This is a genomic window from Paenibacillus sp. CAU 1782 (genome assembly GCF_054551715.1).
Genome location: NZ_JBTOLL010000013.1, coordinates 1 through 57,671, shown reverse-complemented (window position 1 = coordinate 57,671; position 57,671 = coordinate 1). Strand labels below are relative to the sequence as shown.

Genomic DNA, 57,671 nt, shown 5'->3' with positions numbered 1-57,671 from the left:
TGAAGGTGAACGCGAGGGAAAGGCCTAGCGACGACATGCAGGCTTCCTGGATCAGCTCCAGCGTGCCTTCCAGGTATAGCGGCAGGTTTTTCTCCGCCTCCTGTTCTTGCGCCCGCAGCTGCAGCAGCCACACCATATCTCCATGCAGGTCCATCATGGCCGCGCTTTGAATGCCATCCCCCATAAAAGAGTTCCAGATCAGCTGAACAGCCTTAAAGGCATCTCTTTTTTCGCCATAGGATTTACCCGGGTTGGAGGAAATTCGGCCCAACGTCAGCATGACGGGTTGTTCCGGATTCAGCGGAATGTCCAGCTTGCCCAAATCGTCCGCCAATCGCTCCCCATAGCCCTCTATCAACGAGCTGTCCGCAACAAGCTGACGCAATAATTCCCATTGCTCCAAATAAACCAGCGTTTCGCTTTGCTCCTGCAGCCTTTGCAGCTTTTCACCCATTCGGCCGTCTCTCTCGAATTCCTGGACCACCTCCAGCACCGTCGCCATAACCTTGTCATACCCTTCGGTTTTTAGCAGGTAGCGGGCATTGGGAGTCTGGATCGCCTGGTAGGCATAATCGAATTCGCTGTATCCCGTCAAAAAAACAACTCTGCATCTAGGCCACAATTTCCGGATTTGCTCGCTTAACTCCAGCCCGCTCATGCCCGGCATGCGGATATCGGTGAGCACGATATCGATCCGTGTACGCGACATCCAACCCAGCGCCTCCTTCCCGGAGTAGGCCCGGCAGACATCCAGCTTGTCGGGCATCCACTTGTAGAACACTTCGTACAACCCGTCGGTAATGATCTCCTCGTCATCCACAACCAGCAATCTATACATGTCCGTTCTCCCCCGACAATGTGATTACAATAACGACCTTCAGGCCATTTAACTGACTTCTGGACAAAAAGAGCCCGCTTCCTTTTCCGTACGTCAGCGCAATGCGCCGGTGAATGTTGATCAACCCCGTCATTTCGTGGCTGTGGTCCGTATCCTCCAGCCTTTTGCTCAAAGCTGCGATTTCATCGTCGCTGAGGTCCGCTCCGTTATCTTCCACCGAAATGGAAATTTCGTCGGACGAAGACTCGAACGAAACCCGCAGCAATCCTTCGCCGGATAACTTCTCCAGGCAATGCTCATAGGCATTTTCAATGATGGGCTGAATAATCAGCCGAGGCACCTTGATGTGCTCAAGCTCCTCCGGCAGCTCTTGAAATTCGACGCTAATGCGCCGCGAGAAGCGAAGCTTCTGGATTTCGGTGTACATGCGCGAATGTCTGACCTCTTCCGACAGCTTGACATTGTCCTCGCCGTTGCGCGTAATAAACCGGAAATATTCGCCCAGCATGTTCGTGAACATTTCGATGCGTTCGTGATCTCCCGTTTTGGCAAGCGAATTCAGAATAAAAAAGCTGTTATAGAGAAAATGAGGGTTGATTTGCGATTGCAGCTGCTTCAATTCCGCCCTTTGCATCATCAGTTTTTGTTTGAAATCCTGATCGATGAGCGCTTGCAGCCGTTTGAGCATATGATTAAACCGGTCGTACAGGTAGCCGAACTCATCGCTTTGCCTGTGCTGGATTTGCATATCGAAAGTGCCGCCCTCCATTTTCCGAAAGCTTTGCACAAGAATAAGAAGCGGCTTATGGACAAATTTGTACGTCGAGTACACATAAACAAACATGGCCATCAAGGACATCAGCGCAAACAGCCACGCCCAGGCGTAAAACTTGCTCAGCGGCCTTTTGACCACATCGGTCGGCAAATACGTAACGATAGACAACTTCAGATCATCGGAATAGGCCTGGTCAATCAAATAGCTTTCGCCTTCCACCTCCAGGGAAGACGTTTCGTTCATCCGGCCGCCCTCCATATAACTTTGCATGATCCGCCCCGTTTCTTCTCCGTCCGCCAAGGTAAATCCCGACAGCTCCGAAATCAGGAACGATCCGCTTTCGGGATAAACGCCAAGCTGAATCAGAGACTCCTTCAGCATATCCTCGTCCAGCTCGATCACGACGGCAAACAATGGCTCCTGCCCTTTTTTGGCGCCTTGCTTAAACGCCGCCAGATGAAAGGAATCCCCGATCCGGAACGGCCGGCTGTTGGGCCGGGCGCTTACCCTGTTGATTTCCTCGTACCGTTCTGTCTCAAAAGGATTAACGCCCGTCATCGCCGTAATCGTTTTGTCAATGGAGCGCACATGCACATCCACATCCTTAATATAGGCGCTGCTGTTTTTGATGGATACAAGCCTGGGCAGAATGTCATTCAGGCTGGCCTTCCGGTCGACGCTGCTCATCTGCTCCCACATCAGAGCCATTTTGTTTAAATCGCCGTCCTGCAGGAGATCGTATTGCTGAATTTCCATCCATTCGATTTCACGATTCAAATCATCCAGATAGGCGGTAAGCTGCGCCCTCATGTTTCTGGATATTTCATCGCTCGCGTTTTGATAGCTCCAATTGTAGAGATAGATGCCAAGCAGAATAATGGGCAAAATAATAAAAAAATAAGTTGTCAGCAGCCTGACAAAAATCGTATTTCGCAAGGCTTTTGCCGGAATTTTGAACACTTGAATGCCTCCAATGCCGCTAGGTTGCTAATTGTAACAATAATCTCTTATTGGAGGTCTTGTCCTCTTTCCTCATACCACTGGTTAACCTCGGCCGTTATTTGCGCGCCTCCCAGTATCATCCACTCCTCCACGAACCGGTCGAATTCCTCAAGTGGGTTCCCCAAAATGATATTGATAAAGACATCATGGCGCAGATTGTCCAAAATGATTTGTTTTTCGATCATAGCTTCAGTGGGCGCGCCTACAAATGCGTCAAAAAGCAGCTGATTGTTTTGTTCATAGCTGTCCAGTACGCTCATCGCGCCGGTTTTGCCATACGTTTTTTCCCAGCCCCAGCCGGATTCGCTGTCCTCCATTCCCGCTGCGTACAGATCCATTTTTTTCTGGATAAACCGCGCTTCGTCCTGAAGCAGCGCCTCCTGGCCGCTCTCATGCGCCTCCTTGATTTGCCGGTAAGCCTCCAGGTTTTTTTTGGCGGGAAACGGCGTGACGGGAGAAAGGCCCCACACGGGATACGAGGTATTGTAATAAACCTCGTATTCTGCTGTTTTCCCCCAATTTTTCTCCAGATGTAGGTTAAAAAGCTTGACGACGGCTTCGGGATGAGCGTAATCCTTTCTCACCGCATAGAACTGGTTGGTGTTGAACTTCAGCGGCACGTAAACGGGCTGTTCCGTAGCGGATACAATAGGGTAAGCCTGCCAATCCGAGGCAGGTTCGGCGCCTCTGCTTCCTTGTGCCACAAAGGATGCCCATTGCTCTCCATACATCATGCCGATTTTTCCGTCCGCAATCTGCTGCTTCACTTTCCCGCCGGATTTAATCGCAAACTCGCTATCCAGCTGACCGTCTCTGTACAGGATTTGCAGGGCTTCCAGCGCGTCCTTAACTTCGGGCTGTATGCCGCCGTAGACCAGCCTTCCGTTTTCATCCTTGAGCCAGATGGACGGGTAAGCCCCGTATCCCGCCATAAAGCCGGTTAATCCCATAACGGGATCAAACAGGTATTGAGTGGCCGCCAAGCCATACGTATCCTTGATTCCATTGCCGTCGGGATCTCTATCTGTAAACGCTTTCGATATTGCCAAAACATCCTGCATCGTTTCGGGAGGCGAAAGTTTCAACTCCTCCATCCAATCCGTCCGAATCCAGAGATACAACGCTTTTTCAATGGATGCGTCCGTTTCCGGAATACCCATCAGCTTGCCGTTGATCGTACCGGATTCAAGCGCTCCCGCGCCCTCCTGCGTCAAAATTTCTTTCGTAAACGGCGAAGCGTACGTTTCATAGGAGCTTGTCAATTCCTGAATGAGGCCGGCATTGCTTAGCTGTCTGAGCTGCTGCCCGTTAACCTTGACGACGTCGGGCAGTCTGCCTGAAGCCAGCATAATATCAAGCTTTTTGTAATATTGCTCACTCCTGGCCGTCCAGTCGTAGGCGATTTCGATGCCCAGCACATCACGATATAATCGGCTCCAGCGGTTGTCCTCCAGTGTTTCGCCGGGCAAATCGTCAATCAGCCCTTTAAGGCCGTCTCCTACTTCTCTTGCCAGGGTCAGACGGACAGGCGGATCGTACCGGCTTAAATACGCGTCATCATAGATGGCATCAGGACTGTTCTCCGATTCCTGAATGTCATTTGGGCCTAACCCCTGGCTGCACGATACAAGCATATTGCTCATGACAAAGGCGGATAACAGCAATCTGATCACGCGCTTCCCGCTAATCTGCAACTGACAACCCCTCCCATGACCATTAATTGTCTAATTATAACGAAAATCACACCGGACTCAATCCACAATTTTTTACTTATCGTCCGTTTGTTGACCACTTTTGCGAATTAAATCCTCGGAGAACCAAATAACGAAAAAAAGCCGCCCCGCCGCAGAATAATCTGCTCTTGCGGGACGGCCTTATTCAGAACCATTCACACTCTGGCCCAACGCTTGTTTTTATAGGTTCAACTTATGTTGCTTTAAACGATATATTTCCGAGGCATGCCCCGTTCATCGCTATAGGAGATGACGGAACGACCGGTAGGCAGATCGACCTCCAGCTCGCAGAAGAAATCTCCTTTTGTCCATGCCAGCCTGAGCCCATCCTGCGGCGAATCAAGCACCTGGAATTCGCCCTGGAATGCTTCGTATTCATTGCGGAACCGGATCAAGTCAAGAAGCCGCTTGACAACCGGTTTCTTTAGCGACTCCCTGATTTCCTCCATGCTGTAGTTGTGGCGGTTAATTTCGCGGCCTTCTCCCGTTTCGGCGACCCGTTCATCATCGTTTTCCCCGCCAGCAGTCCTACATAATAAACTTGAGGGATGCCGGGAGCAAAAAACTGGATGGCTCTGGCGGCGAGATAAGCATCGTCGTCGCAGCCCAGAACGGAATAATAGGAGCAGCGAATCTGATGGACGTCGAAACCGTCCTCGCCCTTATGCTTCTCCGACAGCACCAGGCTAAGGTTGGCGCCCCGCTCCACGCATGTATCCACGACTTTTCTGGCATCCTCGACAGCCGCCAGATCATCCAGATCCGGCTTGACCGGTATGCCGTCATGGCAGTCCAGCATCGTAAACTGCTTTGCCGGACGGGTCCTCAAATAATGGACCAGCTCCTTGCCGTCATGGTCCAGCAAAGCGCTTAATATGCGATACGGCAAAATAAAATCGTAAATCCAGCAGCCGTGCTCGGCAAGCTTGTATTGAATGGAATAGTGGGAATGGACTTCCGGCAAAAGCTCCATATCCAGCGAAGCGGCCAGCTCCATCATCCAGTCCAGAAAATCGAATATGTCCGGCTCCACAAAAAAGCAGCTGGTGCCCAGTTTCTTAATGACGTAACCAACGGCATCCAGCCGGACGATTTTGACATTATGCCGTTTGAAATTCAGCAAAAATTCCCGAAACAACGTCCGAACCTGCTCCGAACGGACATCCAGATCGATTTGCTCCGACGGGTCGCTTTTGCCAAAAGTGGTCCATAACGACAGGCTTTCGCCTGAATCTCCTACAGAATAAGTGGAGTAAGGACGCGGCCTGCGCAAAAACATCCCCTCTATATCCGCCTGTACCGGCACGCCATCCTCCCAAAGCTTGTCCAGCGTCAAAAACATGTCGGCATAGGCCGATTCCGAGCCGTTTTCCAGGAAGTCCTGAACATAGGGGGATTGGCGGGAGATATGATTAACCATCATATCAATCAGCACGTCATAATCTCTGCCGATCGCGCGGATATCCTCCCACGTCCCGAATTCAGGCTCGATTTCCAGATAGGTTTTGGGAGCAAATCCCCTGTCGCCGGTGGACGGAAACGGAGGCAAAATATGAACGCCGCCTTTAAAAACGCCGGAAAAACAGTTCTCAAGCACATAATGAAGACTCTTTAAATTGCCGCCGAGCGAATCCGGGTACGTAATGAGCCCCACTTGGTTTTTTACAGCCATAAAGCGATGCCTCCTAAAGGTTGTAGATGCCTCCAATTTCGCCCAGCGGCGGCAGTTCCGCAACAGCTCCCACATACTTAAGCTTGTACGCGGTAACGGCAAACCCCAGCATAATCGCTTCCCGAATGCTATAGCCCTGCGTCAAAGCGGCGTATAAGCCCGACCAAAACGCGTCGCCCGCCCCCGTTGTATCCGCTACTTCCTGGGCCATAGTTGGGAAGAAGAGAGTTTCCGAGCCGTTGGAAGCAATCGCTCCCTCTTTGCCCAGCGTCAAAATGACCAGCTTGGCTCCAAGCTCCAGAAACTTCTGCAGCTGGTTTTGCGGCGTATCCGGCCCAAACAGCCTTTCCGCATCATCATCCGAAGGTTTGACGATATCGGCATGACCAATCACCCTTTTGACATACGCAGCCCCGTCTTCGCCCTTCTGCCAAATAGCGGGATGGTAATTGGGGTCAAATCCAATGAGCACGTTTTGCCGCTTGGCGGATTCCACCAGCCGCTGTATCGTCTCCCGCGCGGGCAGCATGGAAATGGGCCAGCAGGAGAAATGCAGAATTTTGGAGTCCTGCAGCGCCAGCTCCAGTCCCTCCGTATAGGGAAGCTGGAAATCGGCGTTGCGGTAAAAAACGGGAATAGGAGAATTGCGGCTTTTGTTGAGCAAAACAAGGCTTGTGGACTCCTCCGTAACGGCCACCAGATCGGAAGCGATGCCTGCCGCCTCCAAATGGCGGAGCAAATACTGTCCCGGCCTGTCATTGCCAACGGCCGATGCAATGGCGGAGCTGCCGCCCAACCGCTTGATATTCATGGCGATATTGGCGGGAGAGCCGCCAAAGTAAGGCTGGAAACTGGATTCTCCGAAGGCTGTGTCGTAATCCCCGGAAATCAAGTCCACCAGCAGCTCTCCAACCGCAAGCACGTCATTCCTTTTTTGTTCAAAGACATAACTTTCGTGAAATTCTGGCACTGGGTACTCCTCCTGTTGACTCCATTCGCGAGCGGACGTTTTGAATATCCTCTTATAGATGACGGAACGGCTCCCTGGCATCTACAAAATGAACGGGCAACCCGCCAGCCAGCGGTTTTAGCCATTCCGCCATGTCTTTCATGCCCCACTCCTCGGTACGTTCATGACCAACGATAATCATCGCTTTGTTCATGCCCAGCATCGAGGCGTCGTTGACATAGGCGCACAACGTCCACTCTGTAATTTCGCCGCAAATCATGACATCCAGGTCACGGTCCCGCATCAGTTCCATGGGCATCTGCTCTCTGCCAAGTCCCAGGCTTCCGCCGCCGACCAAAATTCCGATTCTGGAGCAGCTCATATCAGGACGTCCCACAATTCGAATGTGCTCCATCTCAAGCCGTTCCTTCAGGAAGGCGGTCAGGTCTTGCACCGTTGTTTCCTCAATGCCGTATCCCCACGGGGAAAGAGGGTCCAGCTGTTTCCCTTCCCAGCCAAGCTGGCGGATCAGGCCGTCATAAATCCGGTCGGTTTTGGCCAGATGCATATGATCATGGAAACGCCATATGGCGATGCCATTTTGCTGTATCAATTCCTTTTTGGCCAAATAGACCGGATCGTTCTCCAGCCATTCCAGATCGTCGGCTCCCGTAAAATACGTAGGCTCATGCGTAATAATCAGATTGGCGCCAAGCTGGATCGCTCTTCGAATGACTTCAACCGTCGCCATAAAGGTCGTTACGATGCCGGTGACCTCCATGTCGGGATGGCCGCTTGCCAACACGTCAAACGTTTTCTCCAGCTTTTTGCCTCCGCAGCTATCCAGCAAGACGTTGTCGATAACATCCTGAACTTTCATCGATTAAACATCTCCCTTTGTAAGGTGATTCAAAAAGTACGCTTTCCATTACGGGTCATGCCTGGCGGCATGGCCGGCGTCGAATATGAGACTCAGCCGAAATCTCCGGTCCTCACGTAGCTGCCACTACGCTCCGGTCCTCGATTCCTAGCTTGATCCCATCTTCTTGGTATTGAAAACCGAACTTTTTGAACTTTCATTTTAGAAGGTGATTCAAAAAGTACGCTTTCCATTACCGGTCATGCCTGGCGGCATGGCCGGCGTCGAATATGAGACTCAGCCGAACTTTTTGAACTTTCATTTTAGAAGGTGATTCAAAAAGTACGCTTTCCGCTTTTTACCCTTTTACCGCGCCGATGACGACGCCTTTGGTCAAATAATTTTGCAGCGTCGGCAGAACGACTAGAATCGGCAGGATGCCAAGCACAGCCATAGCCATGCGGACCGCGGTGCTGGGAAGCTCGACGGCATTGCCGCCCAAAATGCTGCTGGCTTGCCCCGAATTCAGGTATTGGATGTTGTTCATCAGCCGGATCAACAGGTTCTGAATGCCGTAATATTGCGGCTTGGAAATAAAATAAAGCGCGTTAATCCAGTCGTTCCAATAAGCGAGTCCCATAAACAAACCAACCGTCGCCAACACGGGGATGGACAGCGGAAGCATAATCCGGAAAAACGTGCGCAGCTCAGAGGCGCCGTCGATTTGGGCCGATTCGATCAAATCCATGGGCACGCTGTTTTTAAAATAATTGCGGACCAGCAAGACGTTGAAGCCGTTCGCCAGCAGATTGGGAATAATCAATGCCGCCAGCGAATCCTTGATGTGAAAAAACTGCGTCCACATAATGTAGGAAGGAACGACGCCCCCGCTGAACAGCATCGTGAAAAATACGATAAACGCAAGCGTATTATGATGCTTGAAATCCCGGCGGGACATAGGGTAAGCCAGCATGCTCGTAATGAGCAGGCCAACCCCCGTTCCCAGAATTGTAACCAGAAAAGATACCCCATACGCTTTTAAAAACGTTCCAGCCGACGACTTCATGTATAGATAGGCGTCAAAGCTCAGCTCCGCCGGAAAAAAGCTATAGCCATCCCTAACCAGCGCCGTCTCGGAGGTAAAGGAAGCAACTGCAATTAATAGAAACGGGATAAAGGCAAGCAAGGACCAAATCCCCATCGACACGGCGGCGAATAAGGCAAATGCCCGTTCTCCTCTTGTTTGAATCATAGCCTTCTCCTCCTAAAACAATGCGTTGTCCGGGCTTAGTTTTCTGACGATCGCATTGACTGCGACAACCAGGGCAAAGCCAACCAGCGACTGATACAAGCCCGCCGCCGCGGACATTCCGATATCGTTCAGCTGCATGAGCGCGCGGTAGACGTACGTATCGATGGTTTGTGTCGTGCTGTATAGCGCTCCTGCATTAAGAGGCACCTGATAGAACAACCCAAAGTCCGAGTTGAAAATTCTGCCGATCGACATCAAAGCCAGAATAATGACCGTTGGTTTCAACAGCGGCAATGTAATCGTGCGGATTTGCCTCAGCTTGCCCGCGCCATCGATTTTGGCCGCTTCATAAATACTTTTGTCGATGCCGCTAATCGCCGCAAAATAGATGATGGAGCCGTAGCCGGCCGTCTTCCACAGTTGGATGGAAACAAGCAGGTACGGCCAATATTTCGGCTCGGAATACCAGTTGATTTCCGGAATGCCAAGCGGGCGAAGGATGGATGTATTAATGAAGCCGCTGTCCGCATTGAGGAACGCAAACACAAGCAAGGACAACACGACCATCGACACCAGGCTTGGCAAAACCAGTCCCGACAAATACATTCTCGTAAAAAATTTAGTTAACAGCTCTGCCATCAGAATGGCGATAATAATGGATAAAATGGTGCCGAAAACGATAAACGCCAAGTTGTACAGCAGCGTATTCCGGGTCATGATCCAAGCGTCGCTTGTTTGAAAAAGAAACTTGAAATTATCCAGCCCGATCCAGTCGCTCCGGAAAATGCCCTTGGCGTAGTTGGGCTCCTTGAAGGCGATAAATATACCGAACATCGGAATATAGCTGTTGATAAAGAAATACAGCAATCCCGGTACGGCGAGCAGCAGCAATGGAGCCGTCTTCTTAAGCGGTCGTGGTTTGTTCGCTTTGCTCTTCATGCCGATTAACTCCTAATCGTTTATTGGTTCTGGGAAGCCAGCCATGACTCCAGCTGCTTTTGCTTGCTGTCGATAACCGCCTGCGCTCCCGCGTCGTTCAGCGCTTTGACAAAAGCCGGAATAGCCGTTTCGGGGTCCAGCGAGCCGGTCATAAAGCCGGGCAAATACTGATTGACTACGTTATTGACCGCGCTGATCTGCGTTCTGACTTCATTGGGATCAAAGATAAAACCGAAATATGGCGAACGTTCCGTTTCCTTGTTTTCCTTCAGCTTCAACTCTACATCCGACCAGTCGACGCTCTCCAGCTGATATTGCATCGATTCCGAACCCACTACGCCGGAGCTGAGCATCGCGGTATACGAAACGGTGTTGGCGTCTTTACCGTCTGGATATTTCATATGATGATCGCCAACTCTGACATAATCCTCATTCTCCACGCCGTACAAAACGGTATTGATCAGTTGAGAATCCGAATACAGCAGATTCAGGAACTTGACGGACGCTTCAGGCGTCTTGGTCGTGCTGTTGACCATCCAGCTCACCATATTGACGGAGCTGGTATCGAAGTAAAACGGTGCGATCCGTTTGCTCTCCACATTTTTACCGGTTTGCGCGCTTATCGCCTTCGCTGCTTCCAGCCCGCTGTAGCCGCCCATAAATGAAAAGGCTCGTCCTGCGCCCATCATTTCTGTCGCTCCAATCGTTGTAGTGGCCGCATCCTTCTGGATATATCCTTTGTTGTACCAATCCCTCATCATTGTTGCGCCGTCCATAAAGACATCCGACTCATAGAAATTGACCACTTTGCCGCTGTCTCCAATCACAACGCCAACTCCGGTGGAATCCGTCAAAAAGTCGACCTTATGTTGACCCTTCAGCAGATTGACCAGGCTGGTGTCGCTTGGATTGACGTTAATAGGCGCAAAGGACGTGACGTCCGGAAACTTCGCTTTTACGGCATCGAATACGGCTGGCAGATCGTCTGCCGTCTGGATATCGTCGGCGGATAAGCCCGCTTCCTTCAGCATGTCGGCGTTATAGACAAAATTGACCGGCAGCGCCATCCCTTTATTGACCGGAATGCCGTAAATCTGGCCATTAACCGTTGTGGCCTTAAGCGCATCCTCGCCAAAATCCTTTTCCAGCGTTGCGATAAGCTCTTTGCCATGCTCAGTCAGCAGCTCGTCAAGCGGATAAAGCTGGCTTTTGGATACGTAGGTGGAGAATTGGCCCAGCGTTGTGAAGATGTCCATTTTTTCTCCGCTTTGCAGAGCAAGATTCACCTTCTGCGCATAATCGGCCGGCCCGTAAATTTGCAAATCCACCTTGACGCCGATTTTATCAACGGTAATGGCATTGATTGCTGCTTCGACGTGGCTCAGATCCTCCGGAATCCGGTTGAAAGACGGCATGGCGAATACGATCTCTTCGACCTTCCCTCCTTGCTCGCCTTGACTTGCAGAATCACTTTTATTGCCGCATGCCGATAAAACGGTTCCGCCTAACAAAATCGTTGCTAAAAGCAGGTTTATCCCCTTTTTCATGTTCAAATCTGCCCCTTTCTGGTTAAGTACATCCCCATTTTACCTCGCTGCTTGTTCTGCGGCTTTTAAAAATACCGCCTCTTTTTTCAAAAATACGGCCCACCTTCCCCAGAGGGAAAATGAGCCGCGCTTAGGGCGTGACTTATAAGACGCACCTTAGCCATGCTTGAATTTTTGGCGGTATGCGTTTGGCGTGTCGCCGGTCGCTTTTTTGAACAGGGTGGAGAAATAGGATAAGTTGTCAAAACCCGTTTCCAGAGCGATAGCGCTGATGCTTTCCATGCTTCCCGCCAGCAATTGCTTAGCGGCTTTTATTCTGCAGTCGTTCAGGTATTCCTTGATCGACTGTCCCGTTTCCAGCTTAAAGGTTTTCGCCAAATAATCTGCGGTCAAATAGACGCTTGCCGCCACATCCTCGCGATTCAGGTCCAGATGATAATGTTCATGGATAAAACGTTTGGCCTTTTCGACCGCGCTTTGGGATTGAAGCAATTCGTCCGCGTAACCGATACTCTTCTCTGTGACGACATGCGCCCACTTCATAAAATCAATGACACTGCTGTCGGCATGATGAGAAAGCTGCTGCGATACCTGGTCCGCAAACAAGCGATGCGCCTGAATGTGGTGACGCGACAAAAAGGAATAAACGACCTGGAGAAAATCTTCCCGTATGGAATGCAGCGTCAATTGATCCAGCCTGTTTTGGCCAGCCAAATACTCCAGCTCCTTTTTCAGCCGATTCACGATGCGAAGCTTCTCCTTCTGGACAAAAAGCATGGCAAATTCGTCAAAATCAAGAGCATAACGCTCCGCCGTATCGTAGGAAAAGGGAACATGCTGCAGCTGCACCCTGCCTCTGAAAATAATGTTGGACGCGTCCAGCTCCTCCAGCCCGGTTCTTGAGCGGGCTAGCCCCGCCATATCTACCTCTTCTCCTATATAACAGGTTGCCTTGCACTGCAAATATTGTCCGCACACGGAAATAAACTCTTCGGCGCTTCGCTGGAGGACGGAGAGATCCGTTGCGCCGTCCCATACGATGGAGTTATAAAACACCTGTTCCTTTCGGTACGCAATCAGCCGTTTGTGATTCAATTCTCCCAGCAGCAGCTCGCAGCACAGATTGGACAACGCATAATGAAACAGGCTATCTTCCCATGACCGCTCCAGATGGGATTGCGGCACGCTGACCAGCATCAGGCGGAAACGGCCCTCTGCCGGAATAGACAACCCTCTTTTCTCCACCTCGCTGGCGAGCAGCTCCTTGCGCGGCGAAATCGCCGCCGTCAGCACATCGCTCCAAAAGCTTTTTTCCACGACATCCCTGTTTTTCAGCCACGTATGGGCCAGCTTTCCCATGCTTCTGCGCTGCTCCAGCGACTCTACGGACTTTTGCAATGCGGCGGTTAATTTGTTTTTATCCAGAGGTTTGACCAGGTAGGAATCCGCCTTATATGCAATCGCGCTGGACGCAAATTCAAAGCTTTCATGGCAGGTAAAAAAGATAAAGCCGCATTGTGATTCCTGTTCTCTCACCCACTTGATCATTTCCAATCCGGAGCCTCGCGGCATCTCGATATCGCAAATAATGACGTCGGGTTCGGCAGTAGCGAACAATTGTCTGGCATCCTGTATATTATAAGCCGTATCAATCGCGGTAAAGCCAAGCTCCTCCCACTTCATGATGCTAAGCAAGGCTTCAATCGTTGGAGCATCGTCATCAATCAGCAAACACCGCAAAACATTCTCCCCCTTTGCTTCTTCATCATTGGGATTTGTTACGAATCGGAATCCATAGCTCAACTTTGGCGCCGCAAGGCTCTCTGTTGGACAGCCAGAGCAAGTCGTCTCTTTTGTAAAGCAGCGCCAGCGTTTTGGCTATGTTGACAATGCCGACGCGGGCGGTATCGTCGCTGTCGCCATGCCCGCTCCGTCGCAGCTGCTCCTCGGGAAAACCTTCCCCGTTGTCTTCTATAACAATTTTGGCATAAGACGTTCCGTTTTCCTCCACCTCCGACGCCTGGATAAAGATAGACAGCATTTCCTCATAGAACAACGCGTGTTTAAAGCTGTTTTCGATAAACGTCTGGATGGCAAATGGCGGTATCCGCACTTCTCCCAGCTCTTTTTGAATTTCAGTCATATAAAAAATCCGCTCCGGGTACCGGATTTCCTGCATGCGGATGTAGTTTTCGGCATGGCGCATCTCTTCCTCCAGACTTACCTCCGTAAGCCCGCTTCTGAACATGTAGCGAAGATGCTCGGAAAGGTAACCGATCAGCCCCCGAATCTCGCTGTTTTTATTTTGATAAGTCAAGCTTGTGATCGTCGAAATTGCATTCAGGTAAAAATGGGGCCTGATCTGCATTTGCAAATATTTGATTTCGGAACGGCTGCGCTCAATTTGCTCCTCGTAGGATTGAATTTTCAAATCGGTAATTTCGCGAACCATGGACTGAAAGGAATGAAACAGCTTTGTAAACTCCATGGAATAACGGCCCGGCGGAATCTCAAATTCATGACTTCCTTTTTCCACCTCTTTGGCCGCCTTAACCAGCTCCAGTACCGGCTTGAGGATATCCCGGGCCAGGTTGCGCAGCACAATGGGCACAACGATGACCGACAACACCGCGAGCGCTACGATCAGCCATTGAATGGATTTGAGCCCAAAAAAGATGCTGCGTTTGGGGATAAGCGAAGTCATGGCGCCAAACTCCGGGATGGGCTCCGTCAACATCTGGTAATTGCCCCGATAGTACGAGGCCAGCTCCTCCTTTGTTTTCAGGCCCCCATACGTTTCGGGAATAGCTCCGGAAGCGGATAACAAGGCTCCATCCCGAAAGCTCAGCGAATAAAAGTCTCTGTCATTTGCCCCTTCGCCCATCATGGACATCAGCGTATCCGCTTGAACCAACGTCCCGAAGCTGACGCCGGCATACGTTATATATTTAAACAAATAATGTTCCCTGTTGACCTCGTAATGGCTCCATTCATCAACGCCGGCGCCGGAATCCGGCGCAAAGGCTTGTTCTCCGATAAATGCGATAAGGGCCAGCTTTTCGTCGAGGCTGATGCGGCTGCCGAATTGGGCGAGCTGGAGGCCGTCAACTCCAAATTGGATAAACATGCCGTCGCTAGCGCCGTTCCGCGCCATTTTGGCTGATAGAGCCGCCCTTAATTGCGTGGACTGAAAATACCGTTCTTCTTCGCTCCACGACGGGTAACGCGATGCCTGATCCAGATTATTGTCCAGCACCTCCAGAAGGTCCTTGACGTAATTGTTGAACCGATTGTGCATATCTGTTTTGTAAATGGCCAGCGTGTTGCGGGCGTAAGACTCGTAATTGCCGCGAACGACCTCAAGCGAATAAACATTGCTTAAAGCCAGCACAGAAAACAAAATCACAATCACGATCGTCAGCTGGATGGAAAATCGGAAGACCAGGCTGTTCGTTACCATAAGCAAGCACTCTCCGTCCCGATATGAAAGAAAACGTTAACATCTATAATTTCTACTCATTATGCCATATCAGAATCCGGCTGCAAGGCCCAATTTATCGCCCCCGGTATATGCTCATTCCAGAAATCCCAGGTATGCGCGCCAGGCGTTTCGATGTAAGTGTGGGAAACGCCTTCATTGGTCAAAAACTGATGGAAGCGACGGTTGTACTCCAGCAAAAAATCCTCGGTGCCGCAAGCCATATAGATGCGGGGAATCTCAGAACCGGAGGCCCGTAAGCCGCGGACCAATTCCTCGGGATCCCTGTCGCTGCCCATTACTTGGTCAAGATCGCCGAATACGCTTCGGAAATAGCCATAACCGGCAATTCCGTTATGGAAGTCGGGTTTGATGCCCGCAATTTCATAAGGAACCAGCGCGGACGACAAGCCCAGAATAGCGCCAAACCGCTCCCCGTATTTGAGTCCGTTTCGTATGGCTCCGTACCCGCCCATGGACAAGCCGCCAATAAACGTATCTTCCCTTTCCTTGCTTAACGGAAACATCTCCCGGGTAAAATCAACCAGCTCTTTCCCGATATATTCCCCCATTCGCTCCTCTGTATCCTCATTATCCAGGTAGAAGCGGTTTTCGCCGGCAGGCATAATGACCGCAATGCCATGCTTGTCCGCCAGCTCCCGGATCCGGGAAAAATGAAGCCAGTCGGTATGGCTGCCGCTGTAGCCATGCAGCAAATACAACGTTTTTAACGGCCTGCCGTCCTTAGGCTTCAAGCCCGGAATATCCGGGCGATCCAGCGGCAGCAAAGCATTAAAAACAACCTCTCGTTTTAAACAAGCTGAATAAAAACCGATTTGCGCCAATGACATCGCGATCCATCTCCATTCGTATTCTCATAGTCGTACCGCGCAAACAAGCCATTTGCATCCCTGCGGAATACCTACGGAATTTCTGCAGAATTTCTGCAGAACTTCTGCAGAATCTTTGCAAGTTCTCTGTAGGATTTCTGCAGGATCTATGCAGGATCTATGCAGCATCTATGCAGGATTTTTGCAAGTTCTTTGCAAGTCCTATGCCGGGCAAGTTTTTTGCGCTGTCTCTTCCATATTAGCTCAAACCGCTCTTTAGCACCTTTAAAATAAAGGCTATTTTTTTCAAAAAACAATGAGAAAACCTCTACCGGGGCGTTTCAAGATTAGCAACTCCATGTAGTGGAAAGCTATTCCGGGAAAAAGATATTCCCCAATATGGTTAACGGTCAAATCTGTCCATTAGAGCCGTTTTTAAGTAAAATCCAATTTGTTACGGACGTTTTTGTCCATTACAGCTTAAAATGAGCATATTTTTGCTCCATTTTAAGCTGTAATGGACAGATTTGACCGGCAGAGGTTTGCCGGCAGGCTGAAATGGGCTCTAACAGCCATTTTTGTCCATTACAATTTTGCCAGCCGGAACGGCAGAAGTTATTAAAAGCGCACACTTTCTTGCATGATCAAAAAACGCAGACCTCGGGCCTGCTTTCGCCCGTTTGATCTGCGCTTCTGATAGCCGGTATAATCGCAACCGGCAGGAAACCGTTTATCGCGTGATGCCCTATTCCGTTAAAAGTGAATGCCGAAACGGCTTACTGCGCCGTTACATTGATGCTGTCGATATTGGGACCTTCCGTCCCCGTTGTTACCACTCGCAGCGTATTGTTCCCTGTATTCATAAGCACCTGAACCGTTTTTTCGCCCCAGGTCGACCAGCTTCCGGTCGCGGAAAACGGAGTATTGCTAATGACTTTTACGCCATTTACGTATACGTCCAGATTGCGTGTTCCGGTTGCCAGCGCATAGCGGAGCTTGATGTTTTTTGTGCCTGTCGTTGCGCAGCAGATGCTGTTCCACTGAATGGCGGCGTCCGTTGATGCCTGAAAATCCACATAGCCGCTGCCGCTGTAGCCGCTATGCGTCGTCTCCACTGTGGCGGTGGTCAACGTTGTTCCGCTCTCTGCCTCATAGGTGGTGCCTCCTGCGCTATTGGGCGTAAATTGCCAATAATCGAAATTGAACAGGTTGCCGCCGCCCGTCCCCGTTCCTGTAAAGACAAAAAAGAGATTATGGACGCCGGTTGCGCCGCTTACTGCCGTTTGTACTTCCGTCCAGCTCTGCAGCCCGCCTGTCGGCGGAACCGTTAAGGTCGCAACAAGCGGTCCGTTCACCTGGCCCAGGCGCACCTCTATTTGCCCGCCCGAGGCAGAGGCTACCCCGGCTTTAATAGAGCCCGCTCCACTTGTCCCAAAGTCGGCTTTGGATACAGCCACCCAATCCCCGTTTTGAATGCCAGTAACATGGAGATTGGCAACGGGGCCGCCGGGCGCATTGGATTTCTCCGTCAAAATCCGCCCATTCCATGCGAAGGTTTCCGCTTCGACCCGGTTATACGGATTCAGGTTCGCCAGCTGCGTAACTCCGGCGTAGTTGGCCGCAACCTCCTGAATGGAGCCATCCGCGTTATGCACCAGCTTGTTGATGTGGGGCGAGCGATACCCCTTTCCGGCGCCATTCAGCGCCAAGCTGACGGTCTGGGCATGGTAAACCACGTACCACTCGTTGTTAAGCTGGAAAACAGAATGATGATTGTTTCCCCCAACGCCGAAAAATACGCCCGGATTTTTCAGAAAATGGCCCTTGTACGAAAAAGGTCCCATCGGGCTGGTGCTCGTCATATAGCCGATTTCGCCCGGCGGCATGTTCGGCGGATGAACGCCGCCAAAGTTCATGCAATAGGAATAATAATAGATTCCGTTGTACTTGTGAATGCCGGAATCCTCCAGTATAAACGGGGCGTCGATGGTGACGGCGCTTCCGACAATGCTGGTCATGTCCGCGCCAAGCTGCAATACGCGGGACGTTTTGGGGTTGGCTCGTTGCTCTTGCGTGGGATTGGAGCCGCCGGGAATGCCTCCGCCCGCATACAGATACCCTGTGCCGTCGTCATCCACAAACACGGCCGGATCAAACAGCCACACCACGCCGGACATGCCGGGTGTGCTTGTTGTTACCAGCGCCCTGCCAAGGGGATCGCTCCATGGACCAATCGGGCTGTCCGCGGTTAATACCCCGATGCCGCCCGTACCGTTGGCAAAATAGAGAAAAAATTTGTCCAGCCCGTTGATTTTTTTGACGGCCGCCGCAGGCGCCCATGACGCGCCCGCCCATTTGGCAATCCCTTGGCCTCCGTTTGCCCCGTTTGCTCCCGCTACCGGAATGGCTCCATGATCGGTCCAGTTCACCATATCCGAGGAAGAGATCACAAACACGCTTTTTAAATTGGCAAACGAATTGTCCTTCAGACTGCCGTCGCTGTTGTATTCATAGGCGTCGCTGGACATGTAAATATAGACTCTTCCATTATAGGTCAATGCAAAAGGGTCCGCTCCAAGATGATGGTCAATAAGCGGATTAGCGTTTCCTATCGTTTTTGCAATCGTTGTGCTTGCCGCAGAAACAGGCGATACCGATGCATAGCTCATCAGAATGACGGCAACTAAAAAAACCGCTACTCCTTTCATCCGCAACATGGAACAGCCTCCTTTATTCTGTAACACCAGGGTGAGGGGAGCTTACGGCAAAGTCACATGGATGTTGTCGATATTGGGCCCTTCCGTCCCCGTTGTTACCACGCGCAGCGTATTGATTCCCGTATTCATCTGTACTTGAATCGTTTTTTCTCCCCAGGTCGACCAGCTTCCGGTGGCGGAAAAAGGAGTATTGCTGATCACCTTTACACCGTTAACGTAGATGTCCAGATTCCGTGTGCCGGTTGCCAGCGCGTAACGGAATTTGACGTTTTTGGTGCCTGTTGTTGCGCAATAGATGCTGTTCCACTGAATGGCTGCGTCCATTGACGCTTGGAAATCCACATAACCGCTGCCGTTGTATCCGCTATGCGTCGTCTCCACTGTGGCGCTGGTCAATGTTGTGCCGGTCTCCGCCTCATAAATGGTTCCATTGGTGCTGCCGCCTCCGCTTAAATTCGCAACAAATGTGGTTACGCTTCTTGCGGGAAGCTGGGCCGTAAAGGCGCCGTTTGAAATCGTGAGGTTAGGTCCCGCCGCCAGGTTGCGCGTTGCATCGGTAATCCATGAAGCCGTCGTGGAAGCATTTCCGTTTTGCAGAACAAAATTTTGGCTGACGGCCGAAGCGCTGCGATTTACGGCCACGATCACGACTTTGTTATCGCCCTTATAGGCCGAAGTGAACACATTGGTTTCCGGGTTTTTCGTCGCATCCACTCGCACATAGCCGGGACGCACAAACTTCGAATAATGGGCCATGGAGTATCCGCGTTTGCTGATTGTCCCGTCTTCCTTCATAGGTCCGTAGGATCTGCGGATGTACCACCACAGATAAGCCTGGAATTCGGCATCGACGAGATTGTGATGGATATGATAGGCAACATCCAGCGCTTCGGGCCAAAGGTCGGCGGAGCTGCTGCTGTTGGGATAATAAACCTCGGTCATCCATAGCTCCTTCCCTGCTCCTTTCTGCTTAAACAACGGATAAGGGAAGTTGTTGAATTGCGTTCCGTAGGTGTGGGCTCCCAAAATATCCATATTGGCCAGCGCCTGAGGATCGTTCAGAATGGGGTCGGACATATTTTTGAGGTAGGAAAAAGACTCTGGCGCCATTACCCTTGTGCCCTGAATGGAACCTGCGTTTTCCTTCATAAAACGAAGCATTTCCTGCGGCGTCCACCAGGTCCAGTCATGCGCGTAATCCGGCTCGTTTTGCACCGAAATAGCATACAGATCAACGCCATTGTTTTTCATATATGTCACAAAATCATTCAAATGCTGCGCATACGCAGCGTATTTATCATAACGAAGCCGCTTTGCATTGGTGTCCCCGTTGCGGTTGAACGTTTCGATCATATCGTTTGGAGGATTCCATGGAGAAGCAAATACGATTGCTCCAAGCTGAAGCGCCCGCTGGGCGGTCGCCACTTCTCTGTACCAGTTGTTGGGGTTGGGATCGACATAAATTCTCAAGATGGAGAAGCCAAGCTGATTTTGTCCGTTGCCAAAGGCCGTATCCCGCTGCGAAGCCGTTAAATCGCCAATCCAGGCTGGGTGGTTCATGCCACCGAAACCGCGAATAAGCTGCTTTTCCGACGACAGGTTGACGACGACATCGGTTGCTGCCGAGGTTTTGGCAGGCGCCGGCACAATAATGAGCGACAACGCAAGCATGGATGCCAATAGAACACTGATCGACCTTTTTAACCGTGAAATCATTTCTTCATCTCCTCCTAAAATGGGTTTATGATGACCTGCTTTACGGCTATCGCAAAGCCGCCCAACCACCGCCTCTCAAAACATTCAATAATTGTATGCGCTTTCAATATACTTCATATTGCGATCTATTGTTACCTGACAAACGATAGCTCTTTCTTAAAAAACATACCTTTTTTTGTATTCCCCGGCCTGCTCCACAAGGGACCATACGAGGGCCGCAATAGCCAGCGCCACCATCCAAGTCTTGCTTTTGATATCCATTGAATTAGCGCCATTTCTTTGCATGATTCATGCCAACGATTGGGCGAATGCACAAAAGACCAAAGGCAGCGCTACTCCTTCCTTCGGTCTTTTGTTGCTTGCTTCTCTGCTTACATCGGAATCTCCTGTCAGCAAATACGGTCCTCAACCAACCAATCATCAGCTTTCAGCGTTGTTGCTGCGACGCAACGCATCGGTTTGATCAATTGTATGAGCAGGCTTGATTCATCGTTTGCTTATACAACGCTATTTCAGCATTGTGTCATTTCCAAAAGCATTTTCCCATGCTTCTGTTCGCTCATCAATGATTGCTTGACCGCCTGAATTGAGGTAATCCTTCATGCCTGAATCATATACTTCGTCAAATTTGTCAACAGGTGCGACAACAGCCTTATTCAAGATGGTATCCCGTTTCTCTTTAAGCGCTTGACCTTGCCCATCCTCTGCCTTGATCTCCCCAACATTTACATTTTTGCCTACACGTCCAGCATTCGTTGTTATTTGATGTGCGATCTCGATATATTTTGAGTCGACACCAGCATAACCATTAGCAATTGACTTGACGTTCAAATCGGGATCGCCCAGGTCAATGCCATTGCTTGTAATTGTGTAGTCAATGTTTGCCGGAGAGTTCATTATTTTTTCGCCTGTTGTTGCAATTGTCTTCAAGGAACCGTCAGGCAGCTTTTCATGAGTAACGCCTTCTTCTCCAAACTGCAGAAATACGCGATTTTCAAGCTTGGAAATCCAGTTAATATAAAGCATAGAAGCAATTGGTTCTTTGTTTGTAGCCGGGAAAAAGATTTTACGATCAACAGGGCCTGATAAAAATTTCTTATAAATTCCAGCATCATTGGCAAAGGGCTCAATAGCAACATAAGCTGCATCCGGACCAACAAGTCGCTGAAGGCTTGCATGAATGCTATCATTGCCGTTGCGATACGGATAATCCCAGTTGTGCATAAATGCGCCTACATGACCCATTTTCATAAGATTATCCTCGGTTGTATCTCCAGCAGGATAAAGAGAAAAATCTTTCCAAACCAAACCTTCGTTATACCACTTATTCAACGTTTTTATGCCTTCCTTGTAATTCGGCAAAAGGAAATTGCGATCATCAAATCCATTTATATAGATGTCCTTGTCAGTTATATCATTGGGCACGAAGGATGTCGTCAAATGATCTGTACGCCAGCCAACATCAAAGCTCGTTGAAAAAGGAATAATCTTGTCGGCATCTGCTCCTAAAAGTGTCGAAGCATTGTCTTTAAATGCCATAAGCATGCTCTCAAACTCTTGCAGAGTTGTTGGCGCCTTGAGATTAAGCTTCTGTAACCAATCCTGGCGTACAAACGTATTGATGCGATTAAGGACATTCAAACGAGCTTCCAATGCCCATAGGGTTCCAGTGGCAGGGTCCCGATCCCAGTAGATGTTTGTTTCGGTCAAATAATCCCACATATCTGGAAAAAGATCTTTATTTTCTTCCACAATAGGAGCTAAGTCAAGAACACCGCCCATATTAGCGTAGGTTTGAATGGTTGGATAGGAATAGGTGATACTGATATCCGGTGCCTGATTCGCTGCCAAAAGATTGTTAATGACTTCGCCTTCTGTCCAACGTGGAACAGGAACAAAAGTAACTTCTACATTATGGTCGCGAAGCATTCCGTCTTTGATATATTGCGTATAAAAGTTATCCTCTGGCGTGGTCCCCCCGTCATTGCCACGGTCATAAATCTCTACTGTGATTTTACGGGTTTCCTTAAATTTCACATTGGTATCGAGACCCAACGCGTCTAGTCTTGCATCGTCTCCGCCTTCGCTCGCATCAGATGAAGGTGCTGAAGAGGTTGTTGGAGCAGGTGAAGCTGATGGAACTGGTTTGTCGCTGGTACATCCCGAAAGCGCTAAAGCAAGAGCGGCGCTAATCGTCAGAATCGACATCCCTTTACGAAATCCCATGTTTGTTCCCCCTTATTTTCATTCGCTTTTTTGAATCCATTTATAAAAATTGACATCGCCAATTTCTATCAGGCATGAGATATTAACCTTTTACCGCTCCGATTGTAACACCCGAGATAAAGTATCTCTGCAGCCATGGATATACGAGCAGAATCGGTACCGTTGCAAACATAACGGTTGCTGACTTAATCGTTTCAGACAGGCCCGGGCTTGAAAAGCCTTCCTGTGTAGCCACCTCAACGCTGCTAATGCTATTAAGTATGTTGTAAAGCAGCAATTGTATAGGGAAGTAGGTTCTGTCGGACATAAACATCAATGCATCCGAGAAGCCGTTCCATCGACCTACCGCATAGAAAAGAGCCAACGTTGCAAGCACAGGAGTAGACAGCGGCAGATAGACGCTGAGAAGCACCTTAAGCGGCCCTGCTCCATCGAGTTCGGCGGATTCTCTAAGACTGTCTGGAATCCCGAACAAGAAGCTGCGCATGATGATTACATAAAATACACTAATGCTGTTTGGCAAAATCAGCACCAACGGATGATTGAGCAAGTGCAGCTCCTTCAAAAGCAAATAGGTCGGGATTGTGCCTGCACTAAAGTACATCGTAAAGATAATAATGGCTATGATCAGCTTTTTACCTTTCAGGTTGTCATAGATAAGCGGATATGCGCACATAATCGTCATAAACATGGACCAAACTGTGCAGATGACAGTGAGTATCGCTGTCCATAACAACGACCAAGTATATTTGGAATCTCCAAGCACAGTCGCGTAAGCCTCGAAATTAAGTCCTTTTGGCAAAAGTAAAACTTCATTTCTCACCAAGGCATCGGCAGAGCTTAAGGATCGCGCCAATATATTCAACAGCGGCAGGAGACAAGCCAAAACACACAATACACAAAATAATGCGATAATCCAGTCTCCGACTTTAGTGCCTCTTGATTTAATCATGTTACCAGCCTCCTACCAGATGCCGCGTTCGCCAGATTTTTTTGCCAGAGCGTTTGCCGCAAACAAAAATATGACGCACACGACGGATTGAAATAGACCCACGGCAGTGGAAAGAGAAAATTGCAAGCCACGAATACCGTTGTTGTATACGAATATGGAAATAACATTGGAAACATCCGAGACGAGCTTATTGCTAAGCGCGTAAGGTCTGTCAAATTCACTGCCCAAAATGTGGCCCAGGCTTAAAATTAGCAATACAATGATCGTAGGACGAAGCCCTGGCAGCGTAATATGCCAGATCTTTCGCAAGCGACTTGCTCCATCCACCGCCGAAGCCTCATAAAGCTCCGGGTTAATTCCTGCAATGGCCGCCAAATAAATAATGGTATTCCAGCCGCAGCTTTGCCATATGCCCAAAACAATATAGGTGACCACCCAATACGCAGGTTCATTCAGAAACGGAATGGATGCAAAACCCATCTTGTTTAGCATGATGTTGACAAGCCCGGTAGTTGGTGCAAGAAGCTGGAGCGCCATCCCGGAAATGATAACCCACGATAAAAAGTGAGGCATATAAACAACCGTTTGGGTAAATCGCTTAAAACGTTTGAACGCGAGCTCATTTAAAATAATGGCCAGCATAACAGGCGCAGGAAAGCCAATCAGCAAATCAAGGAAATTAAGCATTACGGTGTTTCTAAGCGCATAAAGAAAGTCACGATTGGAAAAAGCCTTTATAAAATATTCAAACCCGTAATTTCCTGCCCAGTCCATCGCCCAGGGACTTTTTATAATGCTGTAATCTTTAAATGCAATCTGAATATAGCCCATCGGTATGTAACGGAAAATAATAAAAAAGGCCATCGGGAGAAGCAGCATCGCATACAGAATCCAGTAACGTTTCATATAGAGGAGCGATTTACTTTTATTTGCAATGATCATGTTTGCACCGCCTTGCCTATAAATTTCTTTTCGCTTCGCAATCATTTCAAATTAAAGCGCTTTCATAAACATGAAGATATAGGGTTTGAATTAAACATTTAATTCTGTTAAGCTGCTCACAAAACTTCTATAAAGAACAACTACAACGCTTCTGTTCTTTATATAACTTAGCATTGAAGATACTTTGGAACAATAGCATGAATAAAGTTAACGAGGGCTAATTAAAGACAATTTTTCTAATAAACACTATAAAAGATCAGGTTGATTTCTAAGACATTGTGATGGCGAATACCCTTTAACCATTTTAAATTGCTTTCGAAAATGCGACAGGTCCTTATACCCACAACGCTCTGCGGCTTCACTTACTTTGCATTCGCCATTTTGCAGCATGTTCTCCGCATGGTTAATTCTCGTGAGCGTCAAATATTGATTAAGCAGCATTCCCATTTCATTTTTGAACAGCGCGCCAAAGTATACCGTATTTAGTCCTGCCCGACTGGCCATTTCTTTTACAGTAATGTTGCTCGCGTAGTTTTCAGCTATATAGTTGATCGCCTTCTTTACCCGATAGTCTATGCTTGTGCGATCCTGTTTTAAAAGGATCAACTCAAGCAATCTGTGAATAATGACAAGCAGCAAACCTCTAGTTTTGATACGATATCCGGCTTCCTTGCGAACCCAGGCATTGGATAGCTCACGAAAAAGTCCAACAAGGTCGCTTTTAATGCCAATGTGCGACAATAAAGGAAGAGGCATATTCGCCTGCTCTCCATCCATGCTATGGAGTGTAAAGTTAGCTGAGTACAAGTTCATAAGATCATCGACGACGCAATGAGCCTTACGAATACTTCCACGCGGAATGCAAAGAAGATCACCACGCTTTACCTCGTAGGATATGCCATTAATGATGTAGATGCCTCTACCCTCTATGACATAGGTGAGGTCAATAAATGAAATTTCATTCTTGATAATTTCCCATGTCGGTGTACACTTCCTATATATTAAGTAACCGATATCAGGAACTAGGAAGTCGTTAATTTCTACTGACAAATTGATCCCCTCCCAAATAATTCCTTTGTTTTATACCCTATTACTATAGTTCAACCTTGTCAACAACAATGACGTCGTCATGATTGAATTGTCGATGAGCTTCCAATGATGAATTAGCGTGTGATGAATTCCAATGAACATGCGCAAAAAGACCAAAGGAAAGGAATAGCTCTTTCCCTCAGTCTTTTCTAGGCCGATCGTTTTTCAGTTAGAGCTCATCTATCCTCTATCCTTTAGTTAAACTGCCTCCCCATCCAGCCTTGCTCATACGCATAACGGGCCAGCTGCACCCGGTTTTCCAAATGGAGCTTCTGCAGGATGTTCTTCAAATGGTTTTTGACCGTATGTTCGGAAATATCAAGCTGGGACGAAATTTCCTTATTGCTCAGTCCTTTGGCGACCAGCCCCAATATTTCGCTTTCCCGCGCAGTCAGAGGATTTTCCTGAACGCGATCTCCCCCAATCGGCGACAGCTCCTTCAAAATGCGAAAAGCAAGCTCCCGCGTCATCGGCGCTTCATCCACGGCGATCGCTTTCAAATATTCATGCCATTCGTCCGGCTTCATGTTTTTTAGCAAATAACCCTGCGCGCCTTTTTTGAGCGCTTCGAACAGGTGGGCAATGTCGTCGGAGACGGTCACCATGACCACCTTGATGTAAGGCAGCTGCTGCTTGAGCAGCCTGGTAGCCTCCAATCCGCCTAAACCCGGCATGCGAATGTCCATCAAAACAAGATCGGGCATCCATTGCTGGCACAAGTGCAGCGCTTCTTCTCCGCTCCGCCCTTCCGCCACAACCTCAAAGGCGTCATCGCTCTCCAGAATTAATCGGATGCCTTCTCTGGCCATCTCGCTATCGTCGATAATGATTACCCGAAACGTCGACAAATCAGCTACCCCCCTTTGCGATCGTAACCCGCGTTTCCCCGTTTATCCTGTCAAAAGAAAGCTGCCACGACATTTGCCTGGCTCTGTCCTGCATCATTTTGATGCCGTATCGGTTTTTGGCAGTGGCTTGTTCAGGGTCAAATCCTTTGCCGTCGTCACTGATGCGGCAGATCCAGCCTTTCCCCGCCGTTTCGGCCAGCAGGCTGATTACGGAGGCGTCGGCATGTTTATAGCTGTTAAGCATGGCTTCGCGGATAATGGCCAGCAGCTCCACTTTTTCCCTTGAGGTAAGCAGAGCGTCGGGAATGGACCACTCGGTTTGAAAGGTTACTGGCGATTCCTGCTCCAGCTCCTGGATCAGGTTGTCCACACCTTGCAGCCAGGGATGTTTATCGGAATCAGCCGTATGGCGCAAACTCGCAATCGCTTGTCTAACGTAATCGTTGGCCCGAAGCACGCTTTCCTTCAGATTGGCTAGCGGCGCGGCTTCCCCTTGCCCCCGCTTCTCCATCTGCATAACCTGGGCGTTCAGAAAAAACAGCGATTGCGCAATGCCGTCGTGGAGCTCTCGGGCTATTTTTTCCCGTTCTCCCATAACGGCTTGCGCCGCTTTGGCCCGGTTTAATTCCTCCTGGTTGTGCTCAATCATTCGGAACAATTGCGTCAGCAGCAGAAGCGACACCAGCAAAACAATCACGGGAGTCAGCCAATTGCCAAGCTCCATGGAAATGTAGGGGAGCAGGAACTCGTGCCTGAAATACTCCCATAATCCGATGGCTAACGTCGGTATCGTTAGAATCAACCATTTGATCGCCTTGTACGACAATTGCAGCCTCTCCTCTCGCGCTCATGCTAAGACGTGTAAGCAAAATTTCCTCCATTCGGGGTTTGCTTACACGCTCTATGGATCTCACTCTATTTTACCGATAAGGCCGGTGGAACGCACCTATAACTACGTAATGTAATGGATACCACTGTTCCATTACAGTCGTCATGCTCACATCTGTCCATTGGAGCTGTAACAGTCACATGTGTCCCATTGGAGCTGTAACGGTCACATATGTCCCATTAGAGTCGTCAAGCTCACATCTTTCCATTAGAGTCGTCATGCTCACATCTGTCCCATTGGAGCTGTAACGGTCACATATGTCCATTAAAGCCGTCAAGCTCACATCTGTCCATTAGAGTCGTCATGCTCATATCTGTCCCATTGGAGCTGTAACGGTCACATATGTCCATTAGAGTCGTCAAGCTCACATCTGTCCCATTGGAGCTGTAACGGTCACATATGTCCATTAAAGCCGTCAAGCTCATATCTGTCCATTAGAGTCGTCATGCTCATATCTGTCCATTAGAGTCGTCATGCTCATATCTGTCCCATTGGAGCTGTAACGGTCACATATGTCCATTAAAGCCATTTTTACGCAAAATCCAATTTGTAACGGACGTTTTTGTCCATTAGCGCATGGAAAATGTCATTTTTCGCTTTATTTTCTTCTGTAATGGTCAGATATGACCATTAAAAGTGGTCTAGATAGCTAAAATGTGCTCTAACGGCCACATATGTCCATTAAAATTATGCGAGTCGGCGCGTTCACACTCCGGCTTGTCCCAATGCTTGTTTTTCTTTCTCAACTCTATCGTTTGGCATCATATTTTACTTCTTCATTCCAAATCAACATTCTCAATCATCTTTCTGCATAATCATTCGCTTATCATTCGGCTTCATCAATAGCATCATCATTCGCTCATCATTCGGCTGCACCATTCAGCTCCATCTTTCGCCATCATCATTCAGCCTCATCATTCGGCTCCATCTTTCGCCATCATCATTCAGCCTCATCATTCGGCTCCATCTTTCACCATCATCATTCAGCATCAACATTCGGCTCCATCTTTCACCACTATCATTCAGCCTCATCACTAGGCTCCATCTTTCGCCACCATCAGTCGGCTGCAACATTCGGCTTCATCATTCGCCATCCTCTTTCAGCCTCATCACTCGGCTCCGCCATTCGCCATCACCTTTCAACCTCATCCTTCGGCTCCATCATTCGGCTTGATCTATCGACTTCCAATTCGACTTCTCCGGCTATTCAGTATTCAATTGGTTCATTAAGGCCAGAATATCGGACATCTCCGTCAATTCTCCTTCATGCCTGGCGATCAATTCGCCATCGCGATCCACCAGCAGGGTCAAAGGCATGCCGACAATGCGGTATTGTCGTTTGACCTCCATTTCCTCGTCCAGCGCAACAGGGAACGCAAGCTCGTAACGGTCCACAAAGGCTTGAGCCGTCTCCCCTTTTTCCCCGACATTAACAGCCAAAACGTCAATACCGCTCAGCTTGTAAGCTTCATTAAGCAGAGGCAGCTCGTTAACGCAAGGATTGCACCACGAGGCCCAAAAATTAATCAGCACGCCCCGGCCCTTGTAATCTGCTAATTGTACCGGCTCTCCCTGCAGATTGCTTAACGTAAACGCCGGAGCGGCTTCCCCCACAACAGCCCGCGCCTCCGGTTTCTCCTTCAACGGAAGCAGCGTATAGATCACACCCGCCGCAAGAATCAGCAGCAGTGCGTATTGAACAACTCTTTTGGATTTCATTCTCCGCTTCAGCTCCTTAACGGACATAATGGAAAACGTCAGGTTAGGTCCGGCCAAGCCAGCTCAAGATAAGGCAAGCCAAGCCAGCTCAAGTTAAGGCAAGTCAAGTCGGCTCAAGTTAAAGCAAGCCAAGCCAGCTCAAGTTAGCCCAGCTTAGTCCGATCAAGACGAGGCTAGTTAAACTAAATCCTCTCTAATCCGGCCAAGCCGGCTCAAGATAAGGCAAGCCAAGCCGGCTCAAGTTAGGCCACTCCGGTCAAACCCGCCCGCCCAAGTCACTTCAAACCAAAAAGCTCGCCAAACGCCCTCTGCAAACCTGCACTTCCATATTGCCGATCCATCTCTTCCTTCTTGCCATCCAGCGCCAGGTTGCCATCACGCAGGAAAACGTATCGATCACCCAACGCTTCCGCAATTTGCAATTGATGAGTCGAAAAAACAACCGTTTGTCCGCTCCCCGCCGCTTGCAGCACCAGAGCGACAAAAGATTCCATCCAATAGGGGTCTAGGCCGTTCGTTGGTTCATCCATAATAAGCAGCGGGGGCTTCGCGAGCAGCGCTTGCGCAAATAGCACACGCTGGCGCATGCCTTTGGAGAAGGAGGCTACCGGCTTGCCGCCGGTGTCACTCAAGCCGACCAGTTCCAGCACCTCTTTGGCTCGCGGCTTGCCCAGGCCACGGAGTCTGGCCCAGAACAGCATTGTCTCCAGCGCCGTAAGTCCCGGACTGAACCGGTAATCATCCGGCATATATCCGATTTGGCGGGCATAAAACGCCCTGTCCTCTCCCCATGTAACGCCGTCTATCGCAATGCTGCCGCCGGATGGGCGAAGGATACCGCCAAGCATGCGCAGCAATGTGCTTTTACCTGCTCCGTTGCCTCCGCAGAGCGCAACGACTTCGCCGCGTCCGATTTCCATCGACAAGTCGGAAACTACGGTTTTTCCTTTAAATATTTTGTGCACCGCTTGGATCTCGACCAGACTGTCAGCCAACTCTTCTCCCCCTTTCCCATACCGCGTAAGCAATCAGCAAGGCAATGCCGATCCAGGCGACCATCATGCCAAAAAAGACTGGCGTTCCCCAAGGCGATTGAATCCACAGCATCCAATTGTAATATTCCGGCCCCAGCGTCGAGCCCCCTCCCAGCTTTACAACAGTAAACAATCGGGTAAGCTCCGCCGGATTCAGGAAAGTCAGGGCTGTGACTGCCGGCTTGATTACGGGATAAGGAAGCATGCCAAGCGTCGCGATCAAAATCGAAGGCCAGGCAATAATAGCAAAAAACCAGATGCCCACTGCAAGCGTAAGCGCCTGCCAGCGGTTCTTCGCGATGGTGCCCACCAGCATTGAAGCCCCGAGAAAAAATAGGGATATGCAAATACAAAAGACCAGCAGTTGGCCGTAGGTGGAAATATCAAATCCTCCGCCCAGCAGCCAGCCCGCGGCCCCGGACAAGCCGAAGCCAAAAGCTACAATGACAAGCAGCACGACGGAAAGGCCGATATATTTGCCGGCAAGAAAAGCCCATGTACTCAGCGGATAGGTGGAGAGCAGCTCCCAGTTCCCCTCTTCTTTTTCGCCGGTCAGAGAAAAAGCGCCCAGCATCAGCGCCATCAACGGAAGCAGATAAAGAGCCAGATTCAGCATCGTCCCGCTTATGCCGGAATAACCTTTGACATAGCTCTGGGCATTGATCAGCAGCAGGCTAAGCATGAATAGAGCAAAAAGGGCCATAAAGGAATAGGCCCATGGATTGCGAAAACCAATCTTTATTTCCCTAGCCGCGACATAGCCGGTTTCGTTCACGAGCTGTGGCCCCCAGCGGATTGCCCGCCATGGCCCGATGCCGCTTCGCCATGTGCTTCAGCGGATTGCCCGCCATGGCCCGATGCCGCTTCGCCATGAGCTTCGGCGGACTGCCCGCCATGGCCCGATGCCGCTTCGCCATGAGCTTCTCCACCTGACTGCTCGCCTTGGCCTGACGCCTCTTCGCCATGAGCTTCGGCGGACTGCTCGCCTTGGCCCGATGCCTCCTCACTGTGAGCCTCCCCTGCGGAATCCGCTCCGTGACCCGACGCTTCTCCGCCGTGTCCGCCATCGGAGGAATGATCATGTCCGTCCATTGGCATCATGTCGCGGTTGACCTCCCATGTGTGATTAGCCAAATCGTCGGCTGTCATCAACACGCCCGCTCCCTGTTCCTTGATAAAAGCCAACGCCTCGGCTTCTTTTTCAAAGGAAACAACTCCGTAAGCCATTGGCGTCTGGTAGGAAGCATCATACGCATAATAAGCCTTTTCATAACGCAGCCACTGTTGGCTGTTGTAATCGCGAACAAACGCCGCGCCGATTGTTTCCGTTCCATTTTCCGTCTTCCAGGTATTCAAGCAGCCAATATCGTCGAATTTGAGCGATTGCCCGTCTTTCGTCACGATCTGAGTTGCGAATTGATCATCCTTAACCGCCATTTTGCAAATAACGCAAACGTCGGTTTCTTCATTGATCGCCTGGGCCTTGTACTTTTCACCTCCGCACGCCGCCAGCAGCAGCATAACCGCCATGATCACAAACAATCCTGCTTTTCTTTTCATCGAACAACTCTCCTCATCCCGAAAAATAGTAGACTTGCACAACCCAGCAGAGCAAGTCCCGCCAGTCCGACAGCAGCATCTCCATCAGGCCGTTCATATGACTGCATATCCTCCAATGGAGGAGTCATCAACGGAGCCGTATCGCGGGCCCAGCCGCTGCGATTCCCCCCATACAACCCTTCCAAAAACACCATCCCAGGCGATTGAAAAAACAATTGAAATGGCGGGCGCTTCTGCGTCAGGCCTTGAAAAAAAGGATTAATGGCATACGAAATGTCGCTGCTTCCATCGCCATCAGTGTCGATGCCTTGAAAACCATCCCAGTAGTTGCCCGTAATGTCATTGTTTTGACTGCCGCGCGCCTGCGCATCCGCCACATTGCCGACAAACCGATTACCGGTTATTCCGTTATCGTCGGACTCCAGTAGCTGAATCCCGATAAAGTTATAGCTGACCCTGTTCCCCTCCACCGCATTCAGCGTTGATTGCTCGATATACAACCCTACGCGATTGCCATCCACCGTATTGTCCTTAACCGCCGTTTCATGGGCATCGTACAGCAAAATGCCTTGAGAATTCACGTTTTCGCTCTGTTTGGTAAAGGTATTCCCGATGACTGAAACCTGCCGGGCGGTCATCACCATCGCTCCGGTTACGTTTTGATCGCCTTCATTGTTTTCGATAACCGTTCTTTTGGTGTACATGCAATGGACGCCATAACGCGATAACCGGAACACATTGCCCGATACGAAGACGTCGTCGCTGCTTTCAATATAAATGCCATCATGCACATTGGTAATCTCATTGCCGGTTAACGTCCAGCGATGCGCATTAAACAGATCAATGCCGTTCCCTTTGTTGGACATCCGCACGCCTTCCGGGACCCACTCAATCACCGTGTCTGTTACCGTTCCGTCATGAGCATCCCTGATTGCGATTCCATCCGCCCCCGTCAAAATATGAATCCCCTTCAAAATAACCCGTTGTCCCGTAACAAGCACAGTTGCATTTTCCTTGACATCGCCGTCCTGTATGGACAACCCTTCAACTACAACGCCGTCTCCCTGAATGGTAAGGGCGGGCTGCAGGCTGTTGTTGCGAATGATGACCCCGCCTTTTTTCTCCGCGCGCAAGGAAAGCGGTTTGCTAATGACAATGGGGCCTTCATACGAGCCTGACTGTAAAATGATGCTTTCTCCGGGCTTAGCCGCGTCCAGCATCGCCTGAAGGTCCTCCTGCGTCGACTTTGCCCCGGGTTCGGATTTAGCTTGTGCATGGAGCTCCCTTAGCGGCTCCGCTTGATGCGCCGGCATCGCACCCGCCCAATGCTCGCCTGAGGATTTCGCCAGGAGCGTCACAACCTTATCCCCCCCTGGCTGCTCCATAGCCGCTTCAGCCCTGACATCGCCCGCAGCAGGTATCGTACCGCCAGCTTCAGCAGCCAAAAGGACAATGGCAATGACGGCCAAAAGTCCCCCTGCCCTGACTGTCAAACGCCTGGACTTGACCGGGATCATTTGACCTCCACCCATTTCTTCTTCGTGATATGAATATCATCGACATAAAGATGAATGTAGACAGTCAAAATGCCTTTTTCCGGAAAAGTGTACGTACCGCCAAACACGCCTTCGCCTTCATAGACGGCATCAACAAGCTCCAGCTCCTCGCCGATTCGGATATCGAAATTTACGGTGGCTTCCTCTGATACCTCCATGCCTTCAAATTCCACATGCAGCTTTGTCGGATTTCCTGCCGTTACATTTTCGGGAGTTGTCGTAAGTTTTGCTTCCACGGCATCCAGATCAACCGGCTGTTCCCCGGAACATGCCGATAAAACCATGGATAACGCTATCAAAATGGAAAAAGCGCCTATTTTCAGCTTCATTGCTTCATTCCCCCCTTTGCGCCAACTTTAATCAGGTTACATTTTAGCAATAGGAGGCAAAGCGTCCTATAACTCGAAAGGGCTATTAAAGGGCATAACATCGACAGCTTTGTGTCGGTATTCCACCATGCGAGCGTTTCTTCCGCTCGCTGTTGTTGTCAGATTGCCTCTAATCACTGGTTTAGTCTTATTTTTCACAGGTCTAAGCCTCGTTAACCCTGCCTATGGAATGTTCTCTTCTTTTTCGTAGGAATAGGTCCCGTTCGCCGAATCCGTCACGTCAACCTTTAGTATCCATGAGCCGCTTTCGTTGATGAAGCGTCCTGCAGATTCGTAGGTGTACTTGTCAAACCCTTCAAAACCATAAGGGTCCGGCCCGCCCTCCACAAAATGAAGCGGCACCTCTTTCTTCTCGCCGTTCCGTTGAAGAGCGACTGCGGCAGCTCCAGGCTCGCCCAAACCTGCAGGCAGCCAAATGTCCAGACGGAGCGTTTGCTTGTGGCCTTTCTCTTTCCGTATTCGCAACGACATGTGAGCATCCTTGCCCATGACATGCCAATAAACCGGCTCCTTCAACACGCCTCCTCCTGAAGCAAAGCGCGTGAGAGCCGGGCTTGTCAGAAACAGCGCAATCAGGCAGCCCGCTGCAATCAAAATGAATATAGCAACGCTTCCCCTCGATTTTGTCACGACTATCCCCCTTTTGCCCTTCACTCTTTATTCTCCCCTTATTTTTGCCTATTTGTTCCTTTTTTCATATAGCTCCTTGGAGCTATGGCTCATTCTAACAAAAAAAAGCGCAAACACCGGTTAGGGTTTGCGCCTTTTTGTGCGAGGCATTACGTTATGATGGAGACAAATTAAAAATAACGTCTTACTCTTTTCATATAATTTGTATACTCGCTCCCGAATTTGTTAATACACCATCTTTCTTCCGAAAGAATAATCCAGTGTGCCGATAGTTGAAAAAGGAGCAGCGCAATGAATAGAAGCATTGAATGCATTAAGACTGCACAGCCAACAAAATAGATGAAATATCCAATGTACATAGGATTGCGAGAAAGCTTGTATATGCTATTTGCATTTAACCCGCGTTGGTTAGGCTTTGCAAATGCAATAGCAGAAATGCTAAGAACAACAATACCCAGGATATAGATGAACAAGCCCATTAAAAACAGTGGCGAGGTTGTTTGTATCTTTTTAAAAAGCGGATACAAAAAAATAAAAGCGTTCGACAGCTGATAAAAAAGGTAAGCGTTTTTTTCTCCTCCTTCTAATGGAGCAAAAAAAGCGGCACGGCTTAAAGCTGTTTTGCCTATCATTCCTAATAAGCCAAACCTTATGAAGAGAAGCGGTATTATTAAAATAAACGCATTCACTGCTCTTTCCCCCCCGCTCATTAGCCTTTAACTGGCCCCTCCCGCTCCAGTTGTAAATGCATTCATCCGCTCCGCAAATGCCGCCATTTTCTGATTGCGCAAAAACTCCTCCATTTGCCGCTCGGCGGATGACATCACCTGATCGATCAAGCAATCGGGTCCATGATCGAGTCCGCAATCAAACAGGGACGAGGTTCCTTCGATGGCATGGATGATATCCAGAAACGAGATCTCCTCCCAATTCCGTTTCAAACGGTAACCTCCGCCAGCCCCGGAAGCAGATTCAATCATATTGGCTTTAACGAGCTTGGTCAATATTTTGGACAAATAGGTCGGGGACACGTCCTGCTTTTCCGCTAGCTGGTGTACGCTCATCGGCTGTTTGGGCGTTGCCGCTGTTAGAAACAACATAGTATGAAGGGCATAATTCGTCGCTTTGGAGTATTTCATTGGGCAGTCCTCCGTCCGAATTCAGTATCTCCCTATCATAACTGGTTACAGGATGAAAACACAACGTTAGATACCGACGCCTTAAGCCATTTCTTCCTCCATCAGCTCTCGATGCACACTCATCGCCGCACGCGCGCCGTCCGCAGCCGCGAATATAAGCTGGGACGGCATAACATAAGCCGCATCGCCGGCGGCGAACAATCCCGGCACGCCGCTTTTGCCCCATGAATCCGTCGCGATTCCTCCCAGCTCGTTACGCTCATAACGGAGCGTGGCGTGGAAATCGGCGCGCGGCTGCAGGACCGAAGCCACGAATCCGCCGGTCCGCGAAAGGCCCCCGCCATCGGCAAAAGCAACAGCTTCAAGCTTGCCCTCGCGATGAACAAACGAAGACACTGCTTGCTCCATAACGATGATATTTTTGGCGCGCAGCTGCTCCTTCTCCCTCTCGCTTAGACTATTGCTGCCATTCGTGCAAACCACCAAATCCTTGCTCCAATGGCTTATCATTTGGGCCATGTGAAAGGCGCCTGGCTGCTCGGAAAAGAGAACCAACGGCTGATCCCGCATTTCCCAGCCATCGCAAAACGGACAGTTGAACAGGCTTTTTCCGTAGCAGTCCCGCAAGCCTTCAACTTCGGGCAAAATTTCTCTTAGCCCCGTCGCAACCAGCACCTTGCGGGCATGTACCACATGGCCATCGGCTCCGGAAATAACAAAGCCGTTTTCAGTGAGGGAAATCTCTTTGGCTTCCCAAGCATAGTGGGTGACCGATGGATAACCTAACACCTCGTTATATGCGATCCGACGGAATTCGGCAGGCTTGACGCCATCGCGCGTCAAAAAGCTGTGCGACGCATGCGTCACGGCATTTCTTGGCCGATTATCGTCCATTAAAGCAACGCTTCTCCTTGCCCGTCCAAGTACCAACGCCGCTTGAAGCCCGGCTGGCCCCCCGCCAATAATCGCGCAATCACTTTGTATCATCACTATCGCCTTCCCTCCATCAAGTATATTGAAGACTATCAATATCCGCGATTGATCCAAAAAAACACATTCGTAGACTTAATATATCTATAATATCTCCATAACTGCCATAATGTCAACCTCATTCACCATTACGCCAAAAAAGCTCGGGCCGCCTCCCCAGCAGGAAAAGTCAGCCCAAGCCTTTTAAACATCCATTCTAAAAGGTGAAGTTGTAACGTTGACCACTCAGAAGCTTCACTCCAATACGCCCGTCCGAAACGCGGCTCCACTGAATCTGCTCATCATTGGACAAGATGCGCACAGGATCTTTGGAAAGGGCAAGCTGGCATTCCTGATCAATGCTGGACAAAATGGATAATCCGGCAATTCCGCCATTTTCCCATTGCAGGTCCACCACATAGCCGCCTCTGGCGCGCAAGCCATTTACATAACCGGTTGACCATCTTTCAGGCAAAGCCGGAAGAAGCTCCAAATAACCTTGATGCGATTGAAGCAGCATCTCCGCTATGCCGGCTGTCGCAGCAAAATTGCCGTCGATTTGAAACGGAGGATGAGCATCGAATAAGTTAGCGTAGACGCCGCCTTGGCCGCGGTTTCCGGTTCCGTCATTGCTAACCAGCGTGAGCAAGTTGGACAACAGATTTTCCGCCCGGTTGCCGTCGCCGAATCTGGCCCAAAGACTGATTTTCCAGCCCAGGCTCCAGCCCGTTCCATCATCCCCGCGGCGCTCCAGCGAAACCTGCGCGGCTTTGAACAGTTCCGCTTCGGTCTCCTCTGTGATCAGCTTCCCCGGATAAATGCCGATGAGATGAGAGACATGCCTATGATGAATATCCTCGTCGTCAAAGTCCTTATACCACTCCTGAAGTTGGCCGTGCTTGCCGATTTGGAACGGCAGGAGTCGGTGTCTCGCATCGGCCAGTTCCGTCGCAAAGTCCTCATCTATCCCAAGAATACCGGCAGCCTCAACGCAATTATCGAACAACTCGGCTATCAGCATCAGATCCATTGTTGCCGCAGCGCTAATAGCATAACAGTTGTCTCCGATTCTGAACTTATGCTCCGGGGATGTAGACGGTCCGGTAATAAGGAAGCCCTTGTCATCCTCGTACAGCCAATCCAGGCAAAACAGCGCCGCTTCCTTCATAATGGGATAAGCGCGTTCTCCGAGAAACGCCGCATCTCTGCCAAAAGCATAATGCTCCCATAAATGCTGGGTCAGCCAGACGCCTCCCAGCGGCCAATACGCCCAGATGGGATCGCCGTCGCCATAATCGCCAACCGGAGCGGTCTGCGCCCACAAGTCGGAGTTATGATGGGCTACCCACCCCCGTGCGCCGTAATTGACCTGCGCTGTTTCCTTGCCATTAGCGGCCAGCCGCTCGATAAAGGTCAGCAGCGGCTCATGCAGCTCTGCCATATTGCAGTTTTCCGCAGGCCAATAGTTCATTTGAGCGTTAATATTCAGCGTATAATTGCTGCTCCAAGGCGCGCGGGTTTCCTGATTCCATATGCCTTGCAGATTGGCGGGCATCGTTCCTTTGCGGGAGCTTGCGATCATCAAATAGCGTCCATAGTTGAACAAAAGGGCCACCAGCCCCGGATCGCTGCTTCCGAATTTCGCTATACGTTCATCCGTTGCCAGATCAGCCGGAGCCAGACTATCCCCGAGATAAATCGAAACCCGGGTATACAGCTCCCGGTAATCCTGTATGTGACCGGACTTGACCTCTTGGAACGTTTTAGCCGCAACAGCGGAAATGACAGAATCGGTCACGGCTTCCGGCAGCCTTTCCTTGCTGCTCGCCCCCTTCGCAGAATCAAAAGAGGTCGCCGCGCTGAAATACAATACCGCCGATGTTGCGCCGTATACATGCAGCCCTTCATGGTTGACCTTCCATTCGCCGCCCTCAGTGACTACCGCTAAACGCCCATGAAAAGCAAGCGCTTTACTCTGTTCGGGATCGCCGTATTGAATAGGATCGGCAGAATAATAATAACTTGGCCATACTTGCTCCGGCGCGGTGCCATGGATCGTCAAAGCCCCGTCTTCCGGACTTGTCTCATGGCGGAGCAGGCTGGTCAGCTTGGCGCGAAAACTCAGCAGGCCAGGCGCGGCAGATTCCAGTCGAACCGCAATCACGTTATCGGGATGCGATGCGAATATTTCCCTTTTATACTCATTTCCGCCTATCGTATAAGAAACTGATGCAACTCCATTCTCCAAATCCAACGTACGCTTATACTTGTGAAAATTGTTTCCGTGCTCCAGCGTCAGCTGCAAATCGGCAAACGGCAAGTATGACTGCGTATAAGGCCCCATTATTTCCTTGCCCAGGGCATCCGCTTGTGCGTAGTCGCCGCGGGCGATGCATTCTCTGATCTTTGGCAATACCGCTTTGGCGCCGACATTATTCCAGTCCTTCGGCGCTCCCGACCAGAACGTGTCCTCATTAAGCTGAATGCGCTCGGATTCCACGCCGCCAAATACCATAGCGCCCAAATTTCCATTGCCGACGGGAAGCGCCTCGGTCCAATATACAGCCGGCTTATTATAAATCATGCTCATTGTATTAAATCCTCCCGAATGAAATAGGTTTGATTTTCGCAATTCGCTACCATCTGCTCCTTAAGGAGTGTGAAGACACAACCTAGTTTATCCTATCAAAAAAGAGAAATATATGGCGTATCTTGATATTTTTCGGACCATTTTTAAGATATCAGGCAAATGAAGGATTGACATGGAGTATTCGTTGTCACTATAATAAAAATAACATATGAGCAACTATTCATGTATTAACAAAAACAAGACCTTAAGGAGCGGATCACAATGTCTGGACATCACGACCACAGCCATGATCATGGACACAGCCATGGACATACCGGCAACAAAAAAATACTGTTGATTTCCTTCATCATCATTACAGCGTATATGATCGTTGAAGCAATAGGCGGCGTAATCACAAACAGCCTGGCCTTATTGTCCGACGCGGGGCATATGCTTTCGGATTCCATTGCGCTTGGCATCGCGCTGCTTGCGTTCCGTTTCGGCGAAAAAGCAGCCAACAGCGGCAAAACCTACGGCTACAGACGCTTCGAAATTTTGGCCGCCGTATTAAACGGCATTACGCTGGTCGGCATTTCGCTCTACATCTTTTACGAAGCGATTGAACGTTTTGCGAATCCGCCCGAGGTGGCGACCACAGGCATGCTGATTATCAGCACAATCGGGCTGCTGATCAACATTCTGGTCGCATGGATTATGATGCGCGGCAGCGATACCAAAACAAACTTGAACATGCGCGGCGCATACCTTCATGTTATTAGCGACATGCTGGGATCGGTCGGCGCTATTGCCGCAGCGCTCCTGATGATGTTTTTTGGATGGGGCTGGGCCGATCCTCTCGCTAGCGTGATCGTAGCGGCACTGGTATTGCGGAGCGGTTTTTTTGTAACCAAATCGTCGCTGCATGTATTGATGGAGGGTACGCCAAGCCATCTGGATTTGAACGAAATCGTGCGCAGCATTCAAGTCACTCAAGGCGTATTAGGCGTACACGATGTGCATCTCTGGTCCATTACCAGCAACCAGAATGCTTTGACTGCCCATATCGTCGTAGATGGCGGCAGCAGCGTTTACGAGACTGAGCTTCTTTTGAAAGGAATAGAACATGCGCTGGAGCATAAAGGCATCACCCATGTCACCCTGCAGGCAGAGTCTGAAAAACACGGACATGACGACTCCGTCCTGTGCACCGCAAAGGCGGCTGCTCCGGACGCTCATGGCCATCACCATCACTGAGCCGGCTCGGCTACATATGTTCAAGTCCCCAATTTTGCAATTGGATCAAAATGGGAGCCAGGCTTTTTCCCTTGTCACTAAATGAATATTCGACGCGAGGGGGAACTTCGGCAAAAACAACCCGATTCACCAGCCCATCCTCCTCCAGCTCGCGCAATTGTCTTGTCAGAGTTCGATGCGTCACGGGAGATAACCGTTTTTGCAATTCATTAAACCGAATCATGTCTCTATTCAATAATTGGTATAGAATTAATATTTTCCACTTTCCACCAATTGCATTAACTGCAAATTCAACCGGACATGTGCTGCAATTCTCCAAAGGTTTGGTATCCATTATTCGCCTCCAAAAGTATCACGAGTGATACCTGATATCTCCAATGTGCGTACTTACATAAAGTTCGTAGGTTGTTTATTATGACTATAACATTTCGTTCGATACTGAACAAATGAACTTTACTGTAAGGAACCGTGAGATAGATGGAAACGATTTTGGTTTATGGAGCCTCGGGCGTGCAAGGCGGAGCAGTGTCCAGATTGCTGCTTTCCAAAGGTGTAAAAGTGCGGACCATTACGCGCCAGGAGAACAGTGCAGCAGCATTGAAGGAGCAAGGCATCGATGCATATATCGGCGACTTGTCCCAGCTTGAAACTCTGAAGGCTGCTCATGACGGCGTTGATAAAATCTTTTTGAACCTGCCGATACAATACGATACGGCATTGCTGCAGCAGTATATTGCCAATGCCGTGGAGGCCGCAAAACAAGGGAATGCCAAATTGATCGTTGTTAACTCCAATGGCTTTTTGCCAGACGAACCAACAGATGCCGAATCTCTGGAGGTAAAACGCGAAGCCATACAAGTTGTCAAAGCAAGCGGCATTCCAACCATCCTGGTAAAACCAACGCTTTACATGGAAAACTTTTTGATCCCGGGACTAATCAATAATGGCGCATTGTTTTATCCCGTTCCCGCGGATAAGCCCATTTCTTGGATTAGCTCGGATGACGCGGCGTTATACCATGTGTATGCATTAAGCCATCCTGAGCTGGCAGGGCAAACGATAGTGGCTCCCGGACCGGAAGCATTGACCGGCGCACAGCTGGCGGAGCGTTTTACGGCCGCGCTTGGCCAACCGATTGGCTTCCACTCCCTCAACTACGATGACTTCGAAGCCTCTTTAGCTCCTGTATTGGGAGAAAAGCATGCCGCCGGAGTTGCCGGCTTCTACCGTTGGATCGGCGCCAATATCGATTCTCTGAACGAGCATCAAGGGAAGGACTCTGCCGTCATCCCTGATCTTCAACTAACCGGCTTGAAGGACTGGTTGCAGCTGCCGCACATCAGAACAATTCTAACCCTATAAGGAGCCAGCTGGCCTATTTTGCATATCAGCTCAGCCTTATCTGGCTCATTGAGCTCGGCTTATCGACCTTATCCGGCCTATTAAGCTTGGCTTATCGGAAAAACCGGACTTAGCTGGCTTATTGAGCTTATCACCTTATTCTGCTTAGCCGGCTTATTGAGCTTACCAGCTTATCCGGGTTATTCGGCTTATTGATCATATTAGGCTAACCCAGTTTCCTTCCGGTTAGCCCACCAGCTTCAAGCCGACGGCAGCACCCAGCACCATGGCGATAAACAGGATGCGCAATGCGTTTCGCGGCTCTCCATAAAAGATGATGCCGAGAATTGCTCCGCCCGATGCGCCAATCCCCGTCCAGACGGCATAAGCCGTTCCCATGGGCAATGTTTTCATCGCAAGGGACAAGAACAGGAAGCTAAGGCCAAAACCGGCTACCAATTGAATAAAAGAAATGAGATTCCGATTTTTATGCAGCTTGTTAATCATCATAACGCCTACCATTTCGAATAAACCAGCCAATACGAGATAGACCCAATCCATGGCTTACGCCGCCTCCTTTTACTTTTCCTTGCTCAGCAATTTAAGACCAACAACGCCTAACAGAAGCACTCCGATCAGCGTGATTTTTCCGGCTTGCACCGGAGCGTCGAACAACAGAATATCGGCCAAGACTGTGCCCGCCGTCCCCAACCCGACAAACACGGCGTACACCGTTCCAACCGGAAGTTGACTCGCAGCGGCAATCATCAAGGTGAAGCTCACCAAAATGGCAATAATCGTTAACAGCCATTCCCAGAATCCATCCGCATGTTTTAAGCCGATTACCCAGCCTACCTCAAACAGAGATGCAATAATAACAGACAACCACGTTTTGTTCATTTTTTCATTCTCCTTTTTGAAAAAAATAAAGCCCGGGAAACAAACTGCATGTGCAGTTCGTCTCCCGGGCTTTTATCCCTCCGTGGCACAGCTCGCAAGCTGTGTGTTATCTCTCGGACCAGCCGGCTGCAAGCCGCGGAACCCTAGATAACTAACTATCTTATTCCTACACATTATACACATTGGGGCCGATTTTTCAATAGTCGGAACCACGCCCCCTTCATTTTTTCACGAGGAAGCTATGGGGTTATCTCTACTTGATCGTGAACTTGCTGATTTCCAGCAAAAGCTGATTGGCATGCGCAGACAATTCATTGGCGGAAACTCCTTTCATCCAAACTGCCTACTTTTAACTTTCGGTATCCTCTTGACATTTCATTAGATTAAGCGTACATTTTAATTGTTAACAGTTAGAGTTCTAACTATTTGAATTGAAATGGAGGAGTTTACTTTTGCTTAGACAAGATACGCCGTATACCAATTTGTTTCAATCCATCGGACTGAAGGTCAAGCGCAAAGCAGACGAAAGTATTAACGAGCTGGGATTAAATGCGCAGCAAGGAAGGATGATCAGCTACATTAACGAGCATCAGGATGAAGGTCTGATTCAGAAAAACGTCGCAAATTATTTTAATCGACGGGATGCTACGATCACCAGCATGCTGAAGGGATTGGAGAAAAACGGCTACATTCAACGAAAAATCCAAAGCGACAATGAACGCCAAAAAAATCTCTATGTTTTGCCCAAAGGCCAAGAATTAATCCAGGATTTTGAACGTGTTTTCGCACAGGTGGAACAGGAAATCGTCAGCGCCTTAACGCCCGAAGAGCAGCAAACCTTGTTGAAGCTTCTGACTAAAGTCAATCAAAATCTGTAATCCTTCATGCTCACAATAGCTTCGGCTATTGCCGGACAAATAGTTAGAATTCTAATTGTTAAATATCAAATAAATAACGTTCATCAAAAGTAACCACATAAACGGAGGTACATTCCCATGGAAAATACATCATCCAATCTCTATTATTTGAAAGACGCGCCTATCCGCAAAGCGATTTCCCATCTATCGCTGCCCATGATGCTCGGCATGTCCGTCGGGACGATTTACAGTATTATGAATGCCTTTTTTATCGGGCTTGTTCATGATACGGCTATGTTGACCGCGATTACGCTTGGTTTGCCCATATTTACGCTGCTTATGGCGGTTGGCAATGTGCTTGGAGTCGGCGGCGGCACGTTTATTACGAGACGAATTGCGCAAGGCGACCATGAACATGCAAAACGTATTGCAGGCTACTCCTTCTATAGCGCAATTATCGCTGCTGTATTAATCGCAATCCTGGCGCTTATTTTTGCACAACCGCTGGTTCATCTGTTAGGGGCAGACGCTTCGACTTCCCATTATACGACTATCTATTTGCTTACCTTATTGACGGGCGGCATTACGATTATTTGGAACTTCACATTGGAGCAGCTGGTGCGTGCCGAAGGCGCATCCAAAGAATCGATGTACGGCATGTTTATAAGCATTATCGTAAGCCTGCTGTTGGATGTTTTGTTTATTCTCATCCTGGATTGGCATGTATTCGGAGCCGCATTGTCCATGGTGCTCGCCAACTTGGCTTCTACCCTTTATTATGTTTATTTTCTGGAGCGCAAAAGCGAATCCATGACCGGCTTCCTTACCCGCTTCCGGCTCAATGTAAAGGATCAGCTTGAAATTTACAAAATCGGGGTATCCGAATTGCTGCAAGCCTCCTTTCTAATTGTATCTACCCTGCTGCTGAACAACTACTCCATGGGATACGGGGAACATGTTGTGGCCGCTTTTGGCATCGCCTTACGCGTCGTTCAGGTTCCCGAATTTCTCGCCATGGGCATTTATCTGGGACTCATCCCTTTGATTGCGTACAATATCTCCTATGGTAATTTCCTGCGTCTAAAAGCGGTATACCGCCACGCGGCATGGCTCATAGTCGGAATTACGGGTATTTTCACAGCGGCGGTTTACTTGTTTCAAAATCCGATCTTGGGGTTGTTTTCAAAAGATCCGGCGGTGCTGGCAATGGGGGGCTCCATCTTGCTGGCCATGCTGATTTCCGCTATCTTTAACGGTTTTGCGGGGTTGTTCTCAGGCATCTTCAAAGCGGCGGGAGAAGTTATTCCCACCAATGTAATGGCGGTTTGCCAAGGGATACTTTTTATCCCGGTTATTTGGATGATGCATAGCGAGCTGGGGCTGACCGGCATCATTTGGTCATCTACGATTACAGAGATCATTGCTTGTATGGCGGGAGCCGTATTTTTTGTACTGCATTATCGCAGGCTAAAGCCGGCGCCTGCCGCCACCTCCCTGCGTTAACGCCTGCAGAAAAGAAAAGGCGAGTTCTGCGCTGCCACGCAAACCGCCAGAGTCATTTTGAATATTCGTTGCCTTTTACAAAAAATGATTTCTGATGAGATGGGTCGCTGCCGAGATAAGTCGCTGTCAAGCGGCTTTTTCCATTGAAGTTTTAAGCCTTCAGCTTACTTGCTTTTCGAAAACGGCTATGCGCATGGATTCCAGTCGAACGTAAAGGGGGTTATTGTCGACTAGCTCCATCAGCTCTTTCAAGACGAGATGTTTGAAGTTATCGAAATTTCGTATCGGCTTTTCCTTCGCCATCTTCGTCAGAGTAGCGAGCCTCTTTTCATACTCCCGGCATAGCAGGCTAAAAAAACAAGGCTTCCTTTGTTTTAAAGTACACAAACAAAATTCCATTCGACATGCCCATTCGCTTGGCAATATCGGACATCTTAATTTTTTCATACTCCGATGCCAAAAACATTTCAGCCGCTTGATCCATAATCACCTATGCTTTTAGCGCTTTGGCCTCAGGCGTCATTGCGCGTTTCACCATAGGGTTCATCACTCCATTCGATTTTGTGTAATCAATCATCGATTTGGAGTCCAAAACAAAATTACTGTCCTCTTAGCTTTTCAGGAAGGCTCTAACCGACTCATCAAAATCGTTGCAAAATGCTTTGGACATTTTTTCCGCTCCATTGTTCCGAGTTAACCGGTTAATTTGCATCGTAGCAATGTGATCATTTGTTAACGTAGCGACTTTTTTAGGAATCACATTGTCAAATTCCATCTCTACCTCTACCCCCAACCAGATAACGTGTTTTCGGCCTTTCCACAGTTACAGCCTTTCCGATAGTCCGTGCAATCAACTCCGGCTTAGACAATTGATTGCCCGTATAGTTTTTAATCATCCAATCGGCCGTTTTGTTGGCGGCTTGAGCATACGCTCCTTTTGCAGATACCTTTTTCAGACCTTCTGCTGCAATGATGCCCCAGTCCGTTTTAATACCGCCTGGCTCCACAACAATGACATCAATGCCAAATGGCTCCAATTCCAATCGCAAGCAATCCGAGAGACCTTCTACAGCAAATTTCGTTGCATGGTACCACGCGCCAAAACTGGTCCAAATCTTGCCGCCCATCGAGGAGACGTTAACGATTTTGCCGAACTTGTTTTTGCGCATGCTCGGCACCACAAGCTGGATCAATCTGGCTAATCCGAACACATTCACTTCCATTTGACGCCTCGCTTCTTCCATCGGAACGTCTTCGACTGAACCATAGGAGCCATATCCTGCATTGTTGACAAGAACTTCAATTCTTCCTTCTTTTTTTAGAATTTCATTAACAGTCTGGATCATTGATTCTTCACTGGTTACATCGAGTGAAATAGGCCGAATGCCTTTTGTTTCCAGATCCTGCATTTTGTCGATACGCCGGGCAGCCGCATAAACCGTAAAACCTTTGCTTTTAAGTTCAATAGCCGCCTCCTTGCCGATTCCTGAAGAAGCTCCTGTAATTAATGCAACTTTTTGGCTCATGATAAAAACCTCCGTTTTGTTATTTGACTATAGGTCAATTATAAATGACCATAAGTCAATTTTTAACTCGTTTAAAATAAACTTCTTCGGTTATCATGATCTCTCCAAAAATATAGGTTGAAGCATGCAAAAAGCCCTGTATGCTCACAGAATCAGAGCATACAGGGCTTCCCTATTTAGTATTCGCTAATTATTGATTGGTTTTCATCTATTCAGCATAAAAAACATGAGTTTGCCGCTGAAAATTTGTTAAGCAGGGTTTGTTGTCCAAATACCTGCGCTTTTTAGCAGAACTCTTTGCGGCAGCTTCAATCCGGCAAGGATTAATTCTGCAACGTCTTCGGGCTGCATCATATGGTCCTCGTCCCCAATTTTCAAACCAAGACCTACCGCCATCCCCGTATTGACAGTGCTTGGCGTAAGCGCCGTAACTCGAATATTCGATTTGCGAACCTCTTGCATCAGAGCTTCCGTCAATCCCATGACCGCAAACTTTGAAGCACAATAGGCTGAGCCGTTCGCAAAACCCTTTTCGCCCGCTGTGGAAGAGATGTTAATGATATTGCCCGTATTTTGAGCGATCATCGCAGGCAATACCGCGCGGCAGGCATAATAAGTGCCGAACAGGTTGGTTTGAATTATGTTCTCCCACTTGTCGCTATCCATATCCAGAACCGTGCCGAAATCCGCAATACCCGCGCTGTTAATCAAAATATCAGCCGAACCCAATTGTTGAATCAACGCCGCAATCGCCGTATCGACCTGCTCCTTTACGGAGATGTCCGCGGCAGCGATATAAACCTGAATGCCATATGCATCCTCAAGCTCTTTTTTTGCTTGCTCCAGATCGCTCGCCGTTCGGGAGATCAAACCCAGATTAACGCCTTCCGACGCCAATTTGATTGCTGTCGCCTTGCCGATTCCTTTACCCGCTCCCGTAATAATGGCCGTTTTATTGTTTAACATCCAATAGCCTCCTATACTATCATTCATTTTGTGCTGCAAAAATAATCATGCTTTCCAATTATCTGTTGTGAAGTTCATTTGGATGCGGGCCTTTGCGGCGGTTGCAGTCCAGCCCATTGATTTGCTCCATGTCATCCGCAGTTAATTCGAAATCAAAGACATTAATATTTTCAGCGATTCTGGACGGAGTAACCGATTTGGGAATAGCGATCGTATTACGCTGAAGATGCCAGCGGAGCACGATTTGAGCCGGCGTTTTGCCGTGCGCTTCAGCCAGCTTCACAACAACCTCATCCTTCAGAACATCACCGCCTTGATCCAGCGGACTCCAAGCCTCCAGGAAAATATCATGCTGCTCGCAAAATGCCCTTAATTCATTTTGAGCCAAGTAAGGATGACATTCCACCTGATTAAGAACCGGCTTTACTTCGCATTCCTTGAGCACCCGCTCCAAATGCTGGATCTCAAAGTTGCAGACGCCGATTGCCTTCACTTTGCCGTCATGGTAGAGCTTCTCAAGCGCCTTATATGTATCGATGTATTGATCGAATTGAGGCGTCGGCCAATGAATCAGGTACAAATCGATATAATCCAGCTCCAGCTTCCCCAGGCTTTCCTCAAAAGCGCGCAGCGTATTTTCGTAGCCTTGATCGCCGTTCCAGACCTTCGTCGTAATAAAGAGGTTCTCCCGAGGAATTCCGGACTGCTTGATCGCTTCGCCCACTCCACGTTCATTCCGATAAATCATTGCCGTATCAATCGATGTATACCCTGCTTTAAAAGCATTTTCTACAGCTTCGGCAGCCTGCTCGTCGCTAACCCTCCATACGCCGAAACCAAGCTGGGGCATTTGCAACCCGTTGTTTAACGTTACATGATTCATGTCGCTTCACCTCTTATATTTTTTAGAATAGTGAACTTACTTGCCCGGCAACTGTAAATGTGTTCTTCATTCTATTTAACAGTATATACAATATTATAAACGCATTGAGATTGCTTTTGGAAATAAAGAACTTCCTCTCGCATTCCTTTCATATTCCCACGCATTTAGTTAACCATTTAATTAATTATTTAATTAGTCATTTAGTTGTGCTATAACATTTTTTCTGTTTAGATTGACTAAAACCCCTTTTTAAGCTATAAAATATGTAACAAGTGATTTTTAGATTAATTATATAATTAACCATTTAATTAACTTAATGGAGGAACCTATGACGAATCCAATCCATTCCATTCCTCGGATCGAGCACCCAAGACCTCAATTCATGAGAAATGCCTGGCTGAACCTGAACGGCGAATGGCAATTTGAATTTGATGCTTCCCGCAGCGGAAAAGAACGCGGCTTGCATAAGCCGGAGGCCGAGCTGGGGCGCACAATTGTCGTACCATTTTGTCCGGAGAGCAAGCTTTCCGGCATCGGACATACCGATTTTATTCCCGCTGTCTGGTACAAACGAAGCTTTGTCCTTCCGCCAGACTGGCAATCCGGCGAAGTTCTGCTGCATTTTGGCGCCGTTGATTACGAGTCCGACGTTTGGATTAACGATGTTTATGTCGGCCGTCATCGCGGCGGTTATAGCTCTTTCTCGTATCCCATTCGGCATGCGCTTCGCGAAGGCGACAACGTAGTTACCGTATACGCCGAGGATGATGTTCGTTCCGGCAAACAGCCGCGCGGCAAACAAAGCAGCGCCTACCGTTCCCAAGGCTGCGACTATACAAGAACGACGGGCATTTGGCAAACCGTCTGGCTTGAGCATGTCCCCGCTACCTATATCTCGTCGTTCCGTCTGTATCCCGATCCCGCTAACGGCTGCTTGCATGTGAGCGCCAAGGTTAACGGGCCAACGTCCGGCTTCTCGCTCCGTTGCTCCTCATCCTTTGAGGGAAGGGAGACCGGCAAGCAAACGGTTTATGTCAGTGCCGGATCAGTAAGGCTGACTCTGCCGCTTTCGGAGGAGCATCTTTGGCATCCCGGTTCTCCCAAGCTCTATGATCTTCAACTGGAGCTTTTGCAAAACGGCGGAATTATCGACAGCGCAAGCTCCTATTTCGGTTTGCGCTCCATTCGCCTTGACGGCATGGCATTCCGAATCAACGAACAGTCGGTGTTTCAACGGCTCGTGCTGGATCAAGGCTTTTATCCTGATGGCATCTACACGGCTCCAACCGACGAAGCGTTAAAAAAAGATATTGAGCTATCGCTTGCCGCCGGCTTTAACGGCGCTCGCTTGCATGAAAAAATGTTCGAGCCCCGTTACTTGTACTGGGCCGACAAGCTTGGTTACTTGATTTGGGGAGAACATGGCAACTGGGGCCTGGATATTAGCGATTCAAGCGCACTCTCCGCCTTTTTTCCGGAATGGATGGAAGGCGTGGAACGGGATTTTAATCATCCCAGCATTATCGGCTGGTGTCCGTTTAACGAAACTTGGGATTCCCCAAGCGGAACCCGTCAGAATAACGAGGTGTTGCGTATCGTTTATGAAACGACCCGAACCATCGATCCTACGCGCCCCGTCATTGACACAAGCGGCAACTTCCATGTTGCAACCGACATCTTCGACGTTCATGATTACGACCAAGATCCCGAAAGCTTCCGCAAGCGTCATCAGCCGTTAGCGGACGGCGGAGAGCCGTGGGTTTCCTTCCCGGAGCGTCAGGCCTACAGCGGGCAGCCCTATTTTATCAGCGAATACGGCGGCATTGGATGGGACCCGGAACAAGCCACGGAAGACGGATGGGGTTATGGCGACCGCCCCAAAACGGTAGAGGAATTCAAACTCCGCTACGAAGGGTTGACGAACGCGCTGCTGGATAATCCCAATATGTTTGGTTTCTGCTATACGCAGCTATACGATATTGAACAAGAAATAAACGGCTTGTACACTTATGAACGAGAACCTAAATTCGATCTGGCATGGCTGAGGAGCATCAACAGCAGGCGTGCCGCTATCGAGGATTAAATAAGCAACCTGAAACGGGGTAAATCCATGAACATCAATGTATCGACGGAGCAAGTCCATCTATTCGAAGCGCTTGCCTCCGAGAGCCGAATCCACATGATCAAGCTGTTGGAGGTCCGCCCGATGAACATCAAGGAAATGGCCGAAGCGCTTGGTTTTTCATCGGCAATCGTGACGAAGCACGTTCAGAAGCTGGAGGAAGCCGGCATCATTGTATCCGAAGGGATTTCCGGCTTGCGCGGCCGCCAGAAGGTCTGCCGCTTGGCAATTGATGAAATTACGCTCCAGTTTCGGACACCGGCTGTGCCCGCTCCCAACCGATACAACATATCGATTCCGATCGGCCACTATACCGACTATCATGCAAAACCAACCTGCGGTCTGGCCTCTTCCGGCAAAATCATCGGCATGTTCGACGATCCGCGCTATTTCTCCGATCCCGAACGGACAGACGCTGCCCATCTATGGTTCAGCAGCGGATTTGTCGAATACCGGATACCGAATTATTTGTTATCCAACCAAAAAGCCGACGCTATCTCCATCACGCTTGAGCTATGCTCGGAGGCGCCGGGCTTTAACGAAAACTGGCCATCGGACATCCATTTTTATTTAAACGATGTAAGCATCGGCTATTGGACCTGTCCAGGAGATTTCGGCAGCAACCGCGGGGTTCATACACCGGAATGGTGGAAGCTCGGCACCCAGCACGGGCTGTTGAAAACGATCCAGATTAAACCGCAGGGCTCCTACATTGACGGGATGCAGATGTCCGATATCGCCATAACCCAAATCCCGCTGCCTTACGGCGAAGATATCCGGTTTCGTATCGCCGCTCCCGAAACGGGAAAAAACGCCGGCGGACTCAGTTTGTTTGGCAAACAGTTCGGCAACTATAATCAGGACATCCAATTTGAAATCCTTTATGGAGACAAATAAGCGGGCAAAAGCCTCCAAATCCGCCTTGCAAGCGGGTTTGGAGGCTTCTCTATCTCAAAAACCAGTTTTATATTGCTTCGGAATCGTCGTTTCTTTCTTTAGTTGCGCAGCCGCTTCAAGCGCCCAATGCGGATTCCGCAACATCCCTCTTCCGACGGCAACCAGATCGGCATCTTCATTGCCCACAACAGCGTTCGCCACAATGGGATCATCAAGTCTACCAACCGCGATTACCGGAATGTCGAGCGTTTCTTTGATAGCCCGGGCCAGCGGCACTTGATACGCCGCGTGGGTGCCTGGTCTTCCTCCTGCCCCGATTGGACCTTCGCCGCCCGATGAAACATCGAAAGCATCAACGCCCGCTTCCCGGTACACTTTGGAAAAAGCCAGACTTTCTTCGAGGCCATATCCGCCGTCTACATACTCTTTGGCGGATATCCGCATAATAAGCGGCATATCCTCGGGCATTTCGCCTTTAACCGCCTCAATAACTTCGCGGCCAAAGCGAGTCAACTCCTGGCCGTATTCATCGGTTCGCTTGTTGGTTAGCGGGGAGTGGAATTGATGAATCAAATAACCATGAGCACCATGAATCTGGATGGCATCAAAACCGGCTTTTACCGCGCGAGCTGCAGCAGCCCGGAATTTCTCCACCAAACCTTTGACTTCTTCCGTCTCCAGAGCTCTCGGCTGCTTTGAATTTTCGTCAAACGCTATTGCGGACGACGATACCGGCACAGCCGCATCTTCCGCCTTTCGGCCGGCATGGGCGATTTGAATTCCCACTTTAGCGCCGTATTGATGGCAAGCATCAACAATTCTTTTTAATGCGGGAATTTGCTCATCACTCCACAAGCCCAGGTCATAATCCGATATGCGGCCATCAGGCTCCACATCCGTCATTTCAATGATGATAAAACCGGTTCCGCCGATCGCCCGGCTTACGTAGTGCAAATAATGCCAGTCCGTGGCGATGCCGTCCCTCTGCTCAACGGAATATTGGCACATCGGAGGCATCACAATCCGGTTTTTCAGCTCCAGGCCTTTCAGCTTAAATGGACTATACAAATCATTCATGAATAAAGCTCCTCTCAAAATGGTAAACTTTTATCAAGTTGCATGCACATGCATATATAAAGGGAGGAAAAAGCCTTGCATTAGACGCTTTATATGGAGTTGCGGAAATCAATTAAAGCTTTTGCAGGTGAGTCTGCAGCTCTGATTTCAGTCCTTCATCCGATAAAGCGGATTGCAAAACTTCATTAAAAGTTTGAAGCGCTTTTTGCAGCTTCTCTTCGCCGTATTCGGTTATGCAAGTATATATCCCTCGGCGATCATCCTCGCAGACATGCCTTTGCAACGCTCCGCAGTTTTTCGCTTCCATTCTTCCCACAAGCCGGGAAACCGCGCTTTGGCTCAGATCAACCATCTCCTGAAGCTGCTGCAGTCTCAGTTTCTTTTCTTCAGTTTGGGAGATAAAATGGAGAACATAAAATTCCTTTAACGACAATCCATACTTCTCCTGAAGCGCACGCTCCAACTCGTCATTAATGCGGCTTTGGATATGCGACAAAGACAACCACCTGGTTAAACGTTCATCATCGTTAAAGGTATTCATTCCACTCACCTGATTTCATTCACAAAATAAACATGCGCATGCATATAATTTATCTGATATTTGCGCTCTTGTCAATAACGCTAAAAAGGGGGTATCCGAAAGGTCTGTTCCGTTACTGCGGGATAAGAGGCTTCCGACTTCCATATTCAGGCTTGTAAACGGTAAGCGACGTCTTTGTGGAGTGCTTGAGCCGGTAGCTAGCCCCACGCTACGGACATCCATGACCGTTAAAGCCTTGTTTTGATAGAATGTCCATCTCTAAGGGTCATCCATGACCATAAAAGCATATTTTCATCCCCAAAACGCGGCTTTTGAGGGTATAAAGGACACGGGTGACCGTTAGCTGAAGCCAATGCTTCCATCTGAGCGCCTAGCGGTCATCAGTGACCGCTAGGCGGGCAAAAGGCAGCTGTCGAAGTTCATTTCAAAAAAATGCAAATCGTTCCATTTGACTTTTCGGACAAATACTTTAGTAATACGTTACAAATTCGGAAATAGGCTTTCGGTAGCCGCGAGGTTTACGGCTGCTGATCTTTTCCCTGCCGATTGTAATCATCAGCACCGGTTCAAATTGCTCTTTTATTGACAATACCTCGCGAAGTGCAGTCGGATTGAAGCCAATCATTGGACAAGTATCCCAACCCTTGCTTTTTGCGGCAAGCAAAAATAACATCGCCGATAGCGACGCATTGCGAATCGCTTCGTCCCTCTGATATTGCTCGCCATTGCTTTCATATGTAGTCGCAACCAGACGAACAGCATGATCGTATTCCTGCTGACTATATATGCCGAGATCCAACAGGCCTTCATAGATTCGTCCAGCTTCCCTGTAGGCAAGCTTGTCGCCCAGAACAATAATGACCGCTGATGCTGTGCCTACTTTATGCTGGCCCATCGCCGCCTGCTTAACCTTTGCCTTTAATTCTGGTTCAGTTACAACCAGGTAGTTGGCATGCTGCAAATTGGAAGCCGATGGAGCCATCTTGACCAATTGAAAAATTTCATCAAGTTCCTGCTTGGTAATCGGGTTGTTTTCCAAAAAATTGCTGGCCGATCTTCTTTCATTTACCAGCTTTACAAATTCGTCCATCATGTCTACCCTCCCAGGAAATCAAACCTATTGACCTACTAAAAACATCCTGTAGTCGTCAACATCAGTATACCAAATATGCAAAATTGCATCTAGAAGAGCACAAAGAATCTGCATAACGAATTACATCAATGTGCTAGCTTACATATATTTCGGTAATCGAAACGACTTTTTCCCTGCTGGCTTCAATTTTGAAAGGCACCGTAATTGGCTCCTCTCTTCCCCTGTACAAAAAGGGCTGGAATTCGTTCTTAGCTTAAACATGACGGTACAGTATGGTCAACCAAAGGCGAACAGCTTAAGGATTTGAAAGATATCTCCTTGTTTGAATCGGGCAATGGAGCTATGGCCTATGTGACCAGCAGCGGTGAAATCCATCATTCCTACCTGAAATATGTAGCCGATCGGGTAGCTGATGCATCGTCTATTGTCTCCTTGGAGATATTGAGCAATTCATCTAATGCATATATGGACAACTCCGGAAAAGTTGTAGCTGTTAACTTGATACACTATGATTACAACGAAGGAGACGTTCAATTTTTCCCGCATGTTGTGACAACGGATGCCGTGCATATTTCTTCAAGCGGTGGCGATACGCTGCTTGTGACACGAAAAGATGGAACGGTGTGGAAAACAGATACTTACGAAAACAAGTACAAGCTGTTGAAGCAGGTGGAAGGCATCAAAAATGCGGCCAAAGCTTCCATCTACGGAGGAAAACTCATTAATCGTCCAAATGATGACAGCACTCAAACCGGCCCCTATCGTGGCATGCAATGGCTTGTTCAGCAAAAGGGCGGAAACTGGGTTATTTACGAGCAGCCGCAAAACGGAAAAGGATTAGATGCAACGCCAATCGTAACCGTAGGAAATATAAACAAAAAAGTTACGCTTTCAACCAGTCCCGGCAGCAATTTAACCGGGGCCGTGTACGCTAACGGGTCGGCGATGCTGCCGGTGAGAAGCGTGTTCCAGTCTTTGGGTGGAACGGTCGCATATACTAAAGCAAGCAAAAGCTATGATATTAAGCTGGGTTCTAAATCTATCATTCTGAAAGTAGGCCAGAAAAAGGCGACAGTTGACGGCAAAGAAGTTGCTCTGGATCAGGCAATTCGCGAAGAAAATGGGGTTGTGCTGTTCCCGGCCACATTCCTGACCAAAGCGGCAGGCGCTTCTGCAAAGTGGGATACCAAGCTGAAGCAGATGAAAGTTTCCGTTGGCTCAGGAACGATGATTATTGAGTCGTCCGACACGCCAAAAAATAAAAAGAAGGAAGTTCAGGGAGCGCTCGCCAATTTTATCGGCAAATCGTTTTGGGTGAATCAATATAGTGACTGGGAACGTTTTATCAAGCTTACAATTACTGATATTCTTCCGGTAGGCGGAGAAAACTTCGAGATGGTTTTCGTCAAAGCTGACGGCAAAACAATAAAATCGGAAGTGACGTCACGAGAATTTGTATCCAGAATTTTGGGCGATCCTTATACGTTCCTGTCTTTCGATCCATATAAGAAATATAACTGGTCGTCTTCAATCTGGAATACCATTAAAGCGTCCAAAATTTCTATCGTCATGACTAATACCCAGGTAGATCTGTCATGGGGACGGCCTTCAAGCACCTCCAAATCATCCCTCCAAGGGATTCCTGTAGAAATATGGAGGTACGGATCCCAATACGTCGTTTTCACCAATGGCGTAGTTACCGAAATTTATACTTATTAGCAATTGAAGACGCCATTGGCTCTTAAGACACTGAAGAAGCTTCACGGAGAAATAAACAGAAAGTATGATTCCACGGAAGTGCCGTTCGAAAGTCATTCCTTAATGACTTTCCGAATGGCACTTTGTTTAAATGGAGTCGCTTTTGGCCAGACGTTCTTTCTAAATAACCTGCAACGCTCCAGGTTCATCCTCAGATGCCCGAAGCAGGCGGATTTGTAAGATAGCTTTTACATCGTACAAATCGACTGCGTGCGTACAAGCAGCCTTCTGCCGTCCGGTTAGCAGACATAGGCTTTGTACGACTCCAGGATGCTGGCCGTTCACCTTTGCTCCGCGTTTACCCAAATAATAGGTTAAGAAATATAAAAAAGCCCATCAGAGATAATCTCTAATGAGCTTTTTTAGTGGTTGTATACCGGCGAGAGGACTCGAACCTCCACGGTTTCCCACTCGATTTTGAGTCGAGCGCGTCTGCCATTCCGCCACGCCGGCATATATGAAGGTATTGCTTTGTAAAGATGGCGCGGCCTAAGAGATTCGAACTCCTGACCTTTTGATTCGTAGTCAAACGCTCTATCCAGCTGAGCTAAGGCCGCAAAATATGAGATTTTGTGGAGGCGCCACCCAGACTCGAACTGGGGGTAAAGCTTTTGCAGAGCTCTGCCTTACCACTTGGCTATGGCGCCATAATCTTATGGAGCGGAAGACGGGAATCGAACCCGCGACCCTCGCCTTGGCAAGGCGATGCTCTACCGCTGAGCCACTTCCGCAAATGGCTGGGGATCAAGGATTCGAACCTTGGAGTGACGGAGTCAAAGTCCGTTGCCTTACCGCTTGGCTAATCCCCAACATGTTACCAATCAAAGTGTTAATGGGGCGATCGATGGGACTTGAACCCACGAATGCCGGAGTCACAGACCGGTGCGTTAACCCCTTCGCCACGACCGCCATGTCACACTCTTTAGAATTGGCAGGGGCAGCAGGAATTGAACCCACACCAAAGGTTTTGGAGACCTTTGTTCTACCTTTAAACTATGCCCCTAAAACTGGTGGAGGATGATGGATTCGAACCACCGAACTCAGAGAGAGCAGATTTACAGTCTGCCGTGTTTAGCCACTTCACTAATCCTCCAAAATGGTGCCGTCGAGAGGACTTGAACCCCCAACCTACTGATTACAAGTCAGTTGCTCTACCAGTTGAGCTACAACGGCGTATGAAATTGAATGGTGGCTCGGGACGGAATCGAACCGCCGACACGAGGATTTTCAGTCCTCTGCTCTACCGACTGAGCTACCGAGCCTGATGATGTTGTAATGGCGGAGCTGACGGGATTCGAACCCGCGGTCTCCTGCGTGACAGGCAGGCATGTTAGGCCTCTACACCACAGCTCCACAACATATGTACCCGGAAACCACTGAAGGTAATTTGGTTGCGGGGGCAGGATTTGAACCTGCGGCCTTCGGGTTATGAGCCCGACGAGCTACCGAGCTGCTCCACCCCGCGTCATTATGGTGGAGGATGACGGGATCGAACCGCCGACCCTCTGCTTGTAAGGCAGATGCTCTCCCAGCTGAGCTAATCCTCCATGAGCGACTTTTATATCTTACCACACAATGTGGTTTGATGTCAACTCTTTTGTAAAGTTTTTTTGGTGACCCGTAGGGGATTCGAACCCCTGTTACCTCCGTGAAAGGGAGGTGTCTTAACCCCTTGACCAACGGGCCTTACTGGCAGAGAGGAAGGGATTCGAACCCTCGATACGCGATTAACGTATACACGATTTCCAATCGTGCTCCTTCGACCACTCGGACACCTCTCTGTATGGCTCCCCGAACAGGACTCGAACCTGTGACAACTCGATTAACAGTCGAGTGCTCTACCAACTGAGCTATCAGGGAATATGGCGATTTGCAATGGCTTGCTTCCTGAATCGCTTCAGAAAATACGCGACCATTCATTCAATGTTTGCACATTGAAAACTGGATACGAAAGAGTGCTTCACGTGTACTTTAGCTGGTTGCTTGACGCTTGTATGAGCAATCAAGTCTATTAGGATAAGCCCTCGACCGATTAGTATTCGTCAGCTCCACACATTGCTGTGCTTCCACCCCGAACCTATCAACCTCGTCGTCTTCAAGGGGTCTTACATACTGGGAAATCTCATCTTGAGGGG

At 49.1% G+C, this 57,671-nt stretch carries 48 protein-coding genes, 16 tRNA genes, 1 rRNA gene, 1 pseudogene and 1 riboswitch (1 of these 67 running past the window's edge); of the genes and pseudogenes, 7 read left to right on the top strand and 59 right to left on the bottom strand.

What is annotated here, in order from left to right; all coding sequences use genetic code 11:
* The 32 genes and pseudogenes from ACX93W_RS20600 to ACX93W_RS20445 all read right to left on the bottom strand — a co-directional run.
* Positions 1 to 838, bottom strand: partial view of a response regulator transcription factor gene (locus ACX93W_RS20600; protein ID WP_459394245.1) — the 5' portion only. Its footprint begins 794 nt before the window's first position; the window shows 838 of its 1,632 coding nt (coding positions 1–838); the start codon lies at positions 836 to 838; the stop codon falls past the left edge of the window.
* Positions 831 to 2,573 carry a sensor histidine kinase gene (locus tag ACX93W_RS20595; RefSeq protein ID WP_459394244.1) on the bottom strand — a complete coding sequence of 581 codons (1,743 nt, stop codon included), beginning with the start codon at positions 2,571 to 2,573 and terminating at the stop codon, positions 831 to 833. Before ACX93W_RS20595 ends, ACX93W_RS20600 begins: the two co-directional genes overlap by 8 nt.
* 47 nt (positions 2,574 to 2,620) lie before the next feature.
* Positions 2,621 to 4,258: an extracellular solute-binding protein gene (locus tag ACX93W_RS20590; protein WP_459394304.1), complete on the bottom strand. Its 1,638-nt coding sequence runs from the start codon at positions 4,256 to 4,258 to the stop codon at positions 2,621 to 2,623.
* Between the two features lie 293 nt (positions 4,259 to 4,551).
* A pseudogene (gene gtfA / locus ACX93W_RS20585) lies at positions 4,552 to 6,020 on the bottom strand (sucrose phosphorylase).
* Positions 6,021 to 6,033: 13 nt separating this feature from the next.
* A complete protein-coding gene (locus ACX93W_RS20580) occupies positions 6,034 to 6,990 on the bottom strand; it encodes a carbohydrate kinase family protein (protein ID WP_459394243.1) in 957 nt (318 codons plus the stop codon).
* A 52-nt stretch (positions 6,991 to 7,042) separates the two neighbouring features.
* Positions 7,043 to 7,849 carry a Nif3-like dinuclear metal center hexameric protein gene (locus tag ACX93W_RS20575; RefSeq protein WP_459394242.1) on the bottom strand — a complete coding sequence of 269 codons (807 nt, stop codon included), beginning with the start codon at positions 7,847 to 7,849 and terminating at the stop codon, positions 7,043 to 7,045.
* A gap of 337 nt (positions 7,850 to 8,186) precedes the next feature.
* Positions 8,187 to 9,080 carry a carbohydrate ABC transporter permease gene (locus tag ACX93W_RS20570; RefSeq protein ID WP_459394241.1) on the bottom strand — a complete coding sequence of 298 codons (894 nt, stop codon included), beginning with the start codon at positions 9,078 to 9,080 and terminating at the stop codon, positions 8,187 to 8,189.
* Positions 9,081 to 9,092: 12 nt separating this feature from the next.
* Positions 9,093 to 10,019, bottom strand: coding sequence for an ABC transporter permease (locus ACX93W_RS20565; protein ID WP_459394240.1), 927 nt, complete (start codon positions 10,017 to 10,019; stop codon positions 9,093 to 9,095).
* 20 nt (positions 10,020 to 10,039) lie between these two features.
* Positions 10,040 to 11,566 carry an ABC transporter substrate-binding protein gene (locus ACX93W_RS20560; RefSeq protein WP_459394239.1) on the bottom strand — a complete coding sequence of 509 codons (1,527 nt, stop codon included), beginning with the start codon at positions 11,564 to 11,566 and terminating at the stop codon, positions 10,040 to 10,042.
* Between the two features lie 156 nt (positions 11,567 to 11,722).
* Positions 11,723 to 13,306: a response regulator transcription factor gene (locus ACX93W_RS20555; RefSeq protein WP_459394238.1), complete on the bottom strand. Its 1,584-nt coding sequence runs from the start codon at positions 13,304 to 13,306 to the stop codon at positions 11,723 to 11,725.
* A 25-nt stretch (positions 13,307 to 13,331) separates the two neighbouring features.
* Positions 13,332 to 15,026 (bottom strand): sensor histidine kinase, encoded by a 1,695-nt coding sequence (locus ACX93W_RS20550; protein WP_459394237.1) that lies wholly within the window; start codon positions 15,024 to 15,026, stop codon positions 13,332 to 13,334.
* A 59-nt stretch (positions 15,027 to 15,085) separates the two neighbouring features.
* On the bottom strand, positions 15,086 to 15,895 hold the full coding sequence (locus ACX93W_RS20545) for an alpha/beta hydrolase (protein WP_459394236.1): 810 nt from the start codon (positions 15,893 to 15,895) through the stop codon (positions 15,086 to 15,088).
* Between the two features lie 755 nt (positions 15,896 to 16,650).
* Positions 16,651 to 18,543, bottom strand: a complete 1,893-nt coding sequence (locus ACX93W_RS20540; protein ID WP_459394303.1) for a carbohydrate-binding protein — start codon at positions 18,541 to 18,543, stop codon at positions 16,651 to 16,653.
* A 90-nt stretch (positions 18,544 to 18,633) separates the two neighbouring features.
* Complete coding sequence (locus tag ACX93W_RS20535) at positions 18,634 to 20,307, bottom strand: carbohydrate-binding protein (RefSeq protein WP_459394235.1); 1,674 nt, start codon at positions 20,305 to 20,307, stop codon at positions 18,634 to 18,636.
* Positions 20,308 to 20,814: 507 nt separating this feature from the next.
* A complete protein-coding gene (locus tag ACX93W_RS20530) occupies positions 20,815 to 22,533 on the bottom strand; it encodes a type 2 periplasmic-binding domain-containing protein (protein ID WP_459394234.1) in 1,719 nt (572 codons plus the stop codon).
* Positions 22,534 to 22,615: 82 nt separating this feature from the next.
* The gene (locus ACX93W_RS20525) at positions 22,616 to 23,485 is read right to left on the bottom strand and encodes a carbohydrate ABC transporter permease (RefSeq protein ID WP_459394233.1); all 870 of its coding nucleotides are present in this window, start codon (positions 23,483 to 23,485) and stop codon (positions 22,616 to 22,618) included.
* 12 nt (positions 23,486 to 23,497) lie between these two features.
* Entirely contained in the window at positions 23,498 to 24,427 is a 930-nt protein-coding gene (locus ACX93W_RS20520; protein ID WP_459394232.1) for an ABC transporter permease, read from the bottom strand.
* A gap of 246 nt (positions 24,428 to 24,673) precedes the next feature.
* On the bottom strand, positions 24,674 to 25,477 hold the full coding sequence (locus ACX93W_RS20515) for a helix-turn-helix domain-containing protein (protein WP_459394231.1): 804 nt from the start codon (positions 25,475 to 25,477) through the stop codon (positions 24,674 to 24,676).
* Positions 25,478 to 25,710: 233 nt separating this feature from the next.
* Positions 25,711 to 26,364 carry a response regulator gene (locus ACX93W_RS20510; protein WP_459394230.1) on the bottom strand — a complete coding sequence of 218 codons (654 nt, stop codon included), beginning with the start codon at positions 26,362 to 26,364 and terminating at the stop codon, positions 25,711 to 25,713.
* Between the two features lies 1 nt (position 26,365).
* The gene (locus ACX93W_RS20505) at positions 26,366 to 27,190 is read right to left on the bottom strand and encodes a sensor histidine kinase (RefSeq protein ID WP_459394229.1); all 825 of its coding nucleotides are present in this window, start codon (positions 27,188 to 27,190) and stop codon (positions 26,366 to 26,368) included.
* Between the two features lie 942 nt (positions 27,191 to 28,132).
* Complete coding sequence (locus tag ACX93W_RS20500) at positions 28,133 to 28,285, bottom strand: hypothetical protein (protein ID WP_459394228.1); 153 nt, start codon at positions 28,283 to 28,285, stop codon at positions 28,133 to 28,135.
* 171 nt (positions 28,286 to 28,456) lie between these two features.
* Positions 28,457 to 28,972, bottom strand: coding sequence for a redoxin domain-containing protein (locus ACX93W_RS20495; RefSeq protein WP_459394227.1), 516 nt, complete (start codon positions 28,970 to 28,972; stop codon positions 28,457 to 28,459).
* Between the two features lie 275 nt (positions 28,973 to 29,247).
* Positions 29,248 to 29,967, bottom strand: coding sequence for an ABC transporter ATP-binding protein (locus ACX93W_RS20490; RefSeq protein ID WP_459394226.1), 720 nt, complete (start codon positions 29,965 to 29,967; stop codon positions 29,248 to 29,250).
* Entirely contained in the window at positions 29,960 to 30,781 is an 822-nt protein-coding gene (locus ACX93W_RS20485; protein WP_459394225.1) for an ABC transporter permease, read from the bottom strand. The genes ACX93W_RS20490 and ACX93W_RS20485 overlap by 8 nt, the downstream gene beginning before the upstream one ends.
* Positions 30,778 to 31,566 (bottom strand): nitrous oxide reductase accessory protein NosL, encoded by a 789-nt coding sequence (locus ACX93W_RS20480; protein ID WP_459394224.1) that lies wholly within the window; start codon positions 31,564 to 31,566, stop codon positions 30,778 to 30,780. Before ACX93W_RS20480 ends, ACX93W_RS20485 begins: the two co-directional genes overlap by 4 nt.
* On the bottom strand, positions 31,563 to 33,083 hold the full coding sequence (locus ACX93W_RS20475; RefSeq protein ID WP_459394223.1) for a right-handed parallel beta-helix repeat-containing protein: 1,521 nt from the start codon (positions 33,081 to 33,083) through the stop codon (positions 31,563 to 31,565). Before ACX93W_RS20475 ends, ACX93W_RS20480 begins: the two co-directional genes overlap by 4 nt.
* Positions 33,080 to 33,451 carry a hypothetical protein gene (locus tag ACX93W_RS20470; RefSeq protein WP_459394222.1) on the bottom strand — a complete coding sequence of 124 codons (372 nt, stop codon included), beginning with the start codon at positions 33,449 to 33,451 and terminating at the stop codon, positions 33,080 to 33,082. The genes ACX93W_RS20475 and ACX93W_RS20470 overlap by 4 nt, the downstream gene beginning before the upstream one ends.
* A gap of 222 nt (positions 33,452 to 33,673) precedes the next feature.
* Positions 33,674 to 34,141 (bottom strand): hypothetical protein, encoded by a 468-nt coding sequence (locus ACX93W_RS20465; protein ID WP_459394221.1) that lies wholly within the window; start codon positions 34,139 to 34,141, stop codon positions 33,674 to 33,676.
* 170 nt (positions 34,142 to 34,311) lie between these two features.
* Positions 34,312 to 34,830 carry a methyltransferase family protein gene (locus tag ACX93W_RS20460; protein ID WP_459394220.1) on the bottom strand — a complete coding sequence of 173 codons (519 nt, stop codon included), beginning with the start codon at positions 34,828 to 34,830 and terminating at the stop codon, positions 34,312 to 34,314.
* Between the two features lie 27 nt (positions 34,831 to 34,857).
* Positions 34,858 to 35,280: an Rrf2 family transcriptional regulator gene (locus tag ACX93W_RS20455; RefSeq protein WP_459394219.1), complete on the bottom strand. Its 423-nt coding sequence runs from the start codon at positions 35,278 to 35,280 to the stop codon at positions 34,858 to 34,860.
* An 81-nt stretch (positions 35,281 to 35,361) separates the two neighbouring features.
* Positions 35,362 to 36,264 (bottom strand): NAD(P)/FAD-dependent oxidoreductase, encoded by a 903-nt coding sequence (locus ACX93W_RS20450; RefSeq protein WP_459394302.1) that lies wholly within the window; start codon positions 36,262 to 36,264, stop codon positions 35,362 to 35,364.
* A 202-nt stretch (positions 36,265 to 36,466) separates the two neighbouring features.
* Complete coding sequence (locus ACX93W_RS20445) at positions 36,467 to 38,839, bottom strand: glycoside hydrolase family 95 protein (protein ID WP_459394218.1); 2,373 nt, start codon at positions 38,837 to 38,839, stop codon at positions 36,467 to 36,469.
* Positions 38,840 to 39,100: 261 nt separating this feature from the next.
* On the opposite strand from ACX93W_RS20445, the gene ACX93W_RS20440 reads away from it, so the two are divergent.
* The gene (locus tag ACX93W_RS20440) at positions 39,101 to 40,072 is read left to right on the top strand and encodes a cation diffusion facilitator family transporter (RefSeq protein WP_459394217.1); all 972 of its coding nucleotides are present in this window, start codon (positions 39,101 to 39,103) and stop codon (positions 40,070 to 40,072) included.
* Between the two features lie 10 nt (positions 40,073 to 40,082).
* On the opposite strand, the gene ACX93W_RS20435 is transcribed toward ACX93W_RS20440, so the two are convergent.
* Positions 40,083 to 40,406, bottom strand: a complete 324-nt coding sequence (locus tag ACX93W_RS20435) for a winged helix-turn-helix transcriptional regulator (RefSeq protein WP_459394216.1) — start codon at positions 40,404 to 40,406, stop codon at positions 40,083 to 40,085.
* A gap of 143 nt (positions 40,407 to 40,549) precedes the next feature.
* Here ACX93W_RS20435 and ACX93W_RS20430 point away from each other — a divergent pair, with 143 nt between their 5' ends.
* Positions 40,550 to 41,434, top strand: coding sequence for an SDR family oxidoreductase (locus ACX93W_RS20430; protein WP_459394215.1), 885 nt, complete (start codon positions 40,550 to 40,552; stop codon positions 41,432 to 41,434).
* A gap of 225 nt (positions 41,435 to 41,659) precedes the next feature.
* Here ACX93W_RS20430 and ACX93W_RS20425 read toward each other — a convergent pair whose 3' ends face one another.
* Positions 41,660 to 41,974 (bottom strand): DMT family transporter, encoded by a 315-nt coding sequence (locus ACX93W_RS20425; protein WP_459394214.1) that lies wholly within the window; start codon positions 41,972 to 41,974, stop codon positions 41,660 to 41,662.
* 18 nt (positions 41,975 to 41,992) lie between these two features.
* A complete protein-coding gene (locus ACX93W_RS20420; RefSeq protein WP_459394213.1) occupies positions 41,993 to 42,313 on the bottom strand; it encodes a DMT family transporter in 321 nt (106 codons plus the stop codon).
* Between the two features lie 59 nt (positions 42,314 to 42,372).
* Positions 42,373 to 42,471: riboswitch (guanidine-I (ykkC/yxkD leader) on the bottom strand.
* A 294-nt stretch (positions 42,472 to 42,765) separates the two neighbouring features.
* Here ACX93W_RS20420 and ACX93W_RS20415 point away from each other — a divergent pair.
* Both ACX93W_RS20415 and ACX93W_RS20410 read left to right on the top strand, forming a co-directional pair.
* Entirely contained in the window at positions 42,766 to 43,191 is a 426-nt protein-coding gene (locus ACX93W_RS20415) for a MarR family winged helix-turn-helix transcriptional regulator (protein ID WP_459394212.1), read from the top strand.
* A gap of 117 nt (positions 43,192 to 43,308) precedes the next feature.
* A complete protein-coding gene (locus ACX93W_RS20410) occupies positions 43,309 to 44,673 on the top strand; it encodes an MATE family efflux transporter (protein WP_459394211.1) in 1,365 nt (454 codons plus the stop codon).
* Between the two features lie 349 nt (positions 44,674 to 45,022).
* On the opposite strand, the gene ACX93W_RS20405 is transcribed toward ACX93W_RS20410, so the two are convergent.
* From ACX93W_RS20405 to ACX93W_RS20390, 4 genes are all read right to left on the bottom strand, one after another.
* On the bottom strand, positions 45,023 to 45,106 hold the full coding sequence (locus tag ACX93W_RS20405; protein WP_459394301.1) for a TetR/AcrR family transcriptional regulator: 84 nt from the start codon (positions 45,104 to 45,106) through the stop codon (positions 45,023 to 45,025).
* 331 nt (positions 45,107 to 45,437) lie between these two features.
* Positions 45,438 to 46,199 carry an oxidoreductase gene (locus ACX93W_RS20400; protein ID WP_459394210.1) on the bottom strand — a complete coding sequence of 254 codons (762 nt, stop codon included), beginning with the start codon at positions 46,197 to 46,199 and terminating at the stop codon, positions 45,438 to 45,440.
* 249 nt (positions 46,200 to 46,448) lie between these two features.
* Entirely contained in the window at positions 46,449 to 47,165 is a 717-nt protein-coding gene (locus tag ACX93W_RS20395; RefSeq protein WP_459394209.1) for a 3-ketoacyl-ACP reductase, read from the bottom strand.
* A 58-nt stretch (positions 47,166 to 47,223) separates the two neighbouring features.
* Positions 47,224 to 48,048, bottom strand: a complete 825-nt coding sequence (locus tag ACX93W_RS20390; RefSeq protein WP_459394208.1) for an aldo/keto reductase — start codon at positions 48,046 to 48,048, stop codon at positions 47,224 to 47,226.
* Positions 48,049 to 48,376: 328 nt separating this feature from the next.
* On the opposite strand from ACX93W_RS20390, the gene ACX93W_RS20385 reads away from it, so the two are divergent.
* Both ACX93W_RS20385 and ACX93W_RS20380 read left to right on the top strand, forming a co-directional pair.
* The gene (locus ACX93W_RS20385; protein WP_459394207.1) at positions 48,377 to 50,131 is read left to right on the top strand and encodes a glycoside hydrolase family 2 protein; all 1,755 of its coding nucleotides are present in this window, start codon (positions 48,377 to 48,379) and stop codon (positions 50,129 to 50,131) included.
* Positions 50,132 to 50,158: 27 nt separating this feature from the next.
* The gene (locus ACX93W_RS20380; RefSeq protein ID WP_459394206.1) at positions 50,159 to 51,067 is read left to right on the top strand and encodes an ArsR/SmtB family transcription factor; all 909 of its coding nucleotides are present in this window, start codon (positions 50,159 to 50,161) and stop codon (positions 51,065 to 51,067) included.
* A gap of 54 nt (positions 51,068 to 51,121) precedes the next feature.
* Here ACX93W_RS20380 and ACX93W_RS20375 read toward each other — a convergent pair whose 3' ends face one another.
* The 3 genes from ACX93W_RS20375 to ACX93W_RS20365 all read right to left on the bottom strand — a co-directional run bounded on the left by ACX93W_RS20375 (position 51,122) and on the right by ACX93W_RS20365 (position 53,775).
* A complete protein-coding gene (locus tag ACX93W_RS20375; protein ID WP_459394205.1) occupies positions 51,122 to 52,144 on the bottom strand; it encodes an NADH:flavin oxidoreductase/NADH oxidase in 1,023 nt (340 codons plus the stop codon).
* Positions 52,145 to 52,256: 112 nt separating this feature from the next.
* Positions 52,257 to 52,685 (bottom strand): MarR family winged helix-turn-helix transcriptional regulator, encoded by a 429-nt coding sequence (locus tag ACX93W_RS20370; RefSeq protein ID WP_459394204.1) that lies wholly within the window; start codon positions 52,683 to 52,685, stop codon positions 52,257 to 52,259.
* Positions 52,686 to 53,154: 469 nt separating this feature from the next.
* Positions 53,155 to 53,775 (bottom strand): nitroreductase family protein, encoded by a 621-nt coding sequence (locus tag ACX93W_RS20365; RefSeq protein ID WP_459394300.1) that lies wholly within the window; start codon positions 53,773 to 53,775, stop codon positions 53,155 to 53,157.
* Positions 53,776 to 54,081: 306 nt separating this feature from the next.
* Here ACX93W_RS20365 and ACX93W_RS20360 point away from each other — a divergent pair, with 306 nt between their 5' ends.
* Positions 54,082 to 55,497, top strand: coding sequence for a copper amine oxidase N-terminal domain-containing protein (locus ACX93W_RS20360; RefSeq protein WP_459394203.1), 1,416 nt, complete (start codon positions 54,082 to 54,084; stop codon positions 55,495 to 55,497).
* 413 nt (positions 55,498 to 55,910) lie between these two features.
* On the opposite strand, the gene ACX93W_RS20355 is transcribed toward ACX93W_RS20360, so the two are convergent.
* The 17 genes from ACX93W_RS20355 to ACX93W_RS20275 all read right to left on the bottom strand — a co-directional run.
* Positions 55,911 to 55,989 (bottom strand) — tRNA-Leu (locus ACX93W_RS20355).
* 27 nt (positions 55,990 to 56,016) lie between these two features.
* Positions 56,017 to 56,093, bottom strand: a tRNA-Arg gene (locus ACX93W_RS20350).
* Positions 56,094 to 56,109: 16 nt separating this feature from the next.
* Positions 56,110 to 56,183 (bottom strand) — tRNA-Cys (locus tag ACX93W_RS20345).
* 9 nt (positions 56,184 to 56,192) lie between these two features.
* Positions 56,193 to 56,267: transfer RNA gene (locus ACX93W_RS20340), tRNA-Gly, on the bottom strand.
* Between the two features lie 3 nt (positions 56,268 to 56,270).
* A tRNA-Gln gene (locus ACX93W_RS20335) sits at positions 56,271 to 56,345 on the bottom strand.
* A gap of 24 nt (positions 56,346 to 56,369) precedes the next feature.
* Positions 56,370 to 56,445, bottom strand: a tRNA-His gene (locus ACX93W_RS20330).
* 20 nt (positions 56,446 to 56,465) lie between these two features.
* A tRNA-Trp gene (locus tag ACX93W_RS20325) sits at positions 56,466 to 56,539 on the bottom strand.
* 5 nt (positions 56,540 to 56,544) lie between these two features.
* Positions 56,545 to 56,629, bottom strand: a tRNA-Tyr gene (locus ACX93W_RS20320).
* Between the two features lie 4 nt (positions 56,630 to 56,633).
* Positions 56,634 to 56,709, bottom strand: a tRNA-Thr gene (locus ACX93W_RS20315).
* Between the two features lie 13 nt (positions 56,710 to 56,722).
* Positions 56,723 to 56,798, bottom strand: a tRNA-Phe gene (locus ACX93W_RS20310).
* Positions 56,799 to 56,812: 14 nt separating this feature from the next.
* Positions 56,813 to 56,889 (bottom strand) — tRNA-Asp (locus ACX93W_RS20305).
* Positions 56,890 to 56,924: 35 nt separating this feature from the next.
* Positions 56,925 to 57,001 (bottom strand) — tRNA-Met (locus tag ACX93W_RS20300).
* A gap of 6 nt (positions 57,002 to 57,007) precedes the next feature.
* Positions 57,008 to 57,083, bottom strand: a tRNA-Val gene (locus ACX93W_RS20295).
* A 64-nt stretch (positions 57,084 to 57,147) separates the two neighbouring features.
* Positions 57,148 to 57,222 (bottom strand) — tRNA-Glu (locus ACX93W_RS20290).
* Positions 57,223 to 57,226: 4 nt separating this feature from the next.
* Positions 57,227 to 57,317: transfer RNA gene (locus ACX93W_RS20285), tRNA-Ser, on the bottom strand.
* A 3-nt stretch (positions 57,318 to 57,320) separates the two neighbouring features.
* Positions 57,321 to 57,396, bottom strand: a tRNA-Asn gene (locus tag ACX93W_RS20280).
* A gap of 152 nt (positions 57,397 to 57,548) precedes the next feature.
* Positions 57,549 to 57,671: ribosomal RNA gene (locus ACX93W_RS20275) — 23S ribosomal RNA — on the bottom strand; the annotation flags it as partial.

Bases quoted from the DNA above. Each gene is read 5' to 3' on its own strand.
- ACX93W_RS20590 (WP_459394304.1), bottom strand. From the start codon at position 4,258: ATGAGCAATATGCTTGTATCGTGCAGCCAGGGGTTAGGCCCAAATGAC.
- ACX93W_RS20575 (WP_459394242.1), bottom strand. From the start codon at position 7,849: ATGAAAGTTCAGGATGTTATCGACAACGTCTTGCTGGATAGCTGCGGA.
- ACX93W_RS20570 (WP_459394241.1), bottom strand. From the start codon at position 9,080: ATGATTCAAACAAGAGGAGAACGGGCATTTGCCTTATTCGCCGCCGTG.
- ACX93W_RS20565 (WP_459394240.1), bottom strand. From the start codon at position 10,019: ATGAAGAGCAAAGCGAACAAACCACGACCGCTTAAGAAGACGGCTCCA.
- ACX93W_RS20560 (WP_459394239.1), bottom strand. From the start codon at position 11,566: ATGAAAAAGGGGATAAACCTGCTTTTAGCAACGATTTTGTTAGGCGGA.
- ACX93W_RS20550 (WP_459394237.1), bottom strand. From the start codon at position 15,026: ATGGTAACGAACAGCCTGGTCTTCCGATTTTCCATCCAGCTGACGATC.
- ACX93W_RS20545 (WP_459394236.1), bottom strand. From the start codon at position 15,895: ATGTCATTGGCGCAAATCGGTTTTTATTCAGCTTGTTTAAAACGAGAG.
- ACX93W_RS20540 (WP_459394303.1), bottom strand. From the start codon at position 18,543: ATGAGCTATGCATCGGTATCGCCTGTTTCTGCGGCAAGCACAACGATT.
- ACX93W_RS20535 (WP_459394235.1), bottom strand. From the start codon at position 20,307: ATGATTTCACGGTTAAAAAGGTCGATCAGTGTTCTATTGGCATCCATG.
- ACX93W_RS20530 (WP_459394234.1), bottom strand. From the start codon at position 22,533: ATGGGATTTCGTAAAGGGATGTCGATTCTGACGATTAGCGCCGCTCTT.
- ACX93W_RS20525 (WP_459394233.1), bottom strand. From the start codon at position 23,485: ATGATTAAATCAAGAGGCACTAAAGTCGGAGACTGGATTATCGCATTA.
- ACX93W_RS20520 (WP_459394232.1), bottom strand. From the start codon at position 24,427: ATGATCATTGCAAATAAAAGTAAATCGCTCCTCTATATGAAACGTTAC.
- ACX93W_RS20500 (WP_459394228.1), bottom strand. From the start codon at position 28,285: ATGAGGCTGAATGATAGTGGTGAAAGATGGAGCCGAATGTTGATGCTG.
- ACX93W_RS20495 (WP_459394227.1), bottom strand. From the start codon at position 28,972: ATGAAATCCAAAAGAGTTGTTCAATACGCACTGCTGCTGATTCTTGCG.
- ACX93W_RS20480 (WP_459394224.1), bottom strand. From the start codon at position 31,566: ATGAAAAGAAAAGCAGGATTGTTTGTGATCATGGCGGTTATGCTGCTG.
- ACX93W_RS20475 (WP_459394223.1), bottom strand. From the start codon at position 33,083: ATGATCCCGGTCAAGTCCAGGCGTTTGACAGTCAGGGCAGGGGGACTT.
- ACX93W_RS20470 (WP_459394222.1), bottom strand. From the start codon at position 33,451: ATGAAGCTGAAAATAGGCGCTTTTTCCATTTTGATAGCGTTATCCATG.
- ACX93W_RS20455 (WP_459394219.1), bottom strand. From the start codon at position 35,280: ATGAAATACTCCAAAGCGACGAATTATGCCCTTCATACTATGTTGTTT.
- ACX93W_RS20445 (WP_459394218.1), bottom strand. From the start codon at position 38,839: ATGAGCATGATTTATAATAAGCCGGCTGTATATTGGACCGAGGCGCTT.
- ACX93W_RS20440 (WP_459394217.1), top strand. From the start codon at position 39,101: ATGTCTGGACATCACGACCACAGCCATGATCATGGACACAGCCATGGA.
- ACX93W_RS20435 (WP_459394216.1), bottom strand. From the start codon at position 40,406: ATGGATACCAAACCTTTGGAGAATTGCAGCACATGTCCGGTTGAATTT.
- ACX93W_RS20430 (WP_459394215.1), top strand. From the start codon at position 40,550: ATGGAAACGATTTTGGTTTATGGAGCCTCGGGCGTGCAAGGCGGAGCA.
- ACX93W_RS20425 (WP_459394214.1), bottom strand. From the start codon at position 41,974: ATGGATTGGGTCTATCTCGTATTGGCTGGTTTATTCGAAATGGTAGGC.
- ACX93W_RS20420 (WP_459394213.1), bottom strand. From the start codon at position 42,313: ATGAACAAAACGTGGTTGTCTGTTATTATTGCATCTCTGTTTGAGGTA.
- ACX93W_RS20410 (WP_459394211.1), top strand. From the start codon at position 43,309: ATGGAAAATACATCATCCAATCTCTATTATTTGAAAGACGCGCCTATC.
- ACX93W_RS20405 (WP_459394301.1), bottom strand. From the start codon at position 45,106: ATGTCCGATATTGCCAAGCGAATGGGCATGTCGAATGGAATTTTGTTT.
- ACX93W_RS20400 (WP_459394210.1), bottom strand. From the start codon at position 46,199: ATGAGCCAAAAAGTTGCATTAATTACAGGAGCTTCTTCAGGAATCGGC.
- ACX93W_RS20395 (WP_459394209.1), bottom strand. From the start codon at position 47,165: ATGTTAAACAATAAAACGGCCATTATTACGGGAGCGGGTAAAGGAATC.
- ACX93W_RS20390 (WP_459394208.1), bottom strand. From the start codon at position 48,048: ATGAATCATGTAACGTTAAACAACGGGTTGCAAATGCCCCAGCTTGGT.
- ACX93W_RS20385 (WP_459394207.1), top strand. From the start codon at position 48,377: ATGACGAATCCAATCCATTCCATTCCTCGGATCGAGCACCCAAGACCT.
- ACX93W_RS20380 (WP_459394206.1), top strand. From the start codon at position 50,159: ATGAACATCAATGTATCGACGGAGCAAGTCCATCTATTCGAAGCGCTT.
- ACX93W_RS20375 (WP_459394205.1), bottom strand. From the start codon at position 52,144: ATGAATGATTTGTATAGTCCATTTAAGCTGAAAGGCCTGGAGCTGAAA.
- ACX93W_RS20370 (WP_459394204.1), bottom strand. From the start codon at position 52,685: ATGAATACCTTTAACGATGATGAACGTTTAACCAGGTGGTTGTCTTTG.
- ACX93W_RS20365 (WP_459394300.1), bottom strand. From the start codon at position 53,775: ATGGACGAATTTGTAAAGCTGGTAAATGAAAGAAGATCGGCCAGCAAT.